47 protein-coding genes (1 of these 47 only partly in view) are annotated in these 43,160 nt (G+C 29.4%); 3 read left to right on the top strand and 44 right to left on the bottom strand.

Translation table 11 applies throughout. The annotated features are described in order from the left end of the window. Both Q4487_RS16380 and Q4487_RS16385 read right to left on the bottom strand, forming a co-directional pair. Positions 1-354: the 5' end (the start) of a dihydroorotase gene (locus Q4487_RS16380; protein ID WP_303545254.1), read on the bottom strand. 981 nt of this gene lie to the left of the window's left edge; 354 of the gene's 1,335 nt are visible here — the first part of the coding sequence; it begins with the start codon at positions 352-354; the stop codon falls past the left edge of the window. Between the two features lies 1 nt (position 355). Beyond that, on the bottom strand, positions 356-1,084 hold the full coding sequence (locus tag Q4487_RS16385; protein WP_100894719.1) for a polyprenol monophosphomannose synthase: 729 nt from the start codon (positions 1,082-1,084) through the stop codon (positions 356-358). A gap of 185 nt (positions 1,085-1,269) precedes the next feature. Between Q4487_RS16385 and Q4487_RS16390 the strand changes: the two genes are divergently transcribed. Further along, a complete protein-coding gene (locus Q4487_RS16390; protein ID WP_303545258.1) occupies positions 1,270-1,923 on the top strand; it encodes a DUF4271 domain-containing protein in 654 nt (217 codons plus the stop codon). A 5-nt stretch (positions 1,924-1,928) separates the two neighbouring features. Continuing rightward, positions 1,929-2,675, top strand: coding sequence for a uroporphyrinogen-III synthase (locus Q4487_RS16395; protein ID WP_100896810.1), 747 nt, complete (start codon positions 1,929-1,931; stop codon positions 2,673-2,675). A gap of 114 nt (positions 2,676-2,789) precedes the next feature. On the opposite strand, the gene Q4487_RS16400 is transcribed toward Q4487_RS16395, so the two are convergent. The 13 genes from Q4487_RS16400 to Q4487_RS16460 all read right to left on the bottom strand — a co-directional run bounded on the left by Q4487_RS16400 (position 2,790) and on the right by Q4487_RS16460 (position 13,164). Continuing rightward, positions 2,790-3,653 carry an alpha/beta fold hydrolase gene (locus Q4487_RS16400; RefSeq protein ID WP_303545263.1) on the bottom strand — a complete coding sequence of 288 codons (864 nt, stop codon included), beginning with the start codon at positions 3,651-3,653 and terminating at the stop codon, positions 2,790-2,792. A 52-nt stretch (positions 3,654-3,705) separates the two neighbouring features. Continuing rightward, positions 3,706-4,269: a TetR/AcrR family transcriptional regulator gene (locus tag Q4487_RS16405; protein ID WP_303545266.1), complete on the bottom strand. Its 564-nt coding sequence runs from the start codon at positions 4,267-4,269 to the stop codon at positions 3,706-3,708. A 133-nt stretch (positions 4,270-4,402) separates the two neighbouring features. Continuing rightward, positions 4,403-4,945 (bottom strand): DinB family protein, encoded by a 543-nt coding sequence (locus Q4487_RS16410; RefSeq protein WP_303545269.1) that lies wholly within the window; start codon positions 4,943-4,945, stop codon positions 4,403-4,405. Between the two features lie 40 nt (positions 4,946-4,985). Then, on the bottom strand, positions 4,986-5,597 hold the full coding sequence (locus Q4487_RS16415) for a hypothetical protein (protein WP_303545272.1): 612 nt from the start codon (positions 5,595-5,597) through the stop codon (positions 4,986-4,988). A 15-nt stretch (positions 5,598-5,612) separates the two neighbouring features. Next, positions 5,613-6,317 carry a hypothetical protein gene (locus Q4487_RS16420; protein ID WP_303545275.1) on the bottom strand — a complete coding sequence of 235 codons (705 nt, stop codon included), beginning with the start codon at positions 6,315-6,317 and terminating at the stop codon, positions 5,613-5,615. Positions 6,318-6,350: 33 nt separating this feature from the next. Next, on the bottom strand, positions 6,351-6,710 hold the full coding sequence (locus tag Q4487_RS16425) for a hypothetical protein (RefSeq protein ID WP_303545278.1): 360 nt from the start codon (positions 6,708-6,710) through the stop codon (positions 6,351-6,353). A gap of 23 nt (positions 6,711-6,733) precedes the next feature. Next, positions 6,734-7,261, bottom strand: a complete 528-nt coding sequence (locus Q4487_RS16430) for a hypothetical protein (RefSeq protein ID WP_303545281.1) — start codon at positions 7,259-7,261, stop codon at positions 6,734-6,736. Positions 7,262-7,291: 30 nt separating this feature from the next. Continuing rightward, positions 7,292-7,996, bottom strand: coding sequence for a hypothetical protein (locus Q4487_RS16435; protein ID WP_303545283.1), 705 nt, complete (start codon positions 7,994-7,996; stop codon positions 7,292-7,294). 62 nt (positions 7,997-8,058) lie between these two features. Then, positions 8,059-8,907, bottom strand: coding sequence for an SH3 domain-containing protein (locus Q4487_RS16440; protein ID WP_303545286.1), 849 nt, complete (start codon positions 8,905-8,907; stop codon positions 8,059-8,061). A gap of 2 nt (positions 8,908-8,909) precedes the next feature. After that, positions 8,910-10,649, bottom strand: a complete 1,740-nt coding sequence (locus Q4487_RS16445) for a WG repeat-containing protein (RefSeq protein WP_303545289.1) — start codon at positions 10,647-10,649, stop codon at positions 8,910-8,912. After that, on the bottom strand, positions 10,649-11,920 hold the full coding sequence (locus Q4487_RS16450) for a hypothetical protein (protein WP_303545292.1): 1,272 nt from the start codon (positions 11,918-11,920) through the stop codon (positions 10,649-10,651). Before Q4487_RS16450 ends, Q4487_RS16445 begins: the two co-directional genes overlap by 1 nt. Before the next feature lie 13 nt (positions 11,921-11,933). Further along, positions 11,934-12,386, bottom strand: coding sequence for a hypothetical protein (locus tag Q4487_RS16455; protein ID WP_303545295.1), 453 nt, complete (start codon positions 12,384-12,386; stop codon positions 11,934-11,936). Between the two features lie 67 nt (positions 12,387-12,453). Continuing rightward, complete coding sequence (locus tag Q4487_RS16460) at positions 12,454-13,164, bottom strand: DUF3592 domain-containing protein (protein ID WP_100894733.1); 711 nt, start codon at positions 13,162-13,164, stop codon at positions 12,454-12,456. Positions 13,165-13,395: 231 nt separating this feature from the next. On the opposite strand from Q4487_RS16460, the gene Q4487_RS16465 reads away from it, so the two are divergent. Beyond that, positions 13,396-13,923 (top strand): hypothetical protein, encoded by a 528-nt coding sequence (locus Q4487_RS16465; protein WP_303545298.1) that lies wholly within the window; start codon positions 13,396-13,398, stop codon positions 13,921-13,923. Positions 13,924-13,943: 20 nt separating this feature from the next. On the opposite strand, the gene Q4487_RS16470 is transcribed toward Q4487_RS16465, so the two are convergent. The 29 genes from Q4487_RS16470 to Q4487_RS16610 all read right to left on the bottom strand — a co-directional run bounded on the left by Q4487_RS16470 (position 13,944) and on the right by Q4487_RS16610 (position 42,964). Further along, entirely contained in the window at positions 13,944-14,306 is a 363-nt protein-coding gene (locus Q4487_RS16470; protein ID WP_303545301.1) for a DUF2750 domain-containing protein, read from the bottom strand. 83 nt (positions 14,307-14,389) lie between these two features. Next, on the bottom strand, positions 14,390-15,199 hold the full coding sequence (locus tag Q4487_RS16475; protein WP_303545304.1) for a hypothetical protein: 810 nt from the start codon (positions 15,197-15,199) through the stop codon (positions 14,390-14,392). 196 nt (positions 15,200-15,395) lie between these two features. Continuing rightward, positions 15,396-15,803 carry a hypothetical protein gene (locus tag Q4487_RS16480; protein WP_303545307.1) on the bottom strand — a complete coding sequence of 136 codons (408 nt, stop codon included), beginning with the start codon at positions 15,801-15,803 and terminating at the stop codon, positions 15,396-15,398. A 735-nt stretch (positions 15,804-16,538) separates the two neighbouring features. Further along, a complete protein-coding gene (locus tag Q4487_RS16485) occupies positions 16,539-17,009 on the bottom strand; it encodes a type II secretion system protein GspG (RefSeq protein WP_303545310.1) in 471 nt (156 codons plus the stop codon). Between the two features lie 186 nt (positions 17,010-17,195). Beyond that, complete coding sequence (locus Q4487_RS16490; protein ID WP_303545312.1) at positions 17,196-18,125, bottom strand: SH3 domain-containing protein; 930 nt, start codon at positions 18,123-18,125, stop codon at positions 17,196-17,198. A gap of 251 nt (positions 18,126-18,376) precedes the next feature. Beyond that, a complete protein-coding gene (locus tag Q4487_RS16495) occupies positions 18,377-18,871 on the bottom strand; it encodes a hypothetical protein (RefSeq protein WP_303545315.1) in 495 nt (164 codons plus the stop codon). A 289-nt stretch (positions 18,872-19,160) separates the two neighbouring features. Then, entirely contained in the window at positions 19,161-19,529 is a 369-nt protein-coding gene (locus Q4487_RS16500) for a hypothetical protein (protein WP_303571912.1), read from the bottom strand. 135 nt (positions 19,530-19,664) lie between these two features. Then, positions 19,665-20,207: a hypothetical protein gene (locus Q4487_RS16505; protein ID WP_303545320.1), complete on the bottom strand. Its 543-nt coding sequence runs from the start codon at positions 20,205-20,207 to the stop codon at positions 19,665-19,667. Positions 20,208-20,788: 581 nt separating this feature from the next. After that, entirely contained in the window at positions 20,789-23,800 is a 3,012-nt protein-coding gene (locus Q4487_RS16510) for a cellulase family glycosylhydrolase (RefSeq protein WP_303545323.1), read from the bottom strand. 422 nt (positions 23,801-24,222) lie between these two features. Next, entirely contained in the window at positions 24,223-24,627 is a 405-nt protein-coding gene (locus tag Q4487_RS16515; protein WP_303545326.1) for a hypothetical protein, read from the bottom strand. A 684-nt stretch (positions 24,628-25,311) separates the two neighbouring features. Then, positions 25,312-25,824 (bottom strand): hypothetical protein, encoded by a 513-nt coding sequence (locus Q4487_RS16520; protein WP_157811098.1) that lies wholly within the window; start codon positions 25,822-25,824, stop codon positions 25,312-25,314. 55 nt (positions 25,825-25,879) lie between these two features. Continuing rightward, positions 25,880-26,554 (bottom strand): hypothetical protein, encoded by a 675-nt coding sequence (locus tag Q4487_RS16525; RefSeq protein WP_303545329.1) that lies wholly within the window; start codon positions 26,552-26,554, stop codon positions 25,880-25,882. A 285-nt stretch (positions 26,555-26,839) separates the two neighbouring features. Further along, positions 26,840-27,985: a hypothetical protein gene (locus tag Q4487_RS16530; protein ID WP_303545332.1), complete on the bottom strand. Its 1,146-nt coding sequence runs from the start codon at positions 27,983-27,985 to the stop codon at positions 26,840-26,842. 277 nt (positions 27,986-28,262) lie between these two features. Further along, positions 28,263-28,580 (bottom strand): DUF3817 domain-containing protein, encoded by a 318-nt coding sequence (locus tag Q4487_RS16535; RefSeq protein ID WP_100894750.1) that lies wholly within the window; start codon positions 28,578-28,580, stop codon positions 28,263-28,265. After that, entirely contained in the window at positions 28,581-29,045 is a 465-nt protein-coding gene (locus Q4487_RS16540; protein ID WP_303545335.1) for a hypothetical protein, read from the bottom strand. It abuts the gene before it with no gap. 71 nt (positions 29,046-29,116) lie between these two features. Beyond that, positions 29,117-30,028, bottom strand: a complete 912-nt coding sequence (locus tag Q4487_RS16545) for an AraC family transcriptional regulator (RefSeq protein ID WP_100894752.1) — start codon at positions 30,026-30,028, stop codon at positions 29,117-29,119. A gap of 61 nt (positions 30,029-30,089) precedes the next feature. Then, positions 30,090-30,848 carry a porin family protein gene (locus tag Q4487_RS16550; RefSeq protein ID WP_303545338.1) on the bottom strand — a complete coding sequence of 253 codons (759 nt, stop codon included), beginning with the start codon at positions 30,846-30,848 and terminating at the stop codon, positions 30,090-30,092. Between the two features lie 89 nt (positions 30,849-30,937). Then, complete coding sequence (locus Q4487_RS16555) at positions 30,938-31,735, bottom strand: hypothetical protein (protein WP_303571914.1); 798 nt, start codon at positions 31,733-31,735, stop codon at positions 30,938-30,940. Between the two features lie 114 nt (positions 31,736-31,849). Further along, a complete protein-coding gene (locus Q4487_RS16560) occupies positions 31,850-32,152 on the bottom strand; it encodes a hypothetical protein (RefSeq protein WP_303571916.1) in 303 nt (100 codons plus the stop codon). Positions 32,153-32,390: 238 nt separating this feature from the next. Further along, positions 32,391-32,804: a hypothetical protein gene (locus Q4487_RS16565; protein WP_157811100.1), complete on the bottom strand. Its 414-nt coding sequence runs from the start codon at positions 32,802-32,804 to the stop codon at positions 32,391-32,393. Between the two features lie 12 nt (positions 32,805-32,816). Further along, on the bottom strand, positions 32,817-33,155 hold the full coding sequence (locus Q4487_RS16570; protein ID WP_303545751.1) for a hypothetical protein: 339 nt from the start codon (positions 33,153-33,155) through the stop codon (positions 32,817-32,819). A gap of 224 nt (positions 33,156-33,379) precedes the next feature. Then, positions 33,380-34,165, bottom strand: coding sequence for a hypothetical protein (locus tag Q4487_RS16575; RefSeq protein WP_303545753.1), 786 nt, complete (start codon positions 34,163-34,165; stop codon positions 33,380-33,382). A gap of 358 nt (positions 34,166-34,523) precedes the next feature. Next, on the bottom strand, positions 34,524-35,465 hold the full coding sequence (locus Q4487_RS16580) for a hypothetical protein (protein WP_303545756.1): 942 nt from the start codon (positions 35,463-35,465) through the stop codon (positions 34,524-34,526). 352 nt (positions 35,466-35,817) lie between these two features. Beyond that, positions 35,818-37,470, bottom strand: a complete 1,653-nt coding sequence (locus Q4487_RS16585; protein WP_303545759.1) for a S41 family peptidase — start codon at positions 37,468-37,470, stop codon at positions 35,818-35,820. 253 nt (positions 37,471-37,723) lie between these two features. Then, positions 37,724-38,335 (bottom strand): hypothetical protein, encoded by a 612-nt coding sequence (locus Q4487_RS16590; protein WP_100894764.1) that lies wholly within the window; start codon positions 38,333-38,335, stop codon positions 37,724-37,726. 210 nt (positions 38,336-38,545) lie between these two features. Further along, complete coding sequence (locus Q4487_RS16595) at positions 38,546-39,046, bottom strand: hypothetical protein (RefSeq protein ID WP_303545762.1); 501 nt, start codon at positions 39,044-39,046, stop codon at positions 38,546-38,548. Positions 39,047-39,610: 564 nt separating this feature from the next. Next, positions 39,611-41,146 (bottom strand): S41 family peptidase, encoded by a 1,536-nt coding sequence (locus Q4487_RS16600; protein ID WP_303545765.1) that lies wholly within the window; start codon positions 41,144-41,146, stop codon positions 39,611-39,613. Positions 41,147-41,281: 135 nt separating this feature from the next. Further along, positions 41,282-42,304 (bottom strand): hypothetical protein, encoded by a 1,023-nt coding sequence (locus Q4487_RS16605; protein ID WP_303545768.1) that lies wholly within the window; start codon positions 42,302-42,304, stop codon positions 41,282-41,284. A 249-nt stretch (positions 42,305-42,553) separates the two neighbouring features. Further along, positions 42,554-42,964 carry a hypothetical protein gene (locus Q4487_RS16610; RefSeq protein ID WP_303545771.1) on the bottom strand — a complete coding sequence of 137 codons (411 nt, stop codon included), beginning with the start codon at positions 42,962-42,964 and terminating at the stop codon, positions 42,554-42,556. Positions 42,965-43,160: the final 196 nt, after the last annotated feature.

Raw genomic sequence — 43,160 nt, forward strand, 5'->3', positions numbered from 1 at the left:
GTTAGCATAAGAGCTTTCTTTTGCTACTGCAAATTTTTCCTCTAATTTTTCTATAGTTGTTGTCTGCGGATTTGTGTTTGGTTGCTCCATAAAGGTAGTTACACCACCGGCAACGGCAGCCCTACTTTCTGTAGCAATATTACCTTTGTGTGTAAGTCCTGGTTCTCTAAAATGTACTTGGTCATCTATAATGCCAGGTAAAACATAATTACCTTTAGCATCTATAACAGTAGCGTTAGCATCACTAATAGAACTACTTATTTTTTCTATAAAATTACCGTTTAAAAGAATATCACAGTTAGTAACTGTACCTTCATTTACAACTTTAGCGTTTTTTATTAGTGTCTTTTTCATTTTAAAATTTGTTTTTTTGAAACAAGCTTATGTATTTCATTTTTATGACTCCAAAAACAGCTTCGCCAATAATTGAAGAACTCATTTTAGATTTTCCGCGTACTCTATCTGTAAAAACAATAGGTACTTCTTGTATTTTAAAGCCTTTTAAATGTGCTCTAAATTTCATTTCTATTTGAAAAGCATAGCCAATAAAACGTACTGTATCTAGACTAATATTTTCTAAAACTTTTCTTTTGTAACATATAAAACCAGCAGTTGGGTCGTCTACACGCATACCCGTTATTATTTTTACGTAAAACGATGCGCCGTAAGAAAGCAAAATTCTAAAAAGAGGCCAGTTTACAACGTTTATACCTTTTACATACCTAGAACCAATGGCTAAATCTGCGCCAGCAATACACGCATTGTATAGGTTTATTAAGTCTTTGGGTGAATGAGAAAAATCTGCATCCATCTCAAATATATAATCGTATTTTTTAGCAATAGCCCACTTAAAACCGTGAATATAAGCAGTTCCTAAACCAGCTTTTTCTTTACGAACCTCTAAAAATAATTTACCAGGAAATTGTGTTATTAATTCTTTTATTTTTTGAGGAGTACCGTCTGGCGAGTTGTCATCTACAACAAGAATGTGAAATTCCTTTTTTAATGCAAAAACTGCATTAATAATAGCTTCTATATTTTCTATCTCATTAAAAGTAGGAATTATAACTAAGCTATCTGTCATTCTTTTTTTAGTATTGAATTTACAAAAGTACTATTTAAATTTTAGTGATAAAACCTTAAGCACGTTTTATGATTTATTTACCACTGTATTGCGTCTTTTTTGTGTTTAAACACGTATTAATAAATAAAGTTGGTCTAAGTATTAATTTGTAGTTTTGTGCCACTTAAAAGAAGACAAAAATAATAATGGAATCTATTACTAGGGTTTTTAATAATGTAGATTGGGTTACCACCATATTTGTGGTTAGTCTTTTTGTATTGGTTTTAAGTAAAATCTTCTTTTACAATAAGTTTATAAATTTTGTGGTACTACCTTTTAATAACAAATATATTTTTTTGCACAGCAAAAAGCATATTTTATTTAATTGGTTTAATGTATTGTGGAGTTTGTTTTTGTGGTTAAACGTAGCACTGTTTTTTTATTATATACTTGCTATTTTTAAAATAGGAGAAGTAGTAACGCCAACTAAATACCTTTTAATTTTTGGAATATTAGCGTTATTTATTTCTTTAAAATTGATACTTCAGTTTATAAATGGGTTTGTTTTTGACGCCGAATCTGCCATTGTACACATTGTTTTTAATAAAGTTTCTTATCAAAATTACAGTGGTTTAGTGTTGTTTGTGGCTAATATTTTTCTTACATATATTACGCCATATTCTGAGTTAGTTGTTTATTTGGCGGCGGTTTTGTTTATCGTTGTACTGTGCATTGGATGGGTTAATCTGCTAAGAATTCATCGAAATTTCATAACAATTAATTTTTTCTATTTTATTTTGTACCTTTGCGCACTCGAAATTTCACCTTTTGTGATAATAGGTAGTTACCTAAAATATTGATGTCTATGAAGATAAAAACGATTTTGGTTTCTCAGCCAGAACCTAAAATGGAGAATTCTCCCTATTCAAGACTTATTGAAAAGGAGAAGTTAAAGGTAGATTTTAGACCGTTTATACATGTAGAGGGCGTTGATGCAAAAACAGTGCGTCAGCAAAAAATAGATTTAAACAACTTTACAGCAATAGTTCTTACGAGTAGAAATTCTGTAGATCATTTTTTTAGAATTGCAGAAGAAATGCGTTTTAAAGTGCCAGATTCTATGAAGTACTTTTGCCAGTCTGAGGCTGTGGCTTACTATCTTCAAAAATATGTAGTTTACCGTAAGCGTAAAATATATGTTGGTAAAAGAATGTTTGCAGATTTAACTCCTTTGTTAAAAAAGTATAAAACAGAAAAGTTTCTTTTACCTTCTTCAGATGTATTAAAGCCAATAGTACCTGAAACATTGGATGGTCTTGGTTTAGAATGGAAAAGAGCTATTTTTTATAAAACAGTAATTAGTGATTTGTCTGACTTAAGAAATGTGTATTACGATATACTAGTGTTCTTTAGTCCGTCTGGTATTGAGTCTTTATTAAAGAATTTCCCAGATTTTGAACAAAATGATACTAAAATAGCTGTTTACGGAAATACAACAGTTAATGCTGCTACAGATGCTGGTTTACGTATAGACATACTTGCGCCAACACCAGAAACGCCATCTATGACAATGGCTTTACAGAAGTACATTACTACTGCTAATAAAAAATAAAAATAATACGTTATACGTAAAAGCCTCATTTTTTTATGAGGCTTTTTTTATGCATATATTTTAGAAATATATTAAAGTAAATATGTTAAGGAGATATAGCTATTTATGTAGCACTTACTTTTTTAAACTATGTAAAAAAGATCTCATTTTTGGTATAATTTTATCAGCATCTTCTTCTAGTGCAAAGTGACCAGTATTGTAGATATTGTAATCTATATTTTTTACATCTTTTTTAAATGCTTTTGCTCCACTTTCCGGAAAAAACGCATCATTTTTACCCCAAACAATTAACAATGGTGGTTGGTTGTCTCTTAGATATTGTTGCCATTTAGGATATAGTTTTACATTATTTTGATAATCATAAAACAAATCTAAGTTAACAGCATGTGCATTTGGTCTAGATAATCTAAGGTAATCTAAATACCAGGTATCTGGATTTACATTTTCTGAATTTCTAGTACCGTGCGTGTATTGCCACTCCAAACCTTCTAGAGAAAAAGAAGGTAATAAAGCTTTTTCTGTAGTTTCATTTCTATTAGCCCAAAACTCTTTTGTAGACTTCCAAGCTTCGCCTAAACCTTCTTCATAAGCATTACCATTTTGGTTAATTATAGCCGTTATTCTATCTGGGTGTGCAGTAGCAATTCTAAATCCAACAGGTGCTCCATAATCTTGTATCATAATGGCATAACTTGTTATAGCTTTTTGCTCTAAAAATGAATTTATAGTTTTAGCAATATTGTCAAAAGTATACTCATATTCTTTTTTAGAAAGAAAATCACTATTTCCAAAACCAGGATAATCTGGAGCTATTAAATGAAACTCATTAGATAGCTGGTTTAACACTTTTCTGTATTGATGAGAAGAAGACGGAAACCCGTGTAATAGTAATACTGTTGGGTTGTTGCTGTCTCCTGCTTCTCTATAAGCAATTTTTACACCATTTACATTTTCCGTTTTGTATTTTATAATATTCATATTTTTAATTATTTATTACCGAACATTCGGTAAATTATTAATTTAATTTTTTTTATGATTTTAAGTAACTGTTTTCTATGTTTTGCATTGTGTTTTCAAAAACTGACAAATCACCTAAGCCTTTTGTAACAATTAGGCAGCCTTGTACTTGTATTAATACTTGTAAAGCTTTTTTTTCTGCTTCTTCGGGTGTAAAATTCAGGGCAATACCTATTTCTTTAAAAGCAGACAACCACTGTGTCATACCTTTGTTTATTTGCTCTTCAAACAACTCTATACCAGCTTGCATAGATAGTGCTCTAAATATACAAATGGCTTCTCCACCATCATACAATTCACGTATCGCCAATAATCCTTTTTTTAAACGGACGGTAGGTGTTAAGTTGTCGTCTAAAAGAGTATGAAACACATTGGTGTTAATCCATTCTTCTAAATGTACTAAAACAGCGTTTGCCATCTCTTGTTTGCCATTAGGAAACCTATGGTAAAGACTTGCTTTTTTTAAACCAGTAGCATCAGATAATTCTTTTAAACTAGCACCTTCATAACCTCTAGATCTAAAAATTTTAGTTAAGCCGTTTAATATTTCTTTGTCTAATACTTTTTGTGGTCTCATAGGGCAAATATAATATATTTATTTAATTACCGAACGATTGGTAAAATAATTAACATAGTTTTAAATATTATCAATATGTTTTTTTGCTTTTCTATTTGTGTACTGTTGCTAATGATAAGAGCTAAAATTAATTTTATTGATATAATACATACCTTGGAGGTTTTAATCCGTTTAAGCGCATATAAACAAGCATTTGAGCTCTGTGGTGTGTTATGTGGTCAGTAAGTAATAATAAAATTTGTCTTTTGGTTCTGTTAGCACCAAAATAGTCTAATCTTTCATCTAGCTTTTTTATATCAAACTCAGAGATAAATGTACTAGTAACGTCAAATGTATTGCTAATTGTTGCAATCATTTCTTCTTTAGATTTGTTATCTACTTTTAGTTCTGTATCTGTTTCCCAATTTCTGGCATCTCTACCGCCCATTAAAGATTTGCTGTGCCAATCCATAGCCCAAGCAATATGCATTAAATGCTCTGCAAAACTCATAGACTCTGGTGTTGCTTTAAAAGTATATTTGTCTTTAGGCATAGTTTCTGCCACAAGAATTAAATACTTTTTAGAAGTTTCTAAACGCTCTAAGTATTCTTTTATAAACGTGTTTTCCTGAGCCATAAGCGGAGTAGAGCATAAAGAAATTAGTAGTACTAAAGTTAGAATTTTACTTTTCTTCATCTTAAAACAAGTTAGTTGTTGTAGATAACAAGTTACTAAATTAATCGGTGTCTGTATATGCTAACACCCAAATTGTTCTTGTTTCCATACATATTATTACATACGTATAATCTATAATAAAGTCTATAAACCATGTATTCCAAGCAGTGGTAGATGTGTAATACCTAACGTAATCATAACTGTATTTTTCATAAAATAACTGAGAGCAAAATAGCTGTGCTTTTTCTTTAATCTGTTTAGGTTCTTTTTTGTACTTGGAGCCGTATGCGCCTCCATGAAATAGTAGCGCAGCAAGTTCGCCATCAATTACAAAACCATCTTTAGTATTAAAATTTGGTGCGGTATCAATTTTAAAAACCGTTGTATCAGGGTTATTAGAGTCGCTAAAGGTTTTAAGGACTTTATCAGAAAGTAAAAATTTGTTGTTAAAGTCAATTTCATCTAATCTTCCGCGAGAGCAAAACCAATCAAATATATCATTTTCCTGAAACCGAAACCCTTTAAAATAAATATTACCACCAAGGTTAGCTTTTAATAAGTTTATAAACTCAAATTCTTCATCAATAACATCAAAAACCAACTCTTGCCACATTTTTTCTATTTGGCTTTCATTGGGCAAATTTATTTTCCAGTTAACTGTAATTGGTTTCATCTTTTTAATTAAATACTACTTTGTTAATCCGTTTTTAAAATCGGTTAGTGTAAAGTGAATTTTATTTTTAAATAATTTTAAATAGGCTTTTTTTGGTTCTAATAATAAGCCTAACTGTAAATGTTTGTAGTGATTAAAGCCCATATATTCCATACCAACAAACCTAACAGATGCATTTTTGTTTTGTTTATTATAGCTTAAAAGAGTAAAGCTGTTTGAGCTAAATTTTGTAGAACCTAAGTTGTTTATAGTATCTAAAAAAGTTTTAAAAGAATTTATAGCGTTTAAATCTATTTTATATTCTTGTGTTATTTTTTTTACCCAGTTATCATTTTTAAGTGCTTTAAGAATGCTTTTTTCTGTAAAAATATCTAATATAGAAACTGGTTGTCTATTACTTAAATTTATTGTTTGTATCTCTAAAGAATTTCCTGACGGACCACAGGCTATGGTGCCAGCTTCACCAGATTCATAACTGTAATAATTACCAACTAAAGAAAGTGGGTTGTAGTAAAATTGATAGTTAACATCACAGTCATCTGTTTTTTCTTGTTTGGTTAATTCTTTAAGGTCTTTAGCGGCATTGTATATTTCAGTGTCTTTATAATAGGCGCTGTCTTTAAATATAGTAACTTTTTGATTTTTAAAAAGAAAGGTATCTTTTTGACAAATTCCTTTTACAGAGAGTAAGCAAATTATAAAAAACAGGCTAATCTTCATTCTAATGTAGTATTTGTTAGTCTATAAGTTTTATTAAAAACAATAATAACTATAATCTAACAAATTTATATAGCTAAACTTGGTAAAGTATAGTTTGTTGTTTTCTACAAATGGATTTATTTCTTCTATTAGAACCTCACACCTATTAAATAGGTTTTGTTTAGCTAAAGTATTTCCGTCTAAATTTTGTAGTTCTATGTAGGCTAATTTATGACCGTTTTGACTAGAAAAACCAAAGTGACTAAAGTTGTTTTGTACATAAATAACTACCTGTAAGTTTTTACCTTTTATTATTTCTGTTTTGTAATATGTATAATTTGGTTTTAGAAGAAACCAAATTACTACAACCGTAATTAAAATTGAAAGTAGGATGTATTTAGATTTTGATTTCATTTTTAAATTATGATTTTTAAGCTTTATCCAGGTAATAAAATTCGTTTTAACTCCTTATTGTGCATTTTAATAACCTCTTGTTCTATAAACTTTAAAAGCTCAGGACATTCTCTATCAAAATCTTCAGAAATTACTTTTTTTAATTGGTTGTTAAATTTAACCGTAACCGTTAAGTGGCTATTGCAAGTTGTATTGCTAGCGTAGAAGTTTTTTAGTTTGAAAAAACCATCATTAAGAATCTTTTTTACTAAGTTATTTCTAGTCTGTACGCTAATTACTTTTTCCGAAATTTGATTGTAATCACTGTTATCTACACCTATATTTTCTTTAGATGGATAAAAAGTGATTAAAGTGTCTTTAAGCACAAATTTATCATAATGAAAAGCACCACGTTCTACTGTAATTTCTATGTTTGATGAATCTATTTTAGATTTTTGCTCTAACGCTGCATGAACATTACCATTACTGTTGTCAGCATTTTTGTTACTAGATAAGTTACAAGCAAAAAAGCAAAATGGTAGTATGCATAAAAGTGATTTAAGTGATTTCATTATTAATAATTTATAGCAATATTTTTAAGTTTACTTTTTTACCCAGCCAACAGCGTAGGAGCCATTTTGTTTTATAAAAACCAAAAGCCATTCTTTTTCTTGGTTTACAACTATTGCGGACTCGTTTTTTAGTGAGCCAATAGTGTTACCTACAATTTCTTCACCTGTACAAGGATCTTTTTTTATAACATCATCTATTACTGGTGTACTTCTTAAAATTCCGGATACTGCTTTAGTATATAATTTGTCTGATGCTGTAATAACTGTTTTATCATAAAAGGATATTGTACTTTCCTTAACTACAGATGTATTGTTAATGGTTACTTTAACTAAACTAGAATAATAGCTGCAACAGCAGCTAGGATTGTAACTATTTATTTCTGTGCCGTTTGTAGTGTTTTTTATGGATAGTATTTTGCCAGGAGCATCATACACAAGCTGAAATCCTTTTTTGCTATTTAAAAATATGGCTGTTTGATGATACGGTTGGCACGGTCCAGTGAATATAAGATCTTTTAAACCATCATTATTTAGGTCTTGTACGTGCCAATTATTGTCTGTTTTGTTAGTGTTACAATAATACGTAGGTACTTGTATTTTAGAAACACCTGTAGAGTCTAACTTAAAATTAGAGGTAGTTTTTAATAAACCAATTCTAGTTTTAATATCACTAAAATCCTGACTAAATAAACTTAGAGACATTAAAAAAAATACGATTGCAATTGCATATTTCATAAAACTAAAATTATTAAGAGTCGTTAATATGTGATAGTGCTTCGGTTTAATTGATGATAGTTTTATAAGTCTATCTCATACAACTTTGGAAACTCTGGGTAATAAGACAGCCACTGTACTGTAGTTGTGCTTCCTTCAAAGGATTTATAAATTCCTATTACGGTTAATTCTTTACCATTAACTGTTTTATCTTCTATACTGTAAGCTAACTGTTCTTTGTCTTCTATTATTTTTTTAATCAATTCATTTTTAGAATTGACTATATAATTTTCAACCTCTAGATAAAGCTTATCTAAATAATCTTGCGTGTAGTTATTTGTATAAGTGTATTTTATTTCTTTTTTATATACCTCTCTAAAGTTAGCAATTTTACCATTTTTAATTTTTTTAGTAGTAACAATAAAATCAGCAAGTTGTTTTCTGTCATCGTCACCAGCAATATAAACAACACCAGTTTCCCATTCAATTTCAATATTATCTCCTTTTAAATAGCTACGGCCTTCTTCATTATTAATAAAGCCGTAGAAAGAGCTGCCTTTTGAGGCTCCTATAACGGGGTAATCAAAATTGTCATTATAATGAAGAAAAATAAACGTATCCTTTTGTTTTGGTTTGGATAAAAAACCACTAAAAACATAGCCGGTAAGCTCTATGTTACTATCAGACTTACCGGTTACTTTGTACCATTGTCCTTTTATTTTTTTCCCGTCGTCAGTTACTTCAGAAAATAGGTCTGTTTTATGTAATACCGCTACTTTTTCGGCATAATTAAATTTCCCTATTTTTTTAGCATCTAAGCTAGAATTTTCCCTTACGTTTAAGCCACTCTTGGCAGTAACAAACAAATTGTTTTGAGCACAAAGAGATATAATTTGTATAAAAAGTATAAAAGTTAAGGCAATTTTTTTCATATTTATTCTTCTATTAATTCTCCTTTGTAGTTGTATTTTACTTTACCGTAATCAAAACTATAAATTCTTTTTTTGTTTTCGTCCTCTGTTAAAAAGTCCAAATGATCTTCTTTAATATCTAGTAATACTTTTCCATTTGTGTCAATAAACTTATAAGTGTCATTAAATTCTACTACAGTGATTCCATTTTCAAAGTCTTTAGCATCATTATATTTAAAAGGAATTACCAACTTACCTTTGCTATTTATAAATCCTATTTTAGAGTTGGTATTACTAACCATAATTCTTTCATCAGCCAAGGTTTTATAGACATTATGTACACCAGGTAGTAGAGTGGCGTTAGCATTTTCATCTAACAGGTAGTATTTGTTATCATAAGTAATTCCAAATAATAAATTGCCAACCTCTTTCATTTGCCAGTATAATTTAGAGCCTATTGGTTTGTTATCTTGGGTAACAAGTGTGTAATTGTCACTTTCTTGTTCAGGTAGTATGCCAATAAGGCCATTACTAAAAGCCTCTACACTGTAAACTAAAAGTGTGTCTAATTTTTTTTCAGCTTTATTTAAGTGATAAAAGTGATTGTAATCTTCATAAAAGTTACCTCCAATATTTTCTAAACCTCCAGCTCCTGGTACTGTTATTTTTGGCTCTCCTATATTATTTATAAAAACAATTGCATCCTCTGTTTGCATAGCAATTAGTGCATCATTTCCTTTAATTGGTTGGTAGTTGTATGCTGTAAATGATGTTTCTTCTGTTTTGGTATCTTTTTTAAAAAATAATTTTATGCTTTTTACAGTGCCATAATAGTAGTATTCCTTGTGAAAAATACCATCATTATCATTAAAAAAATCTACGTTAGATAGGTTGTCTTTTAAATACTCTTGAAGATCTGGAGTATCTTTAAAATCATCATCGTTTAATTTTTTTTGTATTTTTTTAAAGAACCCTAACATTTCTGTAAGTATATCTTCCTGATCGTCAGGAGATACGCCGTTGTTAGAGTAGCCGCTGCGGTCTAAGACTTTACCTTCTTCATTATGGCCTTGTACTTTTACAGGAGCAGCAATTGTATCACTCAAGGTAAAATAAACGTAATTGCCTTCTGCTTTTACAAAGTTAATTTCTCCTCCTTTATATTTTACTGTTGGGTTGTCTGAAGAGATTTCCACTACATCATAGTCTTTTATATAATCTACTTTAAAAGAAATATCTATGCTGTCTATAGCTTTGGCTTTCCCCCAACTTTCATTAAAATTAAAATCTAACCCATAACCTTCAATACTATCTGTGCGTACTTCGCCATTATGGTAGTATATTTTTTTAGGAGTGAATGTTTGTGTAACACCTTGGCCAAGCTTTATAGGGTCTTCATTATCATTATTAATACTTATAAATTGCAAATCACTTTTATAGTTGGTATAAGTTTGTGAAAACGTCACATTTTTAAACTGATTAAGAGCTTTGTGTACCCCTGTAGTGTCTACTTTAAAAGGTTCTTCATACTTTTCATCCTCTTTATCAATTGTTTTAATGTCATTAGAAAACGAGCCATCAAAGAATTTAGCCATAGACTCAAATTGTTTAATATTGGAGTTTACTTCTTCTTTAATTTCCTCTAACGGTTTATTGTCTAAAGAAGATATAAACTCATTTAACTCTGTCTTGTTTTTTGGTTGTGTTTTGTTACAACTAACAATAGCTAAAAGTGCCGTAATTATATATAATATTTTTTTCATTATCGTATTATTTTTAGCTCGTTAGACCCTTTAGGTTGGTATAAAAAATGATTAAAAGAATCATCGTAATTTTTGCCGGTTAAAATGAGCATATCAGATTTGTCTTTAGCGTAAGTGTAAATTAATTTGCCACCAGCATTAAATTCAACATCAAAATCCTTTGCTAACGTGTACTTATACGTATTTATTAAAATGGTTAAGTAGGCTTCCCACTTTGTACGTGCGGTTTCAAAATTAGTATCAAAATTTAGCTGTTGTACTTCAAAATCTTTTTGATAAAACAAGTCGTTAATAGCTTGCTCATCATATGTTAAAATGGCATTTCCTAGTTTGGTGTATAATGCAATTACTTTTTCTTTTAAATCCTTGCTGTTTCTTAAATCAGTACCATTTGTCCAAGCCTCTGGGTAGTATGGTAATGTGGAGTTAAAGTCTATTTTAAGGTTTACTGGGATATTATTTTTAATACTTGTTTTTTCTATAGTTTTAACAACTTCTTTTGTACTGTTATCTATAATTTGTATTGAAAAACTAGGATCTTCATAATACGTATTTGGTTCTTTTTTTATGGTTTTATCTTCTGTTTTAGCAGTTAATTTTATTGAAGAATTTGGACCAGTAATGTAGTTGTTTAAATTAAAAGAATCTGAGTCTGTACCTGTGGCAATACTAACATCATTTATACTAATATCAAAAACACTGTTGTAAGACTTAATATTTAGTACGTATTTAGGTGCCGTATCAAAAACCTTAACCTTACTGTGTATTTTTGCTAACGGTATGGTATAAACAGGGTTGTATGTAATAGTTAACTTACCGTAATCTTTATTGCCAAAAGCAGCTAAATGTTTGCCATTTACAAAATTAACTTCCAGTTTTTTAGCTTCAATTTCATCTTTCCATTCAAACTCAACATCATCACTATAGCTGTTATTTAGGTTTGTTAGCCCTTTTTCGGCTTCCAAAACTTCAAGTAATTTTTTAGCAGAAAAATTAACAGTATCAGTTGTAAGTAAAGTATAATTGTCTGTAATTAAAGCACTTTTTATAGGAACGTCTGCGTAGTGCATTCCTTTTAAGTTAAGCTCTATATAACTAGATGTGCTGTCTATATCCTCATCTTTGTTTTCTAATATCATTTTAGCAATTAACGCCTTTGTTTGTGAGCTAGATTTAACTTCTGCAAAGTTGTACCTAGGAGTGGCAACGCTATCACAAGAAACAAATGTGGTATAAATTGATAAAACTAGAATTGTTATTATGTTTTTCATTACGTGTAATTTTTTAATAGAATAATGTTACTACCAGTTCATCAAATTCTGTAAATAAGCCTTCTTCGGTATTAACTCTAAGCATTAAGCTTTTGCTTTCCGTTTTCCACTCGTAATAAGTAGAGCTACTACGTTCGTTAACGTATGGATTACCATACAATTCTGTTAGTTTAGTTTTAAGTTTGTTGTAATCAGATATTTCATCAAAAAAATGCATAGTTATTCTTTTACCTCCATAGCTGGAGTTTATTTTTACTTTATCTACAAAAACCCCATGAAAACGTAAAAAACGTTCATCACTAAATTTAATTTCACCATATTCTTCAGTAAATGGTACGCCTTTAAAGTGAGTTTCTATATCGGTGTCGATTGTAATATCTTCTATATTTTTTACAAGTCCTTTATAGTCTACTTGTGCGTATCCAAATAGGCTAACAAGAAGTAGTAGTAAGGTTAGTTTTTTCATAGTGGTTGCATTATTCATTAATTTTTTTTGTAAGCCTATTTTACCAGTGTTCTTTTTTAAGAATTTTTTACCCAGCTACCTTAGGTAAAAATGATAAGTCTACTACATACTTTTTAGGATTATCGCGGTCTATTAAAACATCTATTTTTTCTGTTTTTATAAAGTCTGTAGGGTCAAACCAAATATTGTCACTAGTAAAAATATGTAGTTCAGATGTTTTTGGATTTAACCATTGTGATACCACAACAAAAGGATTTTTACCATTAACAGCAATAGAAGTATTTAGAGTTACGTTTTGAAAATCTGCCTCTACTTTAGTACCGTGTAGTTTTAAGTGGTTGTGCATTTTCTTTTTCTTAATGCCAGCTATTATAATACCAAAACCAATTAATGCAAAAATTAAACCTATACCACCAAGTATAGTTGCGCCTCCCCAAAGAGAGAAAAACCCTTTAATTTTAGCCTTGTTAGGAGATTCTGGATTGTAAATAACGTCTACCTTTTCATTAACACTATAACTAGGTGGGTTGCTACTTGTAGATGATGCAAACTGAATTTCTGCTCCAGTTTCATCTGTAAATTCTACTAACGGCTTGTACATTATAGAATTGTCTGATGAGCTGCTAGAACGCGATTCTAGTAGTTCTACCACTACACCTTCAGTCTCCTCAGAATTTTTTATAAACTCACTAGTGCTTTTGTAAAGAAAAAATGCACCTACTAACATTCCGGCTCCTATAAATGCAAATACGTATTTAATAATATTTATTACTTTCATTTTTGTAGTTTATTTAGTTATTTATGTGTAATTAATTGTTTTTTAGGCTGGTTTAGCCTAGTAATACAAACATAGTATTAAGTGAAAGAGTTTAAATGTGCAAACCTATATTCGTACAGGTTTAGTATATATTTGAAAATAAGTAAACACTTACATTACATATTTGTAGTTGATAAAAAAGTTTTGTCTTATAAAAAAGTATAGATTAGCTAAGATTTAATACATTAGAGTATGAAAACCTATAAAATTACAGATCCTAAAAAACTGAAAGAGTTAGCAGACAAAACCAAGAGGAACACTATTGTTTCTACAATAATAACGCTTGTAATAATAGCGTCTATTACTGTTTATTTGATAGTAAGTGGTGACAAAAAGGTTCCGGTAGTACCCTTAACTTTAGTAGTGTTGTTATTTGTGGTGCTTTTTTCATTAATAATAAAACAAGTAAACGATTTGCTGTATAAATTAGCAAAGTATAAATATGTTAGATTAGATAGTGCTTCTGTAACTATAGGTACAAGTGCAGAGTTTAAAGAAGGACTAAATTTTATACAAAAATACTTATTTAGCCGTGTTAATAGGTTTGGTGCTCATAACGATAAAACATTTTATGCCAATAAAATAAAGTCAATACAGGATAAGAAAAATGCAGTACAAATAAAAGTTTCTGGGGTAATTGGTAATGTTGTTGCAATACCAAAAGAAATAGATAACCTATCTGAAATTAAAGAAGAAATTACAAGGATGATGCGAGCTTAGTGTTTCTGTTTTTATCAAAATTATTTTTCTGTACCTCTAATTTTATCAATCCAAGTAATTAGGTGTTCTGGCGGAATGTCATACCCAACAGCTTTTTTTCCGCTCCAGTTTATACCTACTAGTTGTTTGTGGGTCTTTAATATTTTTAGCCAGTAGTTGTAAAAAGTATTTAAATCTAGTTCTACGGGCTCAAAATCCTTATATGCTTTAACCGTTTTAATAATTATTTCTGCTCTAGATTTACTAGACCAAAATGGCATAGCTCTAATACCGTCTCCGTTTTTTGGCGCAGGAAACCCACCATTATCTTTTATAGTCCACACTTTGCCAGAAGATGCTACATCTTTATAAAATAGTGCGGCTTGTGAAGCAGATTGTGACATAATTAATTTTTGAAAGGTAATTTAAGTAAAAACTAAATTAAATTTTAACGCATTAGGACTATTATACAGGCAAAAACCAGTTTTTACTTTTCTATCCACCACTCAATTCCGTTTTTAAATTCATTTTTAACAAAATCATAAGCAACAAAGAATCCAGATTGTAGTGATGGATGCTCATTTTGCAGGAGTTCTCTTTCTTGATTTTTCATTCGCCAATGAGCATCAAGTCTTTTTAGTTTTTTGAGTTTTAAAATTGGTTTGTAATTTTTGTCTCTTATTGATGCGCAAGACATATCAAGTTCAATTAATTCACTTAAGTCTGTAAAAGGTTTTAGACTATTTAGCATTAAATTTTTTGGAGCAAATGTGTCTCCGCCAAGCTCCAAGGATTTTAACCATTTCATTTTTCCAATTAATTCATAATTAGCAACCTTAAAAGACGCAAGAATTGAAAGACTCTCTAATGATTTTAATTCAATTAATGGAGAAACATCTTCCAGCCGTGAAAAATTGCTGAAAGACAAGGCTCTTAGTTTTGTTAGCTTTTTAATTGAACTGATATCTTTAACGGTAGAAGACCAAATGTTTAAAACTTCTAAATTCTTCATTTTACATATAACATTAAAGTAATCTTGATCAACTTTATGTCTAAGGTCTAGTCTTTTTATATGACTAAGTTGTGGTAGTTTTTCTTTCCATTGTTCATCAATCTCCTTTCTTCTTTTTAAAGAAGTGTTTGGAGAAAAGTCCATAGCCAAAGTGGAGATAAAAATGTTGTTTGTCTCCAATATTTTATCTTCATACACCTGAAAAGCCTGCTCTTTATCCAATTCCTCTATTGTAGGGTAATAGGTATCTGCTATCTGGTCTTTTCCAACAATAGATGTATTCATTTAAAGTTTTTACTAATTTTGATTAACGGTTTGTGTATGAAACGTAGCGTGTAAAAAGACACTAACTTTCGGATTAACACAGAGCCGAATTTTTATATTTTGTTTTATCTTTTTGTTCTAAAGCCAAATCATAAGATTTGGCGGACTTTATAAATATGCCTAAACTTTGGGTTAAGCACCTAAACCCGTATTAATTTTAGCCATTGTTGCCCAACGTTTTTATTTTTTCCTTTAATTGTCCGATTAATAAAACCACAAAACTCGAAATCCAAATTAAAAATCCAATTCCAACAACAATGTCGGAATTCCGACCGCCTTCATTCTCTGGTAGCTCGCAAAGTCCGATTACAAATAAGGCAAATATTATAGTCAAACCCGATATTCCGATTTTTGTTTTCAGATTCAGTTTGTTAAAAATCAAGTTTCCAAAATATAGGAAATTCGCAATCCAAGGAATCGCAACAAATGGTTCTAAAGCAAAAATCCCTAACCATCCCATAATCAGTCCAAAAACACCAATTGTCCAAGTGCCGAAAAACATTGGTGTAATTAATGCAATTCCATAAAGAAGCATTGAAACTTGTTTATAGTTTAGTTTTTTCAATCAGTTTTTCTTTTTATTACAGAATTCTATTGAATATTTTGAAAAAATAAATATAAGTTAAGAGCCAAACAAATTCCAAAAGTTCCAAACATAATTTTTGTCAATATATTTTGCCAACTTTTATTTAAAAAATAAAGTCCAACACATAGAAATCCAATTCCAAAGAACCATTTTGAGTATTTCAATTCTGGTGGGTCAAAACTCGTTTCAGTCAGTGCATTGTTGTGATTGTAACATATCAATGCAAAATCAAGAATTCCAATAATCAGAAGTATGTATTTAGTTCTAGTGTTCAATTAGTTTCAAATGTTGGGTAACGTTATTGTATAAGATTAGTTACGTGTTTAAAGTACTAAAGTTAGCAAATAAATCACAGATAGGAAGTCCGTGAGGACTTGCGTAAGTAGACGAGTACTAGTAATAAATTGTATACGGTGTTGTAGCACGTTTTTATTTATGCTACACTCAATATATTTATTATTCCTCCAATGATTATTAAAATTACCATTATCAAATAACTTCGTTTGTTGGATATTTTTCTGTTCATTAAATTTATTCCAAAATATATGTTTACAATACTTAAGATAATATTTAAGAATATTAACCAATTCGGATACATAAAAGCAAAAAGTATATCTGTATAATGATATTTATAATGAAGCAATATCATTTCATAAATCCAGTAAACAGATAATAATATTTGAATTAAACCTAAAACTGCATTTATCTTATTTTTCATTTCACAGACTTAATGTCATCTTCATTTCCAAATTTTCCGTCAGAGCCAGCAGATGTGATTAAATATCCTTTTCCATTTCCGATAATCTTAAATTCATATTCTCGGTTCCAAGCGTCTTTTTTCCATTCCTGTCTTAAAGGACTATTTCCGATTAATTCATTCAGTTCCGTTGGATATTTTCCTAAATTTTCTTTCCAATTATCCATTCTGGCGCTCATTTCCGATATTTCTTGTTTAGTTTTTTCAGGAAACACAAATTTTCCTTGATATGTAAAAAACAGAATAGCACTTAAATTCCCAATGACTAAAGCAGAAATAACCATAATTGAACTCGGTTGTAGAAAATATCTTTGGAAAGGTCGTTTCTTTCCATCAGCTTTTTCCATTTTCGAGGTTTTTCTATGATGTTTAAAATCTTCTCGAATGAGTCCAAATTCAGCTAAAATAGATAGTATTAATTTAGTCATTCGGTGGGTTTGGTAAATGTGCTACAGCGTTAAGTATAAGAAACGTAGGGCAGGTGATAAGCACCACACTTTGGGTATAATACTTAACCCTTATTATTTTTATACATTGTTGCCATTTCGTTGTTTTTTTATTTCAAATTATACTTTACATTTTCTGCGTTTTCAGTAAATACAGTCTAAAAAATGTTAACAACCATAAGACAAGTTGATATTAATATATTTAATTTCTTTAGTACCATTACTATGATGTAACACTATTTTGAAAATAGTATCAGGGATAAAATGCACACAAGGTTTACCATTATAACTCATAGTAGCTGTTGTACCTCCCATTTCTCCTGAGTAATGAACCAAAGTGTCTTTTAACTTTAAGTTTAGTTGTCTAGAAACTCCTATTTTTTCATATTCTATTTTTGGAAAGAGAGTCATTTGTCTTGTAAGTGATAGTTTTTTAAATGGGTTATTTCCCTTCCAAGTATAATACTTTTTAGAATTAATATTATCTGTTCCGTATTCCCAAACCTTTTCCTTAAAAGTATAGAACAATTCAACTTTATCTATTTTTGCTTTAGTATCAATATTAATTAATTTATCACTTAAATCATTAAATACACCTTCATAAGTATAAATTGTATCGTTTTTCACAACATTATGACCTTCATAACTATTCTCAGTTTCATAGAAATAAAAAGTAATATTAAAATTTTTAAAACTTAGCGTAGAATTTTTAGTTGTAATTGCGTCAGAAGGATTATAGGGTCTATTTTCATTCTTTAACAAATATCCACTAAACACATAACCTGTTAATACTGATTTTTTATCCCAACTATGGCTCATTCTTTTTACTTTAAGCCAATTTCCATTTATTGTTAAACCATCATCTACAATAGATAAAGATTTTCCTGTATCTTTTATTAGTTCTAAATGTTCTCCAGCAGGAAACTTTCCAGATCTTTCACTGTTAATAGAAGGTGCATTTCTAACTGTAAGTCCATTTTTAGCAGCAACAGTATAATAAGTCTTGCCATTTAATTCATTTTGAGACCATATACAATGATTACTAAAAATAAGGAATAATAGAATTATATACTGTTTTTTCATATTTGATGATTTCATTTCTTAATGAACTAAAGCTTTGCTACGATTTAATTCAATATTTGTAATTAATATATTCAGTTTTTTTAAATTTTGAGTACGTTCCGCCAATGAATGCTAACGACCTTGTGTATGAAACGTAGCGTGCAAAAAGACACTAACTTTTCTCTTTTTTAAAGCCAAATTAAAAATTTTGTGGACTTTCTAAATATACACAAACCTTTCGGCTTAGCACTTAATTAGCTATGTTTTATACACCGTGTTGGCAGTAGTTATTTTTTATTCTTTTCATTTTGCCTATTCCAATTTCTTGTCGTGTTCTCAATGTTTTTTTCGGTCATATGTTCTGTTCTGATTAAAGTCCTCACTCCATAAATCATAATCATAGATGCTTTTCCCGTTTCGATGAAATATTTTAAATCAGTTCCATCTTCCAGTTCTATAAGTCCAAATGTGACCGAATCATCTTTATATCCTTTAAAATCAACGTAAGCCTTGTCAGTTGCTCCAATTATATTTCCAATATGTTTAATTCCATTTTCTTTTGTGATTAACTTTTGTGTTGTCAAAATACTGTAGTTTTTTGAGTCGATAAAAGTTGAGCAGATAATCAACTCATTTTCTTTCAAGTCAATCTTTGGATAAGAGTTAGGGAAATCCGAATTAGATTCATAGAATTTTGTCAATTTGTAGTCATACGGTTTATATGTACAACGCTTGATTGAAGCAATTGAAATATTATGTTTTGATTTATCTGTCTTTGCCATTCTAATTATTGCCAGCGTTTAGGCTTTAGTTTTTTATAAGGAGTGGAGAGGGGGATTCGAACCCCCTTACTATTATCTTGATAAGTCAATGTTATTTAATCAGTCCTACGAGTCGAATTTGTGTTTGGCTCCACACAATAGCACCCACTCCGACAATTACGCTTTTCAATATATTCATAGTTTTAAGTTTTAGGATTTCATTTATAAATCGCTTTATAATGAAGCTAATCCAAAATTCTAAGCTCGTAATCACATCATAAACTAAATCAACTTGTTGACACAAGCTCTTCTATTTTTTATTCATTCGGTTTGATAAATCATTAAATACTGAACTTAAATCTACCGAATCAGTTAACTCAAAAATTTCTAATAATGAATAAACACTTTCAGCATTCCACGCAGAGTTTTTAAATCCATTTATTTGATATCTGTCTTGTAATTTTGACAAATTACTTTTAGATACTTTATCTCCAATTTCCTTTTCAAGTAATTCTATGAATTCATTTAAATCAGAAACTGGCACAATCCAATCTCTTTCCGCTTCAAGAATTCTCTCTACAATCTGTCTGTCAGTTTTACTTTCAATTAGATTGTTTTCTAATGCATTAAATAAATTGTCAAAAGTCATTAATCGTATTTCTGTTTTAATTACTGCCAACGGTTTTGCATATGAATAGTTGCGATTTCGGAATGTTGATTTTCGTTAGAAAATCCACAAGTAGAAAGCGGAACTATTCACTTCTTGTAAGTTCTAAAAATAGCAATTATTTATATGCGGTGTTGGCAGTAGTTTTTATTTTTCAATTTTTAAATCTGCTTTCATTTCTTTCAATATTTTCTCTTCTATATATTTAAAAGGTTCATTTCGTTTTATTTTATTTCCAGCGTCAATATATTTTTTAGTGTTTTCATCATACGCTTCTTTACTTAATCCCGGATTATTCTGCGAAACTTTATAAAGTGAAAAAGCTTCAAAACACTCCTGTAGTTCAGACGTCATTTGTTTTAATTCTTTTATTATTTCCTCTTTTATGAAAGGTTGATTTACTATATAGTATTCAATATAGTTATTAAAATCTGTTCGTATTTTATTAAAAGATTCGTCATTTTCAAAATATTGATATTGTTGAACGTCTCTTTTCAGGTTAAAAATCATTTTCAGAAGATTTTTATGGATTTCAATTTTTTCTTTAAATACTCCTGAATATGAAATTTTATAATTTTCAATTTGTTTATCAACTCTATTTTTAATCAGCAGGTAGAATATGTAGTTTCCAATAATTGCCACTAATCCAGGTATAATAAAAGATAGAATTTTAATTTCGTTTTCTGTCATAAATTCACTTGAAAATGTTACTATTCGGGTTGTTGCTCAAATTACTGCCAACTAGTGAATAAACTCAATTTATTGCGTTTATTTCGCCAATATGGGTGTGTAAACGCACATTTAGCTTGCTAGCTGAGTTTTGTTGTTTTATTTTCTTACAATATATATTATTTTTTATACTTCTTAAGTTTGTAATTCATTAAATTAGAAATATAAACAGAAAGAATAAAAGAGAGAATTAAGGTTAATAAAATCTAACGTCTTAATTCCTTTGCTCTGTATTCTTTTAATACATAAACATCTCCTAAATATGCAATAGTTGAGTAATCTGAAATTATTCTATCAAAACCAATTTGTTTGTTTTTGTAGTAAACTCAAAGAGTTTTTAATTAATGTTTTCAAAGTATTTAAAAGAATTCCGTTAGCGCAATCAGTTTGGTTAGTAAGAAATTTGTAAATGCTTAAAATATCTAACTTATCCTTATCTGTTTAAATGGTGTAAATAATAAAAAAAGCGGAATATCCAATAATAGATATTCCGCTTTTATAGTTGTTAATTTTAATTTGGTATTTATAGCGTTTTGTAAGTGCTATTTTTTAACAAATAAAGAACGTTTTTTAGATTTTGTACCTGTAATTTCTATAACATATGTTCCTGGTGAAATATCAGAAATATTTAATTTTAGCAACGTGCTATTATCTTGCTGACCAATTAATAGTTTCCCTTGTAAATCATAAACTTTAACAGATACTATTTTTTCATCTTCAGCACTCACAAAAATAGTTTCGTTTAAAGCAGGATTAGGAAAAAGCTTAAAATTAATACTAGAATCATCAGTAATTTTACTTATTTGGTTACTACGCATAACATTACAAATAGGAGCAGTAGTGTCGTTACTAAAGTATAGTGTAAAATTATTAGTTTTAGATACCATCACAAAATTACCGTTATCTGATGTTACCCAGTAATCTCCATCAAAATTAGGAATTAAGCTATTGCTAATAGATATTTCTGGATTCGCATTTTTAAACTGGAAGGTGATATTAGATTTTAAATTTATATAATAATCAGGAACACCGTTATTTGTATTTATTGAAAATTGATATAATCCATTGTTTTGCGAATTCCAATTAATAGTAAATGTTTTTAAATTACTTAAAGAGGGTCCGCCAGTTCCTAATACAAAAACGTTAGAAAACTTTTTAATGTCAAAATCTTCTAAACCAGTTTGTGAAGGTGTATTAAAGTTACAATTATCAGACGGACTTTGTTCTGCTATTACAGTTAACGTAAATTGCGTTTCAGTAGAAGCCCCATCGTTATCTGTAGCAACAGCTTTAAACGTATAAGTACCTTCTAAAAGACCATTAAGTTCATCTGTGTTTGGAGATTCTGAATGTCCCCATTTATATGATGTAGAATTTATTTGTCTAACTAAATTGTTATCTATAAACAGTTTTACATTATCAATAGTTCCATCAGTATCGTTTGCAACAACTTCAACTTGTAAATTATAACCTTCAGTTAAAGTAATATTGTTATCTGGTGATTGGAAACTTACGGTAGGTTCCTCATTGGTATCATCTACAGGATTACAAGGTTCTATATTCCAAACTGGACAGAATTGATTTACTAGACTTTCTGTACCATCACTTGTTGGAAAATCTAGAGAATTAGGGTTTCTAATATTATCCCAAACGTGAGTTTGCTCTGGAGAGCCTTGTTTTTTACGAGCAGTTGAAATTTCGGAAGCTCTACTACCAAGATTATATATATTTTCAAAAATAGCATTTCTAAAACCTGTATTAAAACCAGTACCTCTATCTAAAAAGTCTACTCCAGTATTTATTATATCAGAACCATCAACGTTAAACGTGTTTCTGTATACAAAACCATAAGCTCCTTTTAAATCAATAAAAGCATCTGAGCTATTTACTCCTGAAATTCCTTCTGCAGAAAAAATACAGTTTCTTATAATAGTGTTCATTGTACCTTCTTTAACATCTACGCCTTCTGCTGTTACATTAGGTCCAACAGTACAGTTTTCTATAGTATTATCGTTACAAGCTCTTTCATAAGTGTCATGTTGTCCTTTGTCTGAGCCTACATACAAACCTTCTCCAAAACCAGGTTTAGTTCTACCTGTATTGTATATATTACAACCATTTACTGTGTTATTACTAGAACCATCACGCAGGTGTATAGCTTCTTCTCCAATATCATGTACAATAAGGCTTTTTAATGTACTACCATTAGAATTATCTAGAACAATACCTTTAGAGCCTGTTTTAAACTCTATGTTTTCAATATTCCAATAATCTCCTTCAATACTTAAAAGGTAACCATTGTTATAATCTAGTCCTGTAAATACAGGAGGGTTTGTAGCGTTTTCACCTTTTAGTGTAATTGGATTTGCACTGTTACCATTAGCACTACCATAAAGGTAAACACTACGGTTAAAGGCACCTTGTATCTTATCTTGAAAATTGTAGTTTCCAGAAGCAATTATAATTTCATCACCAGCTTGTGCTGTTTCCATTGCAGCCCTAATACATTCTATAGTACTACATTGTGTTGTTTTTGGTCCTGTAGTGGTATCAGTATCCCAATTTTGGATGATGTTTTTTACAATTTCACCAGAGGTAGTAAGTTTATTGTTAAGTAAGCCAGATACACCTTGCCCTGCCTGAACTACAGATCCTGTTTCAGGAAAAGCTTTATCACTTAAAGACCAATTAGCGTGGCTTATACCTTTTTCCTTTAAAAAGGCCATCCATGTATTAGTACTTTCTTGGTCTGGTTCTCCTTGTCCTGTATTTAAAATTGTACCCCATTCTGTAACAAATAAAGCAACATTATTATCTAGTGCAGTTTGTGCTACATTTCTTAAGTTATCATGTGGATTATATGCTGCATAAAAATGTAGTGTATATGCCACATTATTATCAGAGATTGGGTTTGCAGAAGCAACATCTACTTGTTGCGAATAATTGCTAGTACCTACTATTATTAAATTATCTGGATCTTTAGAACGTATACCAGCAATTACTTGCTCTGCATAATTTTTAATAACAGGCCAACTTTGGTATGTAGGTTCGTTATAAATTTCATACATCACATTAGGAGTATCTCCGTAAAGGTCTGCCATTCTGGTAAAAAAATCAACAGCTTCATCTGTGTATAATTCTGCTTCGTGAGTATGCCAGTCTATTATTACATATATGCCATTGGCAATAGCAGCGTCAATTACTTTTCTAACTTTAGTTTCTTGCTGCTGCGGACTATCAATATAGCCATTTCCGCCATCCCAATTTTCTTTTACGCCCATAGCTATTCTAATAAGTGAGCTATTCCAGTTTTCTGCTAAAAAATCAACAGTTTCTGCATTATAAAAATCAGAGGTGTCTCCAGCATTACTCCAAAATAGACTGTTACCAGCTAGACTTGTAATTTCTCCAGACTCATTAAAAATACGGTTTCCGTTAACTTGTAAACGACCATGTTTTTCTACAGGAGATTGCGCTACCGAACTTAAGGAGAAGAGCAAAAAAAATAAAGGTAGATACATTAATCTTTTGAACATTTGTAGGTTTGTTTTCATAATTTATTGTATTTGGGTTTTGTGAGTAATATTACAATATTTATACGATTTTTAATGTTAAATTTGTTTTTTCAGCAAAAATTTTACGTTTAAAATCCTATAAGTAGCTAAACTAGTTATGCTTTTTAATTATAAGTTTTAGTAAATTGATTTTTTTATTTTGATGAGGTTTGTATTTTGTATAACCACCTTTTTTAAAGGTTGTTACTAATTTAAATACAGTGTTTTAGACTTTAAAAGATTTATAATTGTTAAACCAAAACAATTAAAACAAGTTGCATATAAGAGCTATTTGAAAAAAAGTCCATACATTTTCCAGATTTGTAAGTAGGTGAGACCAGGCAATAAATTTTATACTTTGAGTATTGCAAATGTTTGTGATACCAAAAAATTCTGTCAAGGTTTTTATGTTCTGTTTTAAATTAAAAAGAATTGTATGTTTTTATTTCCTTTAGGAACTTATCGGCTTCCTTTTCATATCTTTTTGGTACAGGAAATGTTTGTGTTATAGTGTAAACAGAATCTATGTCATCTGTGTTAGGCATTAACTCACTTAATGTAAACACTATTTCTTGTATTGCTTTGTCATATTTTATATGAACTAATTTTTTAAGTTTTATATTAAAAGGACAAGTAAATGAATCTGAAACAACAATACCTTCTGTTGAAAAAATTACAACAATATTTTCTGCTTTTAATGCTTGCCTAAAACTATTAAAATCTCTTGTAGACAGCAATATTATAAGAGTAAAAACGGTTAGGTCAACAATAACATCAAAAAATATATCAAGACTGTTTAAACCTGCGGCAAAAAATATAACGAGCATACCTAAAATAAATAAGCCAATGTATTTTACGTTTTTTTTTTAAGCCATCCTTTAAGTAATTATTATAATCCTTTCTAAAATTAGAAGATTCATCTTTAGTATATACCCATTTGGCAATATGTTTACTTTGGCTTAAAATTGTATTTTTTACACGGTATGTGGCACTATACATTAAAAGTCTATAAAGCCTGAAGAAAAAATAAGAAAAATAGACTGCTAATAAATAACTAAAAAGGTTAAAAAAACTTTTTTCCTCTAAAAACTGGCAAAATAAGAAACTAGAGTATATGTAAATTATAATACTTAAAAATACCCCAACAACAACTATGCTTACTTTAATTGGGAAGCTTTTTATATTTAATATTCCTTTATAAATAAAATTCATTTATATCCTATGTTAGCTAACTTTTTTATTTCATTTTTTTATTGATGGTTAACAAATGAATATCCCATTAATAGACCAAAGCAAAGGCTAAAGATTGTAATGTAAATTGGTTTTATATTTTTCATATAAAGCTGAAATTTTAATGTGCAGATTTACAAAAGTAATTACCATCTAATTCATAATTTAAGCTACAAGCAACCGTTTAAAAAAACAAGTCTATTAATAGTATTATTACAGACAGTGATAGTTTTCTGGTTGTCTGTTTTTCTAAAAATGAAAAATATAATTATGTATTTTTATTAGTATACTTTATAACTTTCATCTGTAATTGTATTTAAAGACAAACTACCAAACCTATGTAAATCTGTATGGTTGGTATCTAAAAAATTTGTTAGATGAGTTAAAGCATCATCTAGTAAAACACCCATAGCTGCGGTTTGGTGTTCTTTCACAGATTTTTCTTTAGAACCACCAAAAAACTGACTAAGTTTTGAGGTAGGTACAATGTTAGAAGACATATATTCTAACACCAATTTAATTTGATTGGGTTGTACACTTGGGCTAGGGTATAAGTGAGGATGAATATGCAGAATATATTCTTTTCTGTTTCTTTTAAACGAAACAGAAAAATTCCAAGAATTGTTATCAACTATGTCAGAATCGTTTTGGTTTTCTGGTGTAGCCTTAGTCAGCAAATCATACCAATTAATACTTTTAAATTGTTCTATTACTCCTTTAGATGAAGAAACTGTAGTGTCAATTTTCTTTTCATTAGACATAAAGTTCTCAAAACAAATGATGTATTTTTCCATAATAACTTACTTAAATTTTATTAGTTCATGTAACTGCATTCTATTAGCCTTTGCATTATTGCCCTATTACTAGTTTTCCTTGGTTAAACCAGCAATAATATCCCATTTCCCATATTTTAAAGTAAGGCTCAAAAACATCAAACTTTATTTTTTGTTGGTAAGACGGGTACTGAAAATAATAAGAGAGGTTATAATCACAATTTATAGCGTAATACGCCTCACTTAGCACCTCTATGGTTGCTTCGTAATCTGTATTGTCTATAAACCAATCAGAAATTGATTCATAAACTATTACGTTGGTATTGTTTTTATTTGTTCTAACATCAAGATCTGAAATTTCTACAGTTTTAATTTGAGACATAGTGTCTATAAACTCTTGGTCGCCTGTAATTTTAGAGAACAATGTTAAGTTTGAAATATATTTTTCTCCATATAAAATTAATAACTCTTTGTTTTGTGTAGGAGCCGGACAAAAATACGCAGGTGATTTTCCTTCTGCAGCTAATTGATTAAAGATGCCTTTAGTGGCGTTAAATATTTTTATCAATCGTTTGTAATAAAGGTCTCCTTCTTTAATAGGTTTAAACACTTTTTCAAGATTAGTTCCGTTGGGCATAAATGCCTGAAAATAACCATAAAATTGATGCCTTAAATCATCAGATTCAACATCTAAATCTATAACTTCACCTATAATATCTCCTAAATACTTTGCGTATTCTTTTTTTGTCATTTTTAATATAGTTTGGGGTTGTATAAATTTAGTTGACTAATAATTTTATCTCTAGGTTATATTTTTTTTAAAATTAAAGGAATTGGTGTGTTTCTGTGCTAGCAAATATATTTTTACCTAAAAGCAGTTTATATCCGTAAGGTTTAATCTTACTTTTTATAAAAAAAATAGGGTTTACTGCTTATACTTTTCATTAGAAAAATACAAACAAGTAAACCCAAATTACTTTTGTTAAACGCTAAGTAATGCTACTTAAGTAGGTTTAGCAATTGCTTTTTGCTAAAATTAATTAAGTACGTTAGTAGTAACATTAAGTTTAGCTTGTTCTATAACATCGTTAGTAGCCTCATGATTAGCAAATTTTGTGTAAAAAACGGCTGTAGATTTGTATTCGCCTTTTGGTAAATCTTTTATCACTGTTACATTTATATCTGCACTCTCTTTTGGAGCAAGCCCCATTGATGTAAAATTTCTTCTTGCTGTAATAAAATTTAAATCAGAGTTAGGTACTTTATTTTCATAGGTAGTTGCAGACCTAAAGCTTAATACATGATTGCCTACATTTTTCCATGATGTAATACCTCTAAAAGTAGATGAGCTTGCAGTAGATGTAATATCTGGAGTAGTAATATCTGTATTTTTTATTTCTACAGGATTTTTTACGTCAACAAAAACATCTACCCATTTTACTCTATTGCTTGTGTTGTCTTTTAAAACAATTATAAATCTTTTTGGGTAAGTAAAATCAAAACTAGTTTCTGTACTAGGATATACTGTATTAACATCTACAATAGGCACAGAGGACTCTTGCGTATAAAATACTTCTTCGGCATCAAAAGTAACGGTTGGTGTTAAGTTAGAAAAATCTGTACCAGTAGGCACAAATAAATAAATTGTTTGTTTGTCTAAATCATCAACTCGTTTTTCTATAGTAACATCGTTGGTCAATTGTGCGTTTTTACTAGCCTCAAACCTAAAATCAGTAATTGTTAAAGTAGTAGGTGTAGGTACAATCTCATGTTTAATATTTACAATATAATGCAATAATTCTTCAGATTCATTTAAAGCATTTACTATGGTATAAATATGGTTTTGTGTTTCGTAATTTAGTAATGATAGGTCATTAGGTAAAATAGAAAATTTACTTAAATTTAGTTCGGTAGATGTAGTAATAGAAGCAATTTCTTTTAACGATACTGTGCTTGGAACTACAATGTTAATTTCGCCAAAAACAATTTCTTCATTATCTACAATGGTAGGTTGTTTAATATTTATAGAAACCGGTGTAATACCAACTAAAGGAAAATCGGTTAGTATAGCATCCTCAAGCTTAATTATATTTTCATTAGTGTTATCATCTTTAGTACAGCCAGTAAATATTGTAGTAAATACGGTAAGGATTAGGGCAATTGTTATTCTAGTTTTTGTCATTTTTTTAATTGTGGTTCTATAATTATTTTTAAATTTTCAAATAACGCATAACAGTTTTGTACAACCGTAGGTTGTGTAGTTAAATTAGCGTTAACTTTTAGTGTAATGCAGAGGTTAGCAATTGTAGGTGTATTGCTATTATTGTCTTTTAAAAGTATTGTTAAACGCTTATGTTGCTAAACAGGAGTTAAGTAGGTGTAGGTATTATTATCTATAGTATTTAATTAGCAAAGCGAATTTTTTAGTTTTATTTAGGTCTTAAAAATATAGATATACATTAACGTAATGTTTTATGTATGGGTTTAAGTATTTTATGGTCTATATAAAATGTGCCAAAAGGAATGATACAAGCAATTAAAACTTTCCAAGTATTTTTTTTAAACTTCCAATTATATTCAGTTCCTACACTAATTGTATTAAATACAAAAAGCAAAAATATAATGCCGTGAGTGGGTCCTAAAATTGAAGTTAACGCAGTAACTCTGTAAAAATATTTTAGCGGAAGAGATACAAAAACTAAAACGAGTAGAGATAGGCCTTCTAAAAATGCCAATAAACGAAGTCTACCAATATTTGAGTTGAAAAATGAAATCATTTAAAATGTTCTTATTAATGGGCGATTAGTTAAGGGCGAAAAAGGCCAAGGAATAGCTATAAATATGATAAAAAGTGCAATTGAAAAATAAACAAGAATTGTTTTAAATTTATCAGCATCTAATTGTTTTCGTTTTGCTTTGGCAGAGCCTATTGTAATAATAACAATTGCCGTAATCATAAGCACAAAATGAAACAAACCAAAAAAAGATACATCCCAATGACTGACTAAATTTTTAAAGTCTGAAAAAAAATATTTTACAATAGGACTTTTAATATACACAAGCATACCTATTGTAAGTTGAATATGTGCAATAGTTGCAGTCCAATGGCGCACTTTATTGTCAAAGTATGAGAATTTGGTTTGCCGTTTATAGCCATTATATGCTCTAAAAATAGCATAAACTAAAGATAGTAGTACAAGCCACCTAAATATTGAATGAAATACCAGAACAATTGAATACATTAGCCTTAATTTATTGTCTGTGCAAAGGTCTAATTTAATACAAAATTGTAGTAGAAATATTTATGCAACAGTTAGGACTTTTCAATCATTTTTCTGAATTCAGTAGGCGATATTTTTTCGCGTTTTTTAAAAAATCGAGTAAAATATGAAGGGTCTAAATAGCCCATTTCATAAGATATTTCGCTTATAGATAATGTAGATTGATAGAGTAAGTATTTGACCTCAATAAGTTTAATCTCTTCAAGAATTTCTGATGCAGATTTTAAAGTAGATACTTTAACAGATTTGTTTAAATGATTTGGGCTAATATTCATCATTCTTGCAAAGTCGGCAACCTTTAAGTTTTCCTTTACCTTTTGGTTTGCCAACATTCTAAATCTAGATGTAATTTGAAAAGAAGCATTTTGAGGTTGAAAATTACTTAGTCCGTACAGTATTTTTAATTCAGTTAGTAATGTGTATATGTATGAATGTATTATATCTGAATTTGGTTTAGTATTACTTTTAAATTCGGTAACTAATCTTTCTAAAATGTTAATAATTTCAGATCTGGACTGTTTGTTAATATTTATAATAGGATAATTACCATTGTTTAAAAACTGAAAATCAGATACAAGTGAGCGGTTTCCAAACTTACCAATAAGTATATTTGGATGAAAATGACAAGTAAACCCTTTTACATTTTTTGAAACCTGCTCTGTAGAAAATACTGCGCCAGCCTGGAGTATTACAATATTATTAGGTGTAATTATATATTCTTTAAACCCTATTTTAGTTTTAAAAGAGCCTTTTGTTACAAAAATAATTGTGTGACTTTCTTCTCTTGACGGAGTTATAGGTTTAAGAACTTTTTTAGTTAAATCCTCAATTTTTAAACAGAAAAAATCTTCAACACTCTTTTTAAAAAGTTTATCTAGTTTAGGACTTTTGTTAAAGTATTCTTTTCGGAAGTCCTCAGAATTATATGTTTTTATTTTAGACACTTTCCTTTAAGTTTATCAAGAGGTTTCTTTAGCTTGTGGCTAACAGTTTAGTAATTTATTTTTAATTAAATTCAATTCCAACAGATAAGGAAATAGAACCATTTTTTGTTTTAAAATTATATGAAGATTCAATATCTTTTTCTTCATACACATCTTGTAATGATTGGCTATATTCTAAATCAACTGTAAATTTATTTTTATTAATTTCTTTAAAAACATAGCTAAAACCAACAATAGAGTTTACTATAAAGGGTTTTGCAAAATCAAATTCTCTAATCTCAAAGTTTTCTTCTACGTTTACAACAAAGCCTCCATTTGAAGATGACGGAATGTAACTATTAGATCTTATATCTGATTTGGTGTTAAAGCCTCCAGATAAACCAACATTAAAATAAATAGGCATTTGTTCAAAATTTTTAGACTTAAAAAGCTTTTTAAGATTAATGTTTGCCTTTAAAGGAATTTCAATATAATCTAACCTAAATCTAGTTTTATCATACCCAGTATCAGAACCATTTTGGTCTATTACTATTACACTTCTATTTGGTCTTCTATACTCAGTTCCTTTTCCAACATAAGTTAAGCCAGATTCTAATCTTAAATAATCATTTATTCTGTAAAAAGTACTTAAATCTAATTTTGCAGAAACTCTTACCGAATTTGAATATCCTAAAGATTCATTATACCCTAGTTCACTAACAGCTGTGTTAAAAAAGCTAATATTTGCGCCTAAACTTGCTCCAAACGATAGTTTAGATTCGTCAGATTGAGAATAAGATAATGATGTAATTAAAAATGAAAGTAGTATTATTTTTTTCATAATGCTTTAAAGTGTGTTTTTGGCAACTGTTTTTCTCCGTTTGAGTAAGCAATTTTACTCAATTTATGTAAAAAGTCTATTTTACGCTTTTATTTAGGATTAAAACATTTTAACTTATCAATAAAATATGTTGACCATTCAAATTTTTCTATTGTATCATAATAATCTGTCCCTGTAATTTTAATTGCCTTTATCGGTGATTTCGTTAATCGGGTTATTTCTGAATTTGAAACGTTACCCCAAAGTTCAAATTCGCCACAGTCTAATTTTCCTGAATGGTAAAACGTAATAATGTCTTTATTTTCAAGCATTACCATAACTTTAGAACGGTTAGTTTTATAAGGACTCGCGCATCCTAGTTCCAATGATGCTCCAAAAACTATTTTTTTCTTCGAACCCTTAGCATAAAGCTGTATTGCTAAGTCTTCTGAAATAAACTCAAATTTAGTTCTAATAATTCGCTGTTTATCAAAAACATCTATTTCATTGGTAATGTAAGAGCACTTCTGGCTTTCAATTTTTTTCTCAATTCTTTCCTCTTCTATTTCTTTTAGTGCTCGGGCATTATTTATTTCATAAATCTTTGGATTTACTTTTATGTTTTGTTCTTTAAAACCTTCTCCTGCTGCGAACCAAACAGAACTTATGAAACCTGAACATTTATCATTTTTGAAGTAATACTTTCCTTTATATTCTCCGTAACCACGACCTAAAATTTTAATTATACTTTTGGATTCTAAAGTACATTCACTTCCGTTTTCATTTGTAAAAGAACGATTCCCAATAAGAGTAGATTCAATAGGTTTTTCAAACGCTACATACTCTTGTGCAGATAAATTGCTCATTAAAAGCAAAAAGAAGAATAAGTGTAAAAGTGATTTTTTCATTGATGTTTTTTTTGTGGCTTGCGAACCGTTTATGTATAAGAATAGTTGCGTTTTGATTTTATTCCGTCCGAGTGAAGTCCATATGCGTAAACTTGCTCAAAAGTTCATTTCCATTTACAATCCGTTTGCATTTAGAATTGGTATTGAAATTCCAATTCCGACAATCAATACAATTATCATTTGATATTTTTTTATAGTTGAATTGGCAGCTCCACAAAATATTACCGCATTTATGGGCAAATAGAACAAAGATGCGAGTAAATAATTTTTTATTCCAAAAATACCCGAAAACAATAGAGCTAATAAAGTATTAATGCTCACATAATTTGATAAATGATTATTAAACTCCATCCAAAAAACCACCGCATTGATAGCTAGATAAATAATTGAGAGGATGATTACACTTTTACGAGGCATTTTATTTGACCTATTGGTTACAACGGTCTAGTATAAGAAAAGTAGGGTAGTTGTAAGCGATACTTTTCGAATTAAGCTAAAGCCGAATTTTTAAATTTTGTTATTTATCTTTTCTCGTTTTAAATATACCAACTTTAAAAGTTTGGCGACTTTCCCAAAAAACCAAACCATAGTGTTAGCAATGACTTGCGCTATTTTATATATATATTGTTAGCACGCGTTTTTTATCTCTGTTAAATTAATACCTTACCAATCCTTTAGGTTCATTACTACCTTTTTTGACAAACCAAAATTGACTTTTTTGAATTTGGCCTATTACATTAAGTTCAATAATTGTATCATTTTCATTGCAACTATCCACAAATTCAGATAGAATATTAATTCTTTTGGGAACATCATATTTTTGGATAATATTTAATGGATATTTTTTTTCGCTCTCTATTATAAATTTTTTATTATCATTTAGTAAAGATGAGTATACTTTGTTTTTTGCGTCATAAGTTAACTCTTGGGTTTTCATATATCGTTGCGATAAACTAAACGAAAAGGCAAAAAACAATAAAATAATTACTGAACCAATAATTTTAAATGTAATTCTTTTAAATAGAAAATAATTGGCTAACAATATTATAATGGTAAATATTCCAAACATATGATGTAGTTTTTATTTAACTAGAATTACCGTTTCCAGATTATTTTTATTCAATAACCAAAACTCATAATCATACCAAGCCTTTTCATATTTTATGTAGGTTACTTTTGTATTCGGATTGCAGTTTACGCTTTCATAAAAAAACTTGAAATCATCATTAAACTCTGAAGCCAATTTTTGAGATAAAATGTCAGGTTTACCAAATTCAGAAATAATATCTTTTTTATTATACCCAATATATTCATCGCCAAATTTGTCGGATTTTTTAATTTCTCGTCCAAATTTCCATCCACATATACTTGTAAGAGTAATCAATAATATAAATGCTAAAATCTTTAAAAATATTCTCATAGTTTTTTCAAATGTGTGGCAACGTCTAGGCTATGGTTAGTACGGGAATTAAAAGTAATTAATTTCCGATTAAGCACTTAGCCAAAACTTTTTATTTTGTTTTATCTTTTTTCTTGTAAAGCCAAATCAAAAAGATTTGGCAGACTTGGTTAAAAGCTCTAAACTTTGGGTTAAGCAGCAAAACCCGTATTAATTATAGCCCTTGTTGTGTGCCGTTTTTTATTCTATTGAAAATCTTCATCTGCTTTTTGAGATTCTAATTTAGAAAAATAAGCCATTATCGGAGTTTTTTTAGAAGTGTTAATTATTCCATTAGAATCTACAGATTTTAATAATCTTTGAGTGGCTCTAATGTTTTTATTGTAGTCGTCTAAATTTTCGGTATTAATAGTCTCGTCAGAATTAAAAATATCACCAACTCCAACAAACGTTCCTATACATTGAGCTGAGATTTCATTCTGTAAATAAAATCCGTTATCGTCTGTAAATTGAGCTATTTTTAAACCTAAATAAAACCCAGTATCTCGTTTTTCTTTGTTAGACATTTCTTTTAGCTCTATAAGTTCTTTAATCAAGGAATCTATTTCTCTAATTTCATAATAAAGCTTTTCATATACTTTTATCTTGTTTTCGGATAGAGTAGAATTCTTATTTTCTTTGACATATTGGCTTGAGATAACTAATAGAGATTCTTTTTCAGCTTCATTTTTCCATTGGATTAAAGTATTTTCAGAATATTTTTGAATATCAGTATCTATTAATTTTGCACAATTTTGACATAACCAAATTCCATTTTTAATACTTTTTCTTTCATGTGATTCCATTTCCTTACAAAATCTTGGACCTCCTTTTGATGCAGCAGTTATATGAGCAGCAACACCTAAGTTTATAATTTTGTCATTTAGAGAATGTGGTCCAACTGTTACTTTTTTACAATTAGGATTAGAACATTTATAACTAACACGTTTAGCAAGAATTTCTTTAGTAAGTTTGGAAAAATCATCTCTCATTCTAATTTTCAAAGTGTTTTTTTAATGGCACACAACTACATATAAACGCAACTCATTGCGTTTATTCCACCAATATGGTTGTGTAAACGCACATTTGGCTTTATAGTTTATTTTGGTCGTTAAATTTTCCTACAATGTAAAACTATTTTTTGTACTACAATTACGGAAATGTGTAATTGGCCAATTTTTTAGTATTGTTGGTGTTCGTTTGTTTTAATTTAGGAGTATAAGTAGCGCTAAGGCTTGCTTTTTGTTTTGCCTTATTTTTAAAGCCAAACCAAAAGATTTGGTTAAAAGCTCTTATTTTTGAATTAAACACCAAAACCCTTATTAATTATAGCCATTGTTAGCACAAGTTTTAATTATTAATTATCCTAAGAGTATATTCTTTGTTTTCAAATTCAACAACTCTTTCTTCAATCTTCAAAGGTTTAATAGGACTAGAAACATCTAGAGCAAAAACAATTCCTTCTTTAATATCGGCATACCTTAAGTAAGTCAATAATTGAGACCACATAGGTTTCTTGTTTAACTTTTTCGAGAATTTTTTGACTTCTAGAACTATTTTATCTCCACTTAATTCAATAATGAAGTCCGGTCTGAGGTTGCCTTTTATCTTTGGTTCTTCTAACACATTCCCTTCTTTGAAGTACCAACTTAAATTTGCCTTTAGAAAACCTATTATTTGTGTCTCTAAAGGGCTTTTATCTTTAAATTCCTCATAATTTATATTGTCTACTAAAGACATTGTGATCATTTCAAATAAGCCTCTAGCTACTTTCATGCCGTCTTCTTTTAATTTAAGAAAGGTCTTTTTACTTGTATTTATTTTATCTTGCTCATAATCGAAAGCTATTTTTTCAATAATTTGATTAAAGAGTAGAAAGACAAAAGAAGAAACACTGGTTATTGCTATAAAGGCTTCGTTATTATCGAAAAACAGCTTGTAATCATGGGTTGATTTATTTCTCCATTCACTTCTGTAATTTTTGAATAATTCTAAGACTCGTTCTTTAAATACACCATTGTCTTCAAAATATTTTTCAATTTTGTAGGGAGTTTGTTTTGTTACTTCCTCATTTGTTTTATTTGCGAGAATCTTATAAGCTTCTTTTAAAGCTCCTTCAAAAGCATGATTTGTTCTATAGATTACGTCATTATAATAATATGAGTCATTTTCACCTAAATTATAGTAGTATTCAGCTCTTTCTAAATGAAGAGATACAGAATCTAGAAATATTGAACTTTCCGTTTCCGTTATTTCTTGTATTTGCTTTTGAATTCTATCGAAAATGTTCATTCAGTTTTAATTTGTGCTAACTACATATAAACGCAACTCATTGCGTTTATTCCGCTAAAATGTTTGTGTAAACACACATTTAGCTTTCTAGTTTTTTTTGGTCGTTAAATTTTCCTACAATGTAAAACTATTTTTTGTGCTACAATTACAGAAATGTATAATTGGGTAATTTTTTAGTATTGTTGGTGTTCTTTTTTGGAAGTAAAAGCAGTACTAAGGTTTTCTTTTTGTTTTAATTTTCTCTTTTAAAGCCAAACCAAAAGATTTGTCGGACTATATAAAAAAATACACAGACCCAGCGATTAAGCCCTAAAGTCCGCATTACGTTTAGGTATTGTTGGTAACAATATTTTTATTCATTAATAAACTTTATAGCTCTTTCTAGTATTTGGTCTTTTCCGGCAATAACTCCTTCAATTGTTGGCTTTACTTTAATGTCAATTTTTACTCCTTTTCGTTGCGTTTCTGTCCCATCAGGGTAAAATATACCTACTCCAGATATTTGTGTTTTGTATCCACCCACCATGTTAAATATGACCACATTTCCGTCTGCCCCAGAAGTTTGACTACCAATGGTAGTAACATTATCTCCAGTTTGTAGGCACATTGCAGTAAACTCAAGTTGACTTTGACAGCTTTCATCAACTAGCAAAATCACTTTTCCTGTATATTTTAATCTGTCGTTACCACTTTTAAAAGTCTCAGACCAAATATACCTACCTGGATAATCTAAATCAGTTACTAATGCTTTATAAAAGTCTTTTTTTTGCGAAGTAATATAGTTAGCAAAATAGTATGGTGTGGAGGTTTTATATTTTCTAATATCAAAAATAATAGCTTTTGTGTTTTTTAAAGCTTCCATTATTTTAGGGACTTCTTTAACTTCTTTGACCTTGCCAATGTTGATATAGCCTATATTATTTTCTAAAATTTTATATTTATCAGATTTAGATTCGGCTTTATACTTGAAGTCCTTAAATAGGTATCTTTTTATAGATTTTATCGAGGTTTTTCCATTTCTGATAAACTCAATTTTTACTGAGTCAGTTGCCCCATTTAGAGTGTAATAACTAGCATTGAATTTTTTTCTTGAAATATTTGAAGCGTTAATATATTTTTCTTGCTCCTCTAATATTGTTTCAATTTTTTTATCATTTGATTTTATAATAATATCTCCTAATTGTAAATCATTTAATTTTGCCAGCGAATCGTTATAGAATCCTGTAATTACTGCTTTTTTGTTTATTACCTTGAAATTTACGGGCAGATAGTAGCGACCAAAAAAAGAATATGTTTTTTCGTTAAAATATGTTGCATGACTATCATCGCAACTAACTATTAATTCCAGTATTGCAAGATGTAAATCTAATTCTGTTTGGGGGTTTAAAAATTTTGGCATCATTTTAGCCAAAACAACATCCCAATTCGTATCTGTTTGATATTTTGCAGGAAAGAAATACTCAATTTGGTTCCAGTAACGGAATAATGTCAAAAGTCTTAAATTTCCATTTTGCCAATCAAAGTTTTCATATTCAACCTCATTAGTGAAATCTGGAATTTTAAGTTTATTACTATAATAATTAACATAATGCTTTTTTCCTTGATGCCTGTTTAACTCTATATATTTGAGTTTCTCTGAGAGTTCGGTTGTAAATATTTGCTTGTTATTTATCCAATTTAAGTCGAAGTTTTTATCAAAATATTGAATACCTTTTTCAATATCACATTTTTTGCAGGGTTTAATTTCTCCTAAACTTTTAATCCAGTCAATATAAACTTGTGATAGCTGTATGTTATTTGTTGCTGTTTCAACCTTTGGCAGAACCTTGAATAGTTGTTTATCCCAGTTATATTTTCCGTTGGCTACTTCGGGGTGATAGTATTTTAAAAAACCCCATATTTTAGCTGTAGTTGCTAGCTTTTCAATTTTGCTAAGTTCATTTTGAGCATATATTGAGTTTGTGAAAATCAATAAAAGTATTGGAAAGCATAATATTTTTTTCATATGATTTTTTAGTTGGAGTTGCTATCAAAAGAATATAATATTTAACGATAAGAGTGTTAAATTTTCTCCAATTGGGAAAGTTTTAAATAAATGAACTTGGTTAATCAATATTGTTGGCAACGGTCTCGGCTATGATTTCGTTGTGGAATCATCCGCAGGATTATTCCGCCGAAATCCAGATGTTTGCTTAATACTTTTATTTTGGTGTGGCACAAAACCACAATGAATTATAGCCATTGTTGTACACCGTTTTTTATTCAACATTTTTTGATTTTTCGTCATACCAAACATCTTCGTATCCGTTTTTGTCAATTAAAAATCGATATCCAATATCGAGTCCGAAATATTTAATTAATTCAGGTCGGATTTGAAGTAAATGTTCAGCGCACATTGGTTGAAAAAAGTCATCGGATTCTGAATATTCTCCTGTCCAAATGTACCAACCTGTTGTACCTTTTTCCTTTGGATGTCTCAATCCGTGAATTGGGTCAGTATTCAAGTCAGAACCAATTCCGATTTTCAGTTTTTTATTAATTGGATTCCAATTAGATTCATATTTTTCGCAAATCTTTTTTTGTCGGTCTATATGTGCATTCCACAAATTATAATCGGCTAATAAATTCTCATCAGTCTCCAATTGATGTTTCCAAAGTCGTATGTTTTGTTTGGTAATCGGAAAGTTGATTTCTGGACTGTCCCATTGATAAATAATATCAGATATTACATCATCACCCCAATCAATATGCTCTTCGTTTATTAAATTCCACGCATAAGTTTCAAAATCCTTTTCTTGAATTTCTCCATTCAGATATTGGTCGCATTTTGCGATTAAGTCCGAACGTGATATTTTGATTTCTTGATTCAATTCTGCGTTTTCTTAAATGGTGTACAATGGTCTCGGCTATGTCAAGTAGAGCAGGCAAGGAAACTTTTCGTTTCCGTCTGGTCTGCGAGGAAGAGCTTTTTGTTTTGCCTTATTTTTAAAGCCAAACCAAAAGATTTTGTGGACTTTATTATTTAAACAAGCTTTTGATTTTATACCAAAAACTCATATTAATTATAGCTATTGTAGAACCTAGTTTTTTATTTTTATTAATTCAATTTCTGTTTTTAGAAGTTTTTGGCTCAATTCTAATTTTACAGGTTCAAATAAGGTCTGCTTTTCATTCATTTTGTTAAACTTTTCTATGTAATCTTCAGATTTCGTTTCCAAGAATGTTGAAAAAGGATTTATTCCAATTTTAAAATTTAAATTCACAATTGAGTCATATTTGTCTATAGTACTGAAGTAGGCAAATTGTTGCTGAAAACTTTGTGGTCCATAATATCCAAGAGTGTCATTATTTCTATTTGTAATGTAGCAGTTAAGTTCGTAAGGTCTTTTTTGTAGAAAGTTCCATTCAGGCGCTATAAATTTGGCACATAAAGAGTCTTTCCAAGATATTGAATATCCGCCATTAAAATCTTCTGGAACTATTTCTATTTCCAATTTCATTTGGTTAATATTCAATTTTTTGGGTTTGTCAGCACAACCAATTAAAACTCCAAAAATCAGTATGTATATTATTCTTTTCAAGGATTTTCTAAAATTAGGTAAAAACAGTATTAAGTTATATGCGGTGTTGTTAGAAGTATTTTTTATTCGCAAACATTTTTTCTTCCAACTTTACTTTTTCAAATTCCAATTTTGTAAACTAGCTAAAAATTCCGCTGTAATTTTTATCCCGCATTTGAGTCAGAATTTAGGTTTTGATTATTCCAGTATTTAAAATATACTTTTACTATTGTTATTGTTGAAGCTATCATTAAAAAGTATATCACAATATGTTTTTTTTGAAAAAAACTTTCAGTAAATAAATCGGTCGTGCTTAATGTCAACAACAATATTCCTACGAGCCAAAATAATGTAAATAAAATCAAATTCTTTTTTGATGGGTTTTTTATAAAATTTCTTTTAACTGTTTCCATTTATTTGTTTTTTATTTAGTTTTTGTTTACAATTCAATTACGCAAACTTGCGAATACATTAAAGCTAAAGTGCTTGTGTATGATTTCGTTGCGTGGATTAACACGTAATTTAGCAAATAAAAACTGAATAGAAAATCTGCGAGGATTTTCTTAAGTGGGCGAGAACAAGCAATTACTTATAGCCATTGTTGTGCGTAGTTTTTTCTTCTTGCGTTAATATCAATTCTTTTAATTTTTCAAGTTGCGTATCCGATAGCCAAAGAACCTGATTGAGGTCTCTTTCAATTTTTATGTCGGGTTCTGTTCCGTAACCGTCCAAAATTTCCCCATTCTTTTGAAAAGAAACCATTGTACTTATTTTTCCAAATAGTTTTGAGTTTGGCAAGTCAACCCATTCGCTGTTTCCACTTGAGCCGTCTGTTGTTACTCCTGCAATCTTGATGTTAGGTAAGTCCTTGAAAGCAGAAACGAAAACAGATGCTGCACTAAATGTTTTTTCATTGGCTAAAATATAGACAGGTTTGTTATAGTGAAAAGTTGTTTTACCTAACTTCTTTCCATTCAACAATCCAAAATAATATTCGCTGTATTTGTTTTCATCCAATTCATAGATTGGCTTAAAATTTTTTAAAAATTCTGTTGCCTTTTTTTGTTCTTCATCGTCTAATTCGGATAAAGTATATAAAAAACGATTGTTTAAACTTTTTTTGTAATCTTCTGGTAATGGAAGCGGACCTCTTTGTTTAGTAGCATTTACAACATATATAGAATCTGGATGTATTAAGTATTTTGCGAATTCATACAACAAATCACGGGTTCCGCCACTGTTGGCTCTTACATCAATAATCAAGGCTTTGCTATCATTTTGGATTGATTGCATAAATGAATTGACTTTATCAAAAAGAAGAGGTGCTTCATCTTTATTAACCATTTCGGGAATTTTGATATATGCGATTTTTTCTTTTATATTAAAGAGCTTTTCGATTATTACAGGTTTATTATAATCTTCATCTTTTACTCTAAAAAAATCTACCTCAAATCTTTCATCCCAAGGTCTTTGCCTTTGTGACTTATTAATTGTTGTAACAGTCAAAATAGTGTCATTGTTGAAAGTAGAATCTGAAAGTGTCAATTCTATTTCTTTAGAAAGTGTTTTATTGAGAAGTATATAATTTTTTTCAATGTCTCGAATATCTCTTACAGCATATGTAAAATAGGTTTCTTGCGGTGCTTTTATGTCTTCTGGTCGTGTTTTTTGTAGAAAATCATTAATATCAATTCCGTCAATTTTTTTGAGATAAGGAAATTTAGGATTGAGTATTTCTAACTCTTTATTTTGATTTTTATTTAAAACAACAACTCTATCATATAAAGGAGCGTAAATAAATGGTAAAAACAGCGATTCCTTTAAATCATAACCTCTTATTCCACTTAAGGAAGAATGTCTGTCTCCAATTTTTGCTAAAGTATTGGTAATAAACATTCCAAAGTTCTCAAGTCGGGTGGAATCGCTTAAAGTTTTTAAATAGTTTTCAAAATCGGTATTGAAATCATACTCATTTAGGTAAACATAGGAAGACTTTTCATTTAAAGTCTTTGTCAGAAATTCAATGTCTTCAGTTATCTGTTTTTTACTGAGTAAATTCTGCGCTTGTGAAATGGCGACATTGAGAGTTAATATAATTGTAAAAAGGATTTTTAATTTCATTTATGATGTTTTCTCAAATTACGCACAACGTGTTTGTATATGGTTTGTTGCGTGGTTTAGCACGTAATTTAGCAAATAAAAACCGAATAGAAAATCCGCGAGGACTTTCGTAAGTAGGCTAGAACTAGCAATAAATTATATACGGTGTCGTAAGGCGTTATTTATTCGATTCTTAAATTCAACTTTATTATCCACGTACAAAGCTAAATTTTTATAACTCTTTTTTATACCATAAAGTCCTATTAATTCATTTTCTTCTTTTAAATGAATAATTATATTATGGCTTTCTAACTCTCCTAAAAATGAAAATTTTCGAGTTTCTTTATTTGTTTCAATGTCTTTTGATGAAACTTCTATATTATCAATATTTCTAATGTCAATAGTTGTTTCGTTCATAATCCCATATCGAAGAAATAATTTGTCTTTCTCAATTGTTATTGGTCTTTTAAGCATTGATTTTAAAAATCCAAAAAGTTGAACTCCAGAATAAATACTCACAAAAGTCAAAATCCAAGCTACAAGACTGCTCCATTCTGTTAATAGTATATGTAACACGATTGTTTCAATTGCGATGATAAATATAATTACAACTAGCAATGCTATTGTTCCACTATCTTTATGGTATGAAAATTCGTTTTCTTTTAACTTCCTTTTTTTCCAATAAATGAATCCGTAATACAAAACAGCAATTTCTGTTACTACAGGAATTACAACATTTTTGGGCAGTATCTCATAGCAAGTCTGTTTTAAGGTGGTAAAAAAATCAAAGGAAAATTCTTTTTTTTGCTTATAAGATTTTATTCCTTTTCTAACATTATAAATTACATACGATAAAACTGATATTTCAATAACTGGAAGAATCCAAGTTTTAAAAAGTCTTAAATACTGTTGGTTTTCTGATGGAAGTATTATTGAACAAATTACTATTCCCAAAATTAAAAATGGTAAGACTGTTGTTTTTGGAATTTTGGTTTTTCTTATCAGTAAGAAGTATATAAAGGGAACTGTCAGTAAGAGGTCAAATGTAATTCCAAATGATAAGCTTTCAGGATTAATTGTAAACAATGAAGATTTGGTAATAAAAACCATTAAAGATATGATCAATAAAGGAATTCCAAATATTATTAAGTTTTTCTGAATGTTTATTGTTTTGTTCATAGTTTTTAATGACTTACAACGTTTCGGCTAAGCTTAGTGTGGAAGGCAAGGAAACGTTATGTTTCCGCCTTAGCACGAAGCTAAAGCTTTTGGTTTTGATTTGTTTTTTATTTTATCCAAAGCTAAATCCAACAGATTTAGCGACACTATAAATATACACAGACCTTTCGGTTTTGCCCTAAAGCCCGTATTACGTTTAGGCATTGTTGTGCAACGTATTTTATTTTTCCTTATTTGCCGCTGTATTAATTAATCCAATTCTTTTTGGTCAACTCCGTAATATTCAACACCAAATCGGGCGCTCTTTTCCAAGTATTTTTTTATCAAATCCTTTTCATCTTCTATATAGGTGTTACCACCTAAAAAGGTCACATTTTCCTCATATTTATGAACCAAAATTACTTTAGGTTCTCCAGCCATAGGGATAAATGGAGTATTCTTTTCATGTCCAACGGTAGGTTTATCTTTTTCTAAATTGTAGATGTATGTTACGTCTACTTTTCTGTTCTGATAGGCAAATTCCTTTTCAACTTTAATTATAAGTCCTTGCACTTCAACAAAGTCCTGTTCATTATAATCTTTATAGCTTTTTATCGATTGTTCTTTGCAACCGTAGTATAATATTATAATTGAAATAATTAAAAATTTTCTCATGTCCATATGTTGCACAACGGTCTAGTGTATGATTTCGTTGCGTGGTTTAAGCACTAAATTTAGTAAATAAATCACAGATAGAAATTCCGCGAGGACTTTCGTAAATTGGCTAAAACCAAGCAATTAATTATACACGGCTTAAGTTTGTAATTCATTAAATTAGAGTATTAATCAGAAAAGACAAAAGAGAGGAATAAGGTTA

It is taken from the genome of Cellulophaga sp. 3_MG-2023, assembly GCF_030546975.1.
In the GTDB taxonomy this organism is placed as follows: Bacteria; Bacteroidota; Bacteroidia; order Flavobacteriales; family Flavobacteriaceae; genus Cellulophaga.

What these genes read in the sequence shown, in the direction of transcription:
- Q4487_RS16385 (WP_100894719.1), bottom strand. Translation starts at nt 1,084, where the DNA reads ATGACAGATAGCTTAGTTATAATTCCTACTTTTAATGAGATAGAAAAT.
- Q4487_RS16390 (WP_303545258.1), top strand. Translation starts at nt 1,270, where the DNA reads ATGGAATCTATTACTAGGGTTTTTAATAATGTAGATTGGGTTACCACC.
- Q4487_RS16395 (WP_100896810.1), top strand. Translation starts at nt 1,929, where the DNA reads ATGAAGATAAAAACGATTTTGGTTTCTCAGCCAGAACCTAAAATGGAG.
- Q4487_RS16400 (WP_303545263.1), bottom strand. Translation starts at nt 3,653, where the DNA reads ATGAATATTATAAAATACAAAACGGAAAATGTAAATGGTGTAAAAATT.
- Q4487_RS16405 (WP_303545266.1), bottom strand. Translation starts at nt 4,269, where the DNA reads ATGAGACCACAAAAAGTATTAGACAAAGAAATATTAAACGGCTTAACT.
- Q4487_RS16410 (WP_303545269.1), bottom strand. Translation starts at nt 4,945, where the DNA reads ATGAAGAAAAGTAAAATTCTAACTTTAGTACTACTAATTTCTTTATGC.
- Q4487_RS16415 (WP_303545272.1), bottom strand. Translation starts at nt 5,597, where the DNA reads ATGAAACCAATTACAGTTAACTGGAAAATAAATTTGCCCAATGAAAGC.
- Q4487_RS16420 (WP_303545275.1), bottom strand. Translation starts at nt 6,317, where the DNA reads ATGAAGATTAGCCTGTTTTTTATAATTTGCTTACTCTCTGTAAAAGGA.
- Q4487_RS16425 (WP_303545278.1), bottom strand. Translation starts at nt 6,710, where the DNA reads ATGAAATCAAAATCTAAATACATCCTACTTTCAATTTTAATTACGGTT.
- Q4487_RS16430 (WP_303545281.1), bottom strand. Translation starts at nt 7,261, where the DNA reads ATGAAATCACTTAAATCACTTTTATGCATACTACCATTTTGCTTTTTT.
- Q4487_RS16435 (WP_303545283.1), bottom strand. Translation starts at nt 7,996, where the DNA reads ATGAAATATGCAATTGCAATCGTATTTTTTTTAATGTCTCTAAGTTTA.
- Q4487_RS16440 (WP_303545286.1), bottom strand. Translation starts at nt 8,907, where the DNA reads ATGAAAAAAATTGCCTTAACTTTTATACTTTTTATACAAATTATATCT.
- Q4487_RS16445 (WP_303545289.1), bottom strand. Translation starts at nt 10,649, where the DNA reads ATGAAAAAAATATTATATATAATTACGGCACTTTTAGCTATTGTTAGT.
- Q4487_RS16450 (WP_303545292.1), bottom strand. Translation starts at nt 11,920, where the DNA reads ATGAAAAACATAATAACAATTCTAGTTTTATCAATTTATACCACATTT.
- Q4487_RS16455 (WP_303545295.1), bottom strand. Translation starts at nt 12,386, where the DNA reads ATGAAAAAACTAACCTTACTACTACTTCTTGTTAGCCTATTTGGATAC.
- Q4487_RS16460 (WP_100894733.1), bottom strand. Translation starts at nt 13,164, where the DNA reads ATGAAAGTAATAAATATTATTAAATACGTATTTGCATTTATAGGAGCC.
- Q4487_RS16465 (WP_303545298.1), top strand. Translation starts at nt 13,396, where the DNA reads ATGAAAACCTATAAAATTACAGATCCTAAAAAACTGAAAGAGTTAGCA.
- Q4487_RS16470 (WP_303545301.1), bottom strand. Translation starts at nt 14,306, where the DNA reads ATGTCACAATCTGCTTCACAAGCCGCACTATTTTATAAAGATGTAGCA.
- Q4487_RS16475 (WP_303545304.1), bottom strand. Translation starts at nt 15,199, where the DNA reads ATGAATACATCTATTGTTGGAAAAGACCAGATAGCAGATACCTATTAC.
- Q4487_RS16485 (WP_303545310.1), bottom strand. Translation starts at nt 17,009, where the DNA reads ATGACTAAATTAATACTATCTATTTTAGCTGAATTTGGACTCATTCGA.
- Q4487_RS16490 (WP_303545312.1), bottom strand. Translation starts at nt 18,125, where the DNA reads ATGAAATCATCAAATATGAAAAAACAGTATATAATTCTATTATTCCTT.
- Q4487_RS16495 (WP_303545315.1), bottom strand. Translation starts at nt 18,871, where the DNA reads ATGGCAAAGACAGATAAATCAAAACATAATATTTCAATTGCTTCAATC.
- Q4487_RS16505 (WP_303545320.1), bottom strand. Translation starts at nt 20,207, where the DNA reads ATGACAGAAAACGAAATTAAAATTCTATCTTTTATTATACCTGGATTA.
- Q4487_RS16510 (WP_303545323.1), bottom strand. Translation starts at nt 23,800, where the DNA reads ATGAAAACAAACCTACAAATGTTCAAAAGATTAATGTATCTACCTTTA.
- Q4487_RS16515 (WP_303545326.1), bottom strand. Translation starts at nt 24,627, where the DNA reads ATGCTCGTTATATTTTTTGCCGCAGGTTTAAACAGTCTTGATATATTT.
- Q4487_RS16520 (WP_157811098.1), bottom strand. Translation starts at nt 25,824, where the DNA reads ATGGAAAAATACATCATTTGTTTTGAGAACTTTATGTCTAATGAAAAG.
- Q4487_RS16525 (WP_303545329.1), bottom strand. Translation starts at nt 26,554, where the DNA reads ATGACAAAAAAAGAATACGCAAAGTATTTAGGAGATATTATAGGTGAA.
- Q4487_RS16530 (WP_303545332.1), bottom strand. Translation starts at nt 27,985, where the DNA reads ATGACAAAAACTAGAATAACAATTGCCCTAATCCTTACCGTATTTACT.
- Q4487_RS16535 (WP_100894750.1), bottom strand. Translation starts at nt 28,580, where the DNA reads ATGATTTCATTTTTCAACTCAAATATTGGTAGACTTCGTTTATTGGCA.
- Q4487_RS16540 (WP_303545335.1), bottom strand. Translation starts at nt 29,045, where the DNA reads ATGTATTCAATTGTTCTGGTATTTCATTCAATATTTAGGTGGCTTGTA.
- Q4487_RS16550 (WP_303545338.1), bottom strand. Translation starts at nt 30,848, where the DNA reads ATGAAAAAAATAATACTACTTTCATTTTTAATTACATCATTATCTTAT.
- Q4487_RS16555 (WP_303571914.1), bottom strand. Translation starts at nt 31,735, where the DNA reads ATGAAAAAATCACTTTTACACTTATTCTTCTTTTTGCTTTTAATGAGC.
- Q4487_RS16560 (WP_303571916.1), bottom strand. Translation starts at nt 32,152, where the DNA reads ATGCCTCGTAAAAGTGTAATCATCCTCTCAATTATTTATCTAGCTATC.
- Q4487_RS16565 (WP_157811100.1), bottom strand. Translation starts at nt 32,804, where the DNA reads ATGTTTGGAATATTTACCATTATAATATTGTTAGCCAATTATTTTCTA.
- Q4487_RS16570 (WP_303545751.1), bottom strand. Translation starts at nt 33,155, where the DNA reads ATGAGAATATTTTTAAAGATTTTAGCATTTATATTATTGATTACTCTT.
- Q4487_RS16575 (WP_303545753.1), bottom strand. Translation starts at nt 34,165, where the DNA reads ATGAGAGATGATTTTTCCAAACTTACTAAAGAAATTCTTGCTAAACGT.
- Q4487_RS16580 (WP_303545756.1), bottom strand. Translation starts at nt 35,465, where the DNA reads ATGAACATTTTCGATAGAATTCAAAAGCAAATACAAGAAATAACGGAA.
- Q4487_RS16585 (WP_303545759.1), bottom strand. Translation starts at nt 37,470, where the DNA reads ATGAAAAAAATATTATGCTTTCCAATACTTTTATTGATTTTCACAAAC.
- Q4487_RS16600 (WP_303545765.1), bottom strand. Translation starts at nt 41,146, where the DNA reads ATGAAATTAAAAATCCTTTTTACAATTATATTAACTCTCAATGTCGCC.
- Q4487_RS16605 (WP_303545768.1), bottom strand. Translation starts at nt 42,304, where the DNA reads ATGAACAAAACAATAAACATTCAGAAAAACTTAATAATATTTGGAATT.
- Q4487_RS16610 (WP_303545771.1), bottom strand. Translation starts at nt 42,964, where the DNA reads ATGGACATGAGAAAATTTTTAATTATTTCAATTATAATATTATACTAC.